We start from the raw sequence: 57,001 nt of genomic DNA, 5'->3' as shown, positions 1-57,001 counted from the left end.
CCCAGCGGATCGCGCGCTGCAGATAGGCGAGATCTTCTGAGAAGCGCGCCAGCATTTCGAGGATCGCATCGCGATTGTGCAGGCAGACGTCGCGCCACATCGTCGGGTCAGAAGCGGCAAGGCGGGTGAAATCGCGAAAGCCGGAGGCCGAATATTTGATAACCTCGGACTCCGTCACCGTCTCCAGATCGTCGGCGGTGCCGACGATGTTGTAGGCGATGATATGCGGCAGGTGCGAAACGATCGCGAGCACCTTGTCGTGATGCTCCGCATCCATCTCGTCGACCTTCGATCCAAGCGCTTCCCAGAAGCCGCGCAGCCGCTTCAGCGCCGTCTCGTCGGTGCCGGCAATCGGCGTGAAGATGCACCAGCGGCCTTCGAAGAGGCCGGGGAAACCGGCATCCGGGCCGGATTTTTCCGTGCCGGCCAGCGGATGGCCGGGGATGAAATGCACATTGTCGGGCATATGCGGCTGCATCTGCGCGATGACGGATGCTTTGGTGGAACCGACATCGGTGACGATAGCGCCGGGCTTGAGATTGCCGGCGATTTCCTTCGCCACGCTTTCCGAAGCGCCGACCGGAACCGAAACGATGATGAGGTCGGCATCTCGAACAGCATCGGCCGAAGAGGTCGTATAGCGGTCGCCGAGACCGAGCTCTTCGGCGCGCTTCAACGTCTCGGCGCTGCGTGTCGCAACGACGATCTCCTTGGTAAGCCCGAGCCGCCTGATGTCGTGGGCGAGCGAAGAGCCAATCAGGCCGATGCCGATCAGCGCGATGCGATCGAACAGCACGCTCATGCCTGCCGTCCCATGAACTCACGCAGCGTGGCAATGACGCCGCGATTGGCCTCTTCCGGACCGATGCTCATGCGCAGCGCATTGGAAAAGCCGTAGCTGCGCACGGCGCGGAGAATATAACCGCGGCTCGTCAAAAGCTCGTCGGCATCGGCCGCGCGCTTTCCGTCGATATCGGGGAAGTGGATAAGGACGAAATTGGCGACGGACGGCGTCACTTTCAGCCCGATCGCTTCGAGAGCCTCCGTGAGCGTCTCCACCCACATCTGGTTGAAAGAGACGGCCTGCTGGACGAAGGCCTGGTCGCGGATGGCCGCGGCACCGGCGGCGATCGCGGCCGCATTCAGGTTGAACGGAGCGCGCACACGGTTTACGGCGTCGACGATCTCCACTGGCGCATACATCCAGCCCACGCGCAGAGCCGCAAGACCGTAGGCCTTCGAAAAGGTGCGGGTCATCACCACGTTGGAACTGGACGATACGACCTCGATGCCGGCTTCATAATCGTTGCGGCGTACATATTCGGCATAGGCCGCATCGAGCACGAGGACGACATGCTTCGGCAGGCCGGCCTGCAGGCGGCGGATCTCGCTGACGGGAACGTATGTGCCGGTGGGATTGCCGGGATTGGCGATGAAGACGATCTTCGTCCTTTCCGTCACCGCCGCCAGGATCGCGTCGACGTCGACGGTATAGTCCTTCTCCTTGACGATGACGGGCATGGCGCCCGTGCCCATGATCTGGATCTTGTAGACAAGGAAGCCGTGCTCGGTGATGATGCCTTCGTCACCGGCGCCCAGATAGACATGGCACAACAGGCCGAGCAGCTCGTCGGAACCATTGCCGCAGAGGATGTTTGCCGGATTGAGGCCATGTACAGCGGCGATCGCCTCGCGCAGTTCGACCGCCTGCCCGTCGGGATAACGTCCCAGATTGTCGGCAGCTGCCTTGACGGCCTCTATCGCCTTCGGGCTGGCGCCGAGCGGCGTCTCGTTGGAGGAGAGCTTGTAAACGCGGGCGACACCCGGCGCATGTTCCTTGCCCGGCACATAGGATGCGATATCGAGAATACCGGGACGTGGAACGGGCTTGCTCATCTCAACGCTCATGGGTCGACCTTGGATTTTCCGGAAAATGACCAAGTGGCATTAAAGCGGAATGTGATTGTTGTCGAGAGGCATGGGCGCGACACAAGCAACCGGAGAATTGTCCCACGCTCTTCAGCTGTTGCGTGTGGTCGGTACGCCGTGCGGCGCGAGAACGGGCACGAAGACACGGCGGGAGGCGCGGGCGGCGACCGGCAACCCCTGATAGAGCCGCTTCTGCGCCTCGACGATGATGACACCCGAAAAGGCTGGCCATAAAGTGCGGCCGATCCGCTCGAAGGCGCGGCGAAGGCGCAGGATGGTTCTGAGTTTCGAGGGCGGAAAAAACAACGCTTCGGCGGTCGCACCCGGCGTGAAATTCGTCTCGCGCAGCAGATGCGTCAGCTGACCGCGGGAATAGGGCCGGCCCGAGCCGAAGGGCGTGTGTTCCATGCGGGCCCAGACCCCGCGCCGGTTCGGCACCACGATAACAAGCCGCCCGCCCGGTGCCAGCACCCGCCAAAGCTCTTTCAGCGTCTCGCGCGGGCTTTCCGCGAACTCGAGCGAATGCACCATCAGCACCCGGTCGATTGAGGAATCCGGCAGCGGTAGTTCCTCATCGAAAATCAGCGTCGTCGACGACAGCGAGCCCATCGGCCAGTTCACCGCCCCCTGTCCGGCCGGCATGAAGGCGAAGGTGCGTTCGGTATCGGCCTGGAAGCGATCGAGGAAAGGCACGGCATAACCGAGCCCGACGAGACGCTCCTGCGGCAGGCGCACCCAGAGCGACGAGAGCGCCATGGCGATCGACTGCTCGGCAAGACGCCCGAGGTCGGAGTGATAGAATTGACGTAGGTCGACGATATCTGCGTGCATCGCGATAAATGTTATCAGCGGGCGGTTGGACTTCAAGGCCGGAGTCTCTACATTCCCGCGAGAGTCGTGGGACAAGGGATTGTTTGAAGATGAAACCTTTGGAATTAGACGTTTTTCTCTGCCGCACCGACAATTTCGGCGTGCTCGTGCACGATCCGGAGACAGGATTTACCGCGTCGATCGATGCGCCGGAGGAGGCGCCGATCCTGGAAGCGGCAACACGCCGCGGCTGGAAGATCACCCACATCTTCACCACGCATCACCACACCGATCATGTCGCCGCAAACCTGACGCTGAAGGAGCAGTTCGGCTGCGAGATCATCGGCCCGATCAACGAGGCCATCGCCATTCCCGGTCTCGACCGAACGATGGCCGATGGCGACAGCTTTCTTTTCGGCGATCACACGGTCAAGGTCATTGAGACCCCCGGTCACACCGCCGGTCACATCTGCTATCACTTCGTCGACGACAAGCTGCTCTTTGCCGCCGACACCCTGTTTGCCCTCGGCTGCGGCCGCCTTTTCGAACGCCCCGCCGCCGACATGTGGCATTCCCTGCAGAAGCTCGCGGTGCTGCCGGACGAGACCGCTGTCTATTTCGGCCACGAATATACATTGTCCAACGCCCGCTTCGCACTGACGGTCGATCCCGACAATGAGCGCCTGAAAAGCCGCGCTGCCGAGATCGAAGCTCGGCGCGCCGAAGGCAAATTCACCATCCCCACGACGCTCGGGCTGGAAAAGGAAACCAACCCGTTTCTGCGCGCCGCCGATCCCGCGATCCGCCGCAATCTGATCATGGAAGGCAAGACGAATGAGGAGGTCTTTGCCGAGATCCGCAAGCGCAAGGACAATTTCTGATGTCGCCTGAGAAGATCATTCGCGAGCTCGGCATGCAGCCGCATCCCGAAGGCGGCTGGTACGTGCAGACGTTCCGCGACACGGCGGGTGGAGAGCGCGGCCATTCGACGGCGATCTATTATCTGCTGACAAAAGGACAGCGTTCGCACTGGCATCGCGTCCATGACGCGGTCGAGGTCTGGCATTATCACGCGGGTGCGCCGCTGGCGCTGCACCGCTCGCAGGACGGGATGACAAGCGAAACCCTGACGCTCGGAACAGACCTTGCCGCCGGCGAGCGGCCGCAGGCAATCATCCCCGCCAATTGGTGGCAATCGGCCGAACCGCTCGGCGACTTCACCCTGGTCGGCTGCACTGTCTCGCCCGGCTTCGAATTTTCGAGCTTTGAGATGGCGCCGGCGGATTGGAAGCCGGGCGACTGAGGGCTACTCCGCTGCCGCAGATTGCGCCGGAATTTTGCGGCGGAACATTTCCTGGGCGGCGAGCACCGCTCCACCGGTGACGAGCAGGCAGGCGAGAGCAATGCGCCAGCTCGGCTCGGCAAATCCGAACAACGTCAGGATGAGCGTCGAAAGCAGCGGCGCGGCATAACTTGCCGCGCCGAGAATCTGGATATCGCCATTCTTGACGCCGTAATCCCAGGCATAGAAAGCCGCCCCGACCGGGAAGAGGCCGAGCCCGACGACGGCGGCCCATTCGAGGCTGGTTTCCGGCCAGACGGTCGCCTCCAGGCAGAGATGGCTGAAGAAGGACAGGATGGAGGTTGCAAGGCAGAAACCGGTGACGACATCTGTGGAGACGGCGTCGAAACGTCTGGTCAGCAGCGAATAGCCCGACCATGTGAAGGCGCAGAGGAAGGCAGCCCCATAACCGATCGCGTAGGCGCCGTCAAAATCGATGCCGTTGCGGCCGACGATCAGGAAGGTGCCGCAAAGCCCGGCAAGCGCGCCCGCCACGTGATACCAGCGCAACCGTTCGCCCGGCAGCAGCGCTGAGCCGACCACGATCAAGAGCGGCCAGAGATAGGCGATCAGTCCCGCCTCCACCGCCGGCGCGTTCCTGAGCGCGGTGAAATAGAGGAAATGATAGCCGAACAAGCCTGCAATACCGGTTATCCAGACCTTTGGCGGCTGCTTCAGCAACGCCAACCGCGCCGGATTGAGGACAAGCATGACGAGGCCGGGAATGCTGCCGATCGCAAAGCAGACGGCCGAAAGCTGGAAGGGCGGCATCTTTCCGGAGCCGGCCGTCAGCAGTGCCAGGAACGACCACATCAGAATAGCCGTAAAACCGACCACCGTCGCACGAAGCTTCACCTGTCCCCCTTCACGGAGGCGAAAGCTCCGTCAGCTGACACTGCCATATTTGACGGCAGTGATCGTCACCATTCCATATTCCGTGGGAATGCGCACATAGACCGGAGCATATACATTGGCCGCCTCCGACTTGGCAAACCAGATCTCCATGCGGTCGCTCTTGCTGAGATAGTCGATGTCCTTGCGGCCTTTTTTGTAGCCGGAGCGCGGCACGAAGCGCACGCCGCAGACGACCGCCTTGCCCTTGAAGCCGTCGGTCGAAAAATCCTCGTCGCCTTTCGGCGAAAGCACGAGGTCCATGCGCGTCTCACCGTCGAAGATCGGCAGCGTCTGCGCGCAGACCTTGGTATCCCCGGTGAAAACAAGGCCCGAGATCGGATCGAGCACCGAACGCATGTCGCCCGGCGTGACGTCGATCCAGTTCTTCGGCCGTTTCGGCGGCGGCGTCGTCGTTGCCGAGATGATGTTGCCGTTGCGGTAGCTGACCTCGTAGACGCGGGCCTTCTTGCCGCTCTTGTAATAGAGCGAATATTTCAGCGCCTGCAGCCGATCGTTACGGACGACGCCGGTGACGCTGGTCTTTGCCGAGATCGTCTTGACGAGATCGGCAAGCCCGGCGGATTTGATATCGCCGGCAATCTTGTAAGAGTGATCGTCCTCGATCTGCGTCAGAAACGCCGCACGCGCGATCGGCAGGCCGGCAAGCGTCACCCGATAGACGGTCTGATGCTGGATTTCGGCCGCCGATGCCGGTATGGCAAGGAGTGCGGCGATGGCCGAAATGAAAATGCGTCTGCCCGAATGAGCCATGAGTGAAGCCTTGTCTTGCCGCGCGCCGGCAGCCCTGCCGAACGCTCTATACTCCTGCCGTAAAGAGAAGAAAACAGCAGCTTTTTGACAGAATTGCGGGAAAGGCCAAGGTTTGGCTTGACGCGCGCAGCCTCTCTGACTATAGAACCGCAACTTTCCAATCATGCCTGTTGGATTGCGAGCCCGGTTTTGCCGGGGATAGCAATTCGATGGCCCGAGAAAAACAAGAATAGGTGTTCAATGTCCCGCGTGTGCGAATTGACCGGCAAGGCCGTCCTGACTGGTAACAATGTCAGCCATGCCAACAACAAGACCAAGCGCCGGTTCCTGCCGAACCTGTGCCAGGTAACGCTGATCTCCGACGCTCTCAACCAGCGTTACCGTCTTCGCGTTTCGGCTGCGGCTCTTCGCTCCGTCGAACATCGTGGCGGCCTCGATGCCTTCCTGATCAAGGCAAGCGAAAACGAACTGTCGATGCGCGCGCGCCTGCTGCGCCGTCAGATCGTCAAGAAGACCGCCGAAGCCGCTGCTGCGTAAGCTTCTGACCTTCTTTCATACGGCTTCAAAAGGCTTGAACGGATGATGCCGGACAAGCCTTTTGCTTTGCCTGGGCACTCCAACTGGTGGCATCACCCAGGATAAAAAAATGCTGAAGACCCGCTATACGCTTGCCTATGTCGCACTGATGACGCTTGTCGTCGTCGCCTCCAACTTCCTCGTCCAGTTTCCGCTGAACGCCGAAGTCGCGGGCATCAACTTGGCCGACATCCTGACCTGGGGCGCCTTCTCCTATCCGATCGCCTTCCTGATCACCGATCTGACCAATCGTCAGTTCGGCCCGCAGGCAGCCCGCAAGGTCGTTTTTGCCGGCTTCGTCGTCGGCGTGACGCTGTCCTTCTTCACCTCGGTGCCACGCATCGCCATCGCCTCCGGCTCGGCCTATCTCGCCGGTCAGTTGCTCGATATCGCCGTCTTCAACCGCCTTCGCCGCCAGGCCTGGTGGCGCGCGCCGCTCTTGGGCTCGCTGATCGGCTCGGCGCTCGACACGGTGATGTTCTTCTCGTTGTCCTTTGCCGCGTTTTTCGTCTTCCTCGGCCCGAACGAGCCCTTTGCGCTCGAAGCAGCTCCTGTCCTCGGCATCTTCGCCATAGAGGCCCCGCGCTGGATTTCCTGGGCGATCGGCGATTTCGCCGTCAAGATGATCGTCGGCCTCGTGATGCTGCTGCCTTATGGCGCGCTGATGAACGTGCTGCGGCCGATGCAGCCCGCACGCGTCAGCTAAAGCCTTTCAACGGCGCTGCCGGACCGCGCCGGCGGCGATTGCGGGATGCAGCAGAACCTCTGCAGCCAGATCATCGATCTCTCGTGACGAATCAAGCCGCAGGACCGGGGCCGTCTGCGTTTCCAGCCATTGCTCATGCGCTGCAAGACTGCGGCGTTCCGGACCGGCCGTGTCGTAACTTGCCGCCCATTCCATGAATTCCCCGCTTTTGATTTCCATGTCACCGCCAGGCCCGATCCTGTCTCCGTAGCGGGCAATCTCCCGCGCGCGGATCCGCGCCATCCGCAGCTCCGGCTCGATCCTGAGAAACACGATCAGTTCATAGAACGGCTCGATCTGCCTCGCCCATTTCAGCGCCGATCCGGAGAGGACCCAGCCGTCATGCCGTGCCGCTTCTGCAAGCAGCAGCCGAATGCGTTCGTCGGCGTCACGCGGCGTCGTGAATGGCGGGTCGGTCGGCAGCCAGAAGAAATCGTCAGTATCGAGATGGGCGATATCGAGTCGTTCGGCAAGCGTATGACCGAGCGAAGTCGTGCCGGAACCGGATGCACCCATGATATGAATATGCACCATGATTGTCCCTCCGAAAGCTGCTCTCGACGCGACAATGGCATAGCCGGGACATGTGACGTCAATCTGACGCCGCGCTGAGCATGCGGCTATCGGAGAGCCGGAATTCCAGCATCAGATTGCGCTGCAGGATCGAATGGTTGTCGTCCGACACCATGATGATATGGGTCGTGCCGTCGGCGGCCTGAAACACGTCAAGCCCTTCCATATTGTCGATCTGCGAGTTGAAATTGCCTTCGAGCAGCAACTCGCCATCAACGACGGCCTGCGGCCGGATATCGGCGCCTTTGATGCGCCGAAGCCGCATGCCGATGCCTTCGGCCATGTTGAAGCGCCGCTCCAGGAGCAGCAGGTCGCCGTCCGGCAGGAAAGCACCGTCGGTGACGTCGAAGCTGCCATCGCGTTTGATCGAGAACAGCCCTTTCAGCGGGCCGCTGAGAATAGCCGCCATCCGATTGCCCTCGCTGTCGAGACCGCGCTCGGAGACGATGACCACGCCGCTCTTCAACGGACTGGAGGCGGGTGCCACGGCTACGGTTTCGATACCGCGATTGTCGCTCAGCATCTTGCGCGGGATAAGGATCGGCAGGGTAGCGGTCGCGCGCGATGCGGCAAAGCCGGGATCGGGATAAACGTCGACGCGATGATTTTGCTCGAAAGAGATCAATATCCGGTCGCCATCGAGCGCCACGCCCTCGGCATCCATATAGCCCTTGCCCTCGAGGCTGCGGCCGGCGCGGTTCTTCATCGGGGTGATCTCGACCTGAGAAAGGCCTGAAAGCCTGCCCCTCGCATCGCGCTCGATGCTGCCGGTCAGCCACTGGCCGGTATCGAGCACGACGATGAAGTGTTTCTGGTCCTGACGGAAACGGATGGAGGAAAGCGAGCCGAACAACGCTCGGCTGGAAACCATCTCCAGCCCGCCGAGGAATTCCAGCGAGCCGAACGTCGTCTCCGACGATCCGATCCTGTAATCGGTAATTTGCCGGCTAATTATGGGTATTTCGTCGCCGGCCATCGCCGCGGAAGCTCCCCCTACCAGGCAGAGCGAGATTGATGCCGCGCGGCACAGGCGCTTGACCATCATTCGATATGTTTCCTTCCCGCGTCAGCCGGCACGGCGTAACCGGCCGCCGCGAGGCTGGGCGGATTGATCTTCGAAGAGCGAGGCGAGCTGTTCGGTCATCGCGCCTGCAAGCTCGTCCGCATCGACGATCGTCACGGCGCGGCGATAGTAGCGCGTTACATCGTGACCAATGCCGATTGCCAGCAGTTCGACGGGCGAGCGCGTCTCGATCTGCTCGATGACGGCGCGCAGATGCCGCTCGAGATAATTGCCCGGATTGACGGACAGCGTCGAATCGTCGACCGGCGCGCCGTCCGAGATCATCATCAGAATGCGGCGCTGTTCACGGCGGGCGAGCAGGCGGTTATGCGCCCAGATCAGCGCCTCGCCGTCGATGTTTTCCTTGAGCAGGCCTTCGCGCATCATCAGCCCGAGATTGGCGCGTGCCCGCCGCCACGGCGCGTCGGCCGATTTGTAGACAATGTGGCGAAGGTCGTTGAGACGACCCGGCGTCTGCGGCTTGCCGCCGGCAAGCCAGGTTTCACGCGCCTGCCCGCCCTTCCAGGCTTTCGTGGTGAAGCCGAGAATCTCGACCTTAACGCCGCAGCGCTCCAGCGTGCGGGCGAGAATGTCGGCGCAGGTGGCGGCTACCGTGATCGGCCTGCCGCGCATGGAGCCGGAATTGTCGATGAGCAGGGTGACGACCGTATCGCGGAACTGCGTGTCCCGCTCCATCTTGAAGGAGAGCGGCTGCATCGGGTCGATGATGATGCGTTGTAGCCGGGCCGTATCAAGATAGCCCTCCTCCAGATCGAAATCCCAGGAGCGGTTCTGCTGTGCCATCAGGCGGCGCTGCAGCCGGTTGGCAAGGCGCCCGACCGCGCCCTGCAGATGCGCCAGTTGCTTGTCGAGAAAGGCGCGCAGGCGCTCAAGCTCGGCGGCGTCGCAGAGTTCCTCAGCGGTGATGATCTCGTCGAACTCTTCGGTATAGACGTGATAATCGACCTTTTCGTTGAAATCGGCAAAAGGCGTGTTCGGGCGGCGGGTCTCGCCAGGCGTTTCCGAATCGTCCTCGCCCTCTTCCATCATGTCGTCGTCGGAGATTTCGGCGCCTTCAGTCTCGCCGTCCTCCATCTGCTCGTCGGAAACCTCGCTGTCCTCGACCGGGGCGGCATCGGTGCCGGCATCCTCGTCGACCTCGTCCTGGTCCTGCTCCTCGCCGCTCGGCTGGTCTTCCTGCTCCGACTGATCGTCATTGTCAGCTTCGCTGTCGTCGTCGCCATACTCCTCGGCCATTTCCATCGCCGACAGCATGTTGCGGACGACCTTGGCGAAGGCCTGCTGGTCGTTTATCGCACCCGACAGGTTACCGAGTTCAGCCCCCGCCTTGTCTTCGATGAAACCGCGCCAGAGATCGAGCACCTTGCCGGCGGAGGCAGGCGGACGCTGGCCGGTCAGCTTCTCGCGCACCATCATGGCGACGGCTTCGCCGATCGGCGCGTCTTCCTGGCGCTCGATGCCGGTGAAATTCGCCTTGGCATATTTCTCTTCCGTCATGGAACGCAGGTTCGCCGCCACGCCCTCCATGCGCAGCGTCCCGATCGATTCGACACGCGCCTGCTCGACCGCATCGAAGATCGCTCGGGCGTCGGAGCCCTGCGGCGCCATCGTCGTATGCATCTTCTCGTCATGGCAGGCGAGGCGCAATGCCATGGAATCGCCTAGCCCGCGGGTGACCGCCAGCTCATGCGCCGTCGGCCGCTTGGAAAGCTCCGGCAGCCGGATGCGCTCGCCGGTCATACCAGGCCGTTCGTTGGCGAAGGTCACTTCGACATCGCCGTCGCCGGCGATCGAGCGGACGCAGCCGGATATCGCCCGGCGCAACGGCTCGACGTCGACGGGCGCACCGGGCTTTGCTTTCGAATTGTCACCGCGAGCTGCCATGATCGGTCGGGCCTCAGGCTCCGAGGACGATGTTGGCAGCACTTTCCTTCAGCTCCACGCCGAAGGCGCGCTGATAGTGCTCGGCGACCAGCGGGCGCTCCAGCTCGTCGCACTTGTTGAGGAAGGTGACGCGGAAGGCAAAGGCGAGATCGCCGAAGATTTCGGCATTCTCGGCCCAGGTGATGACCGTGCGCGGGCTCATGACGGTCGAAAGATCGCCGTTCATGAAGGCGGCGCGCGTCAGATCGGCAACGCGGACCATCTTCGAGACGATCTCACGCCCTTCCCTGTCCTTGCCGAAGCTCTTCACCTTGGCGGCGACGATATTCACTTCGTGATCATGCGGCAGGTAGTTCAGCGTCGTGACAATCGACCAGCGGTCCATCTGCGCTTGGTTGATCTGCTGCGTGCCGTGATAAAGGCCGGTGGTGTCACCGAGGCCGATCGTGTTTGCAGTCGCAAACAGGCGGAAAGCCGGATGCGGCCGGATGACGCGGCTCTGGTCGAGCAGTGTCAGGCGGCCTGACGATTCCAGGACGCGCTGAATGACGAACATCACGTCGGGACGGCCGGCATCATATTCGTCGAAGACGAGCGCGACATTGTGCTGATAGGCCCAAGGCAGGATGCCGTCCTTGAACTCGGTGACCTGCAGCCCGTCCTTGACGACGATCGCGTCTTTGCCGACGAGATCGATACGGCTGACATGGCTGTCGAGGTTGATGCGCACGCAGGGCCAGTTGATGCGCGCCGCCACCTGCTCGATATGCGAGGATTTGCCCGTGCCGTGATAGCCGGAGATCATCACGCGGCGGTTATGCGCGAAGCCTGCGAGAATGGCGAGCGTCGTCTCGCGGTCGAACAGGTAGTCGGGATCGAGATCCGGCACATAGGCGTCACCCTTGCTGTAGGCAGGAACGCGGATGTCGGAATCGATGCCGAAGGTCTCGCGGACCGAAACGGTAGTGTCGGGCAGTTCTGAAATATCGAGGTCGATCTTGCTCATCATGTCTCCAAGGCGGGTGAAGCCACCCGGCCAAACTGTCTCAGGCCATGTCGCAACCGTGACGCCGCGATTTTATTCCGCGCCCGTCCAGGTCGGAACGTCGGCGATACTTCTCCGGGACTGAAACGAAACCTCGGCGGGATGATGACCGCGTGCGAGCATTCTTGAAAGAGTCCCGGACAAGAAACGCCGCGTCCGGAAGGTCGGCCGAGGCGATGTCGGGAAAACACGCAGATAGGAGCCGCGTTTGCCTGCGGCCTCAGCCGATTTGGACCATACCCGATTGAAGCCCAAGAGCAAGGACGGGAATTAACAAAAACCGTTCTGCTTCAACAATTGATACGCCTGGATGACGGCGCGGAAACGCTCTTCCGAGCCGCGGTCGCCGCCATTGGCATCCGGATGGTGCTTCTTGACCAGCTCCTTGTAGCGGCTCTTGATCTCCGCCGAGGTCGCGTTGGCGTGGAGACCCATCGTGTCGAAGGCTTTGCTTTCGAGCGATTTCAGCTTGCGCGCCTGGGGAAAGCGCGGCCCGCTGCCCTTGCCGCCTTCCTTGACGAAGCCGAAGGGATCGCGAACGCGCGAGTAGGCGCCGGAGCGCACCTCGGAATGCAACGGGCTGTCCTTGGCCGACTTATTGACGCCGACGGTCCATGTCGGTCGATGGCCGGTGATCGCCTCTTTCTGGTAGCGCGCGATCTCGCCGTCCGAAAGGCCGGAGAAATAATTATAGCCCTTATTGTATTCCTTGACGTGCTCGAAGCAGAACAAAAAGAACTGGCCTTCCGCATTGCGTCCGACAGGAGCGCGATGCGCACCTTTCTTATCGCAGCCGTCCCATTGACAGGTAGGCGGCGCCTGCTCTGTCTCCTGCTCGCGCTTGCGGCGTGTGCGGATGCGATCGAAGTATTTTGAATCAAGTCTCATGGCGGCGCTAATTATGGGGCTGTCGCGAGGCGACAACAAGAATTGACAAATGGGAATGTTGCTGGCTTGGTGGGAACCCTTTTCGCGAAGCAGCAAGACCGGATGATGACCCTGCGGACCCGCATCGAAGAAAAACTTATCGAAGCCTTCGCGCCCGAACGCTTGAGCGTCATCGACGAAAGCCATCTGCATGCCGGCCACCAGCCTGACATCACGGGCACCGGCGAAACCCACATGCGGGTGAGGATCGTTTCGACTAAATTTGCCGGCCTCTCCCGCCTGGCGCGCCACCGGGCGATCACCGATCTGTTGAAACCGGAGCTCGATGCCGGCCTGCACGCGCTGGCCGTCGAACCGGCGGCACCTGGTGAACCCACCCGCTGGTAGCGGCACAGCAGCCTATATGGGTATAAGGCGCAGGCAATCCAAACGGATCACACCGGTTTTGTGTCGTCTTCCTGCGCGGGGCGGATGCGCAGCTTGGTGATGCGGTTTTTCTCCCGCTTCATCACGACGAAACGTTTGCCGTAGAAGGTGAAGGCCTGACGCTCTTCCGGGATGGTCATCGATTCATGGATGACGAGGCCGGCGATGGTCGTCGCCTCCTCGTCGGGCAGGTTCCAGTCGAGCGCGCGGTTGAGATCGCGGATCGGCACGCTGCCATCGACGACGACAGAGCCGTCCGCTTCCTGACGCACGCCCTGCATCTCGATATCGTGCTCGTCGGAAATGTCGCCGACGATTTCCTCGAGAATATCCTCCAGCGTGACGATGCCCTGCACCTCGCCATATTCGTCGACGACGACGGCGAAATGCTGCTTGCGGCGCAGAAAAGCGTTGAGCTGGTCCTCAAGATTGGTGCTGTCGGGCACGAACCACGGCTTCTGCGCGATCTTCACGATATCGAGATTCTGCGGCTCCATGTTCGGCTCGGCCAGTGCCCGCAGAAGATCCTTGGCGTGGACGACGCCGATGATGTTGTCGATCGTGCCGCGCCACAACGGCATGCGCGTATAGGGACTTTCAAGAATGGCGCGCACCACCGATTCCGGCGGATCGTCGGCATTGATCGCCCGCATCTTGGTGCGGTGGACCATGATGTCTGATAGCTCCAGCTGGCTGAGGTCGAGCACGCCGCCGAGGCGATCGCGGTCGGCCTTCACCACCGATCCCTCGCGGTGCAGCAGATCGACGGCGCCGCGCAGCTCCTCATGCGCCGTCAGCATCGAAACTTCCCGCGAAAGATTGATGCCGAACAGCGCCAGGATCTGTCGCACAACCGCATTGACGAAGGAGGACACCGGGCCGACGATGGCGACGAACAATCTGGTGGGAAATGCGACGGCGAGCGCGAAGCGTTCCGGCGCCGAGATCGCCCAGCTCTTCGGCAGCACCTCCGCGAAGATGACGAGGATGATGGTCATGGCGAGCGTCGCCAGCGCCACACCCGAACTGCCGAACAGCCCGAGAAAAAGGCTGGTGGCGATCGAGGAAGAGAGGATGTTGGCAAGATTGTTGCCGATCAGCAGCGTACCGATCAGCCGGTCGCGCCGTTCGATCAACTGCCTGACGAGGCCGGCGCGTTCATCGCCGTTGACCTCAAGCGTATGAATGCGGCTGCGCGAAACGGCGGTGAGCGCCGTCTCCGTGCCGGAGAAAAAGGCGGACGTCAGCACGAGCGCCGTGATCGAAAGGATCTCCGGCCAGTAGGTCGCAAGAAACGCCAAAGCGCCTTCGATCGTCGTCAAGGATGTTTTTCCCGGAGAAAACTGAGCACTTCGGATGCCGGAACATCGTCGGCGACGAAGGACTGACCGATGCCGCGCGTCAGGATGAAGGTGAGCTTGCCGCTCTTGACCTTTTTGTCCTGCGCGATCGCATCCATCAGCGATTCAGCCGGCGGCAGCTCGCCCATGATATCCGCCATGCGGGTCGGCAGGCCGACTTCCTTCAGATGCCGCTCGACGCGCTGCGCATCGTCCGGGCTCGCAAAGTTCATTCGTGCGGAAAATTCATGCGCCAGCACCATGCCGATCGATACGCCCTCACCGTGCACCAGGCGGCGGCTGTCATAAGCGGTCGCCGCTTCCAGCGCATGCCCGAACGTATGGCCGAGATTGAGCAGCGCCCGCTGGCCGGTTTCCCGCTCGTCGGCAACGACGACATCGGCTTTCGCCTGGCAGCTGGCAGCGATGGCCTCGATGCGGGCCGAGCCGCCCGTAAACACCGACTTCCAGTTCGCTTCCAGCCAGGCAAAGAAATCCGGCTTGTCGATCAGCCCATACTTTGCGACCTCGGCGTAGCCTGCGCGGAATTCCCGCCCGCTCAGCGTATTCAGCACATCCGTATCGGCCAGGACCAGGTCCGGCTGATGGAAGACGCCGATCAGGTTCTTGCCGTGGCGAGAATTGATGCCGGTCTTGCCGCCGACGGAGGAATCGACCTGCGCCAGCAGCGAAGTCGGCACTTGCACGAAGCGCACGCCGCGGCGGACGATGCCGGCGGCAAAACCCGAGAGGTCACCGATGACGCCGCCGCCGAGCGCGATCACGCAGTCGTTGCGCTCGACCCTGGCTTCGAGCACCTTGTCGCAGACATCAATGAGATGTTCGAAGCTCTTCGTCTTTTCGCCGGGCGGCAGCACGACCTCGGCCGAGACGATACCTGCCGCATTGAGGCTCGCGACGACGGCCTCGAGATAGAGCGGAGCGACGTTTTCGTCGGTGATGATGGCCGCCTTGCGGCCTTTGAGACGCGAGGCGATCTCGGCGCCGGCCCGCGCAATCAGCCCTGGCCCGATCAGGATGTCATAGGCGCGCTCGCCGAGCGGCACATGCACCGTCTGGACTGATGAGGTGGAGCTTATCGCATTCATGACGCTGCACTTTCTTTCTGTTCGACCACGGCCTTCAGCACCTCGTCCGCCATGATTTCCTTGCGCACATCACGCGAGAGTATGGTGAGGTCTGCCTGCGCATAGATCGGGTAACGCGCCTTCATCAGATTTTCGAGGGTCTGCTTGGGATTTTCGGTCTTGAGCAGCGGCCGCGTGTCACGCTTGTTGACCCGCTCCCAAAGCACGTCGAGATCAGCCTTCAGCCAGATCGACAGCCCGCCCTTTTTTATATGCCTGCGGGTGCGGTCATTGATGAAGGCGCCGCCGCCGGTGGAGACGACGCGCGGTCCGCTCTTCAGGAGCCGCTTCATCACTCGCGTTTCCAGCGCCCGGAACTCTTCCTCGCCATAGGCTGCGAAAAGTTCGGCAATGGTCATGCGCGACACCCGCTCGATCTCATGATCGCTGTCGATGAAGGGAATGCCGAGTTGGCTGGCGACGATGCGCCCGACGGAGGATTTCCCGGCGCCCATCAGGCCGACGAGGATCAGATTGCGTGAACCGAGCGCAGCGCGAGCTCTGTCTTTCAGGCTGTCAGCAACGGTCAGCAGTGGTTCACTCATCGGTCCATTCACACTTTGTTTGCAAACCGTATCGACAAATGCAGGTGGAGCGTCAAGTCGCGGACAAGGGAATCATGGCTCGAATGGCGCTTCTTGCACTTGCGAATACGCTTCTTATAACAGAAGCACAGCATGAAGGAGTTGCCGGATGCCGACCCTGTTCCGTTTCCTGTTCTTCTGCGCGATCCTCGCCGGGACGGTTTACGGAGCGATGTGGGCGCTCGTGACCTTCGTCGAGCCCGAGCCGCGCGACGTGACGATTCGTCTTCCCTCCGAGCGGGTCAACCCGCCGGCGACGGGCACAATCGGCACGACCGGGAAGTGAGTGAGATGATGGATCTAAGCCGCGTCCACGTGGAGTCCTTCCTGGAAATGATGAGCGCCGAACGTGGCGCTGCCGCCAACACCCTGCAATCCTACCAGCGCGACCTCGACGATGTCAGCGCTTTCCTGAACGGCCGCAGCATAAGGTTGACCGAAGCAGGTTCCGCCGACCTGGCCGCCTATCTCGCCTCGCTCGCCCGCCAGGGCTTCAAGCCCTCCTCGCAAGCACGCCGGCTCGCCGCGATGCGGCAATTCTACAAGTTCCTCTATGCCGAGGGCCTGCGGACCGACGACCCCACAGGCGTTCTCGATGCGCCGAAGAAGGGGCGTCCGCTGCCGAAGACGATGGGGGTCGAGGAGGTCGGCAGGCTGCTGTCGCAAGCGCAGGCCGAGGCCGACGATCCGGCTCCGGGCCAGTTGCAGCGCCTGCGCATGCTGGCGCTGTTGGAACTGCTCTATGCCACCGGCATGCGCGTCAGCGAACTCGTCTCGCTACCGGCCCGCGTACTTGACCAGGAGGGCCGTTTCCTGATGATCCGCGGCAAGGGCAACAAGGAGCGGCTGGTGCCGCTGTCGCACTCCGCGATCGCGGCCCTGAAATCGTATGGGCGCCTACTGGCGACCGAGACCGCCGCGGCGAAGGAGCCGCAGGAAAGCCCTTGGCTCTTTCCTGCCGCCTCCAAGGAGGGATACCTGCCGCGCCAGGTTTTCGCGCGCGACCTCAAGAACCTGGCGATCCGCGCCGGCCTGACGCCGTCGCTGATCTCGCCGCACGTCATGCGCCACGCCTTTGCCAGCCACCTGCTTGCCAACGGCGCCGATCTGCGCGTCGTGCAGGAACTCCTCGGCCATTCGGACATTTCGACCACACAGATCTATACGCATGTCCTCGAAGAGCGGCTGCAGCAGCTCGTCCAGATGCATCACCCCCTTGCCAAACAGGCGAAAAAGCACGAATAGGACCGGCGACAAGGGGCGGAGCCAGGAAAACGCCCCGGGCACAAGGAACGGAAACGCACCTCATGCACAATTATCTCGACTTCGAAAAGCCGATCTCCGACCTCGAAGGCAAGATCATCGAGCTGAAGAAGCTCGCAATGGAAGACGAGAGCATCGACACCACCGATGAGATCGGCAGGCTGGAGGTTCGCGTCCGCGAAGCGATCGTCGAAATCTATTCCAAGCTCAATGCCTGGCAGAAGACGCAGGTCGCCCGCCACCCGCAGCGCCCGCATTTCGTCGATTACGCCAAGACGCTGTTTCAGGAATTCACCCCGCTTGCCGGCGACCGCAAGTTTTCCGAGGATGCCGCGATCCAGGCGGGCCTTGCCCGCTTCCGCGGCCAGCCCGTCGCCGTCATCGGCCAGGAAAAGGGCAACGACACCAAGACTCGCCTGAAGCACAATTTCGGCAGCCCCCGGCCGGAAGGCTACCGGAAGGCAATCCGCATCCTTGAAATGGCTGACCGTTTCGGCCTGCCCGTCATTTCGCTGGTGGATACGGCCGGCGCCTATCCCGGCGTCGGCGCCGAGGAGCGCGGCCAGGCCGAGGCGATTGCCCGCTCGACGGAAATGTGTCTCGGCGTCAAGGTTCCCCTCGTTTCCGTCGTCATCGGCGAGGGCGGCTCGGGCGGCGCGATCGCGATTGCCACCGGCAACAGGGTCTACATGCTCGAGCATTCGATCTACAGCGTCATTTCCCCGGAAGGGGCAGCCTCCATCCTCTGGCGCGATTCGACCCGCGCCCGGGAAGCGGCGACCAACATGAAGATCACCGCCGAAGACCTGAAATCGCTCGGCGTCATCGACGGCATCATTTCCGAGCCGCTCGGCGGCGCCCATCGCGATCCCGATAGCGTGATCGCCGCAACCGGCGACGTGATCGCCAATGCGCTCGGCGAAATGGCATCGCGTTCCGGCGAACAGCTGCGCAATGAGCGGCGTCAGAAATTCCTCAATATGGGCCGCAACCTCTAAGATAAGTTGCGCTTTTCAGCGATTGGGGCCAAATCTTGGCCACATTGATATTATCTGTAACATTCGCGCTTGCGGGGATGTTCGAGGCACGTCATAGGCTGGTAAGGTTTTATAAAGTATAAGCCGCCTATGATTCCTTCCAATGCCCGAACTCCATAGGCGGACCGGGTCGCACTATCTTTATGGGCTAGTTTGGATGCGCATACGTCATTTTGCCTATGTTTCCGTCATGGCGCTGGCTCTCGCCGGCTGCAACGATACGCTAGAAGTGGCGCAGGTCGATCTTTCCAAGGTCAAGAACAAGGTCGAACAGCCGCTCCCGCCCCATATCCTCAACGCCATGGCCGCTAAGGGCATGGACCGCAATTCGCCCATCATGATCCGCATCTTCAAGGAAGAAGGTGCAATGGAGATCTGGAAAGCGAAGACCGACAACCGTTTTGACAAGATCGCCGATTACAAGATCTGCGCCTGGTCCGGCCGCCTCGGTCCGAAGGTCAAGACCGGCGACCGGCAGGCGCCGGAAGGCTTCTACGAGCTGACCCGCGCCAACCTGAACCCGAATTCCAAATATTATCTGGCGATCAACACCGGCTTCCCGAACCGCTACGACGCAGTGAACGGCCGCACCGGTTCCGATCTGATGATCCACGGCGCCTGCTCGTCATCCGGCTGCTATTCGATGACCGACCAGCAGGTGCTGGAGATCTATGCCTTTGCCCGTGACGCCTTCAAGGGCGGCCAGTCGACCGTGCAACTGCAGGCCTTCCCGTTCCGCATGACGGCGGAAAACATGGTCAAGCATCGCCTCGACCCGAACTATGACTTCTGGAAGATGCTGAAGGTCGGCTACGACAATTTCGAAGTGACGAAGCGCCCGCCGGAGGTGAACGTCTGCGAGAAGAAATATGTCTTCAACCAGCAGGCAACCGATGGCGGCGCCTTCAACGCCGCCGGCAAATGCCCTGCCATGTCGACGCCGCCGGCGCTGACGGCAGCCCTTGCCTCCTACGGCAAGACCTATGACGCCGACTATGCCAAGGCGATGAGCAAATATGACGGCATGGCCTGGTACGACCCGTCCGAAGCCGAGCGCAAGGCCGTGGTCGCCAAGCTGCGCAAGGGCCGCGAACTCGCTTTCGCGCCGACAGGCACCTCGCTGGAAGCCGGCCGCATGGTCAAGGTCGCCGAACTCGAGGACCTGATGGCCAAGCGCACGACGCAGAGCCTCACCGCCAACTCCGCGGCCGGCGCCACACCCGCAACGCCGGCCCAGCCGCAGGCAACGCCCGTCGCCGCCGCAACGCCTGCGTTCGTGCCGGTGCCGATGCAGAATCCGCTCGCTTATGCCGCGCCAGCGCCCGAACCGCAGGAGACGGCAGAAGCCGCGGCAAAGAAGCCGTTCTGGAAATTCTGGGCGCGGAACTGAACGGCTTGAACCCCGTTCGCTACGATCTTCGCGGCCTGAAATGCCCACTCCCCGTGATGAAGACGCGCCGGAAGCTTGCCGCCATGACAAGCGGCACGCTCGTCCTCGTCGATACCAGCGATCCGATGGCAGTGATCGATATGCCGCATTTCTGCAATGAGGACGGTCACGAACTGGTCGCGACGGAAAAGACCGAAGACGGCCACCGCTTCCTGATCCGCAAGCGGTAAAACATCTCACTTGACGTAGCAGCCTGAAAAATCGGACTCGATAAGAACGACGCGGCGCGCCTTTAGATGCGCAAACCCGGAATGGCGAGTGGATTGTCGGACAGCGCCTGACGATCCGGTGTGTCGATCCGCGGCTTGCCGAGGAAGGCGTCGAAAAGATCCTTCACGAAAGCTTCGGGCAGATCCTTGGTGATCAGCACCATGCGCGTGCGCCGGTCTTGCGGATTCGGCCACGCCGGCAGCCGCACCGGCGGGTGAAAGATGCTCTGGACGCCCTGCAGCACCAGCGGCCGTTCCGGTCGGTCGGAGACGGATACGATCGCCTTCATCCGCAACAGCTTTTCGGCATGGGCCGAGCGCAGGAGATCGACGAACATTTCGAGCGCCATCGGATCAATCGGCTTTTCTTCGACGATGGAGAAAGACCGGATCGAGGCATCGTGACGATTGACGTCGTGCGGATCCTGCTGCGCATGATCATGATGGTGGTGGCCGTGGTCATCACGATGATGGTGATGGCCATCGTGATCGTGGTCATGATCATGATGATGCGCCTCATGCGCATCCTCGTCCTGCAGCCAGCGCCCGACATCGGCGATCTTCGTTGCCGGGTCGTAGAGACCGTTCACCAGGAGCGCGGCGCCGCCGGCCTCGGCGCCGTCGGCATCCATCATCGCCGCGCGCGGATTGAGCGTCCGCAGGCGCTGTTCCAGCTCCGCCGTTGCGCCGGCCATCGACCTCTTCGAGACGATCAGCCGGTCTGCAACCGCAGCCTGCCTGCGCGCTTCTTCGTGATTGTCGAGCGTCTGCAGCCCATTGACCGCATCGACGACCGTCACGACGCCGTCGAGTTCGAAATTTGTGGCGATGACCGGATTGCCCATGATTGCCTGCATGACGGGCGCGGGATCGGCAAGACCGGTCGTTTCGATGACGACGCGCTTCACCGGCTTGACGCGGCCCGTCTGGACGGCGTCCATCAGGTTCGCCAGCGTATCCACAAGCTCGCCGCGCACCGTGCAGCAGAGGCAGCCGTCGGACAATTCGATGATCGAATCGCCGGAACTTTCGACCAGCAGATGGTCGATGCCGACATCGCCGAATTCATTGATGATGACAGCCGCATCCTTCATGTCAGGATCTTTGAGGATGCGGTTCAGCAGCGTCGATTTGCCGGCGCCGAGAAAGCCGGTCAGGATGGTGACCGGAATCCTGTCGTTAAACGCGCTCATATCTGCCTTACCTTAGAAGCCCATCTTGTCTCAAAACGCGGTCGGGCGCGGCAGCGGCACCGGCACGTTGGCGATGCCGCCAGCCGTATCGCCGGTCGCCACCTTTTCCGGCTGCTGAGACGGCTGCGGGTCCTGCCCCGGAATGAGGCCGGCGAAGACGAATTGCGGGTCGTGGTCCATTTCCAGAATGTAGGGCGAGTGCACCTTCATGCGGCCGACCTCGTCTCGCGTTTCGCTGCGTATCTTGGCGCCCTTGGCGCTGCATATATCGGCTGTAATATCGGTCACCTGGTCTTGTCCCGGCCCGTAGGGCTTTAGCGAACCCAGCGTCTCATTGCCGGGGAACTGGGTGGTAAAGCCCTTCTGCAACAGATTCGCCGTCGCATCGGCACGCGCCGCGAGACTGTCCGTGCCGAGCACGACGGAAACAAGCGTACGGCCGTTGCGCGTCGCCGAACCGATCTGGTTGAAGCCCGAGGCGCAGATGAAGCCGGTCTTCATGCCGTCGGCACCGGCGAAGCGGCCGATCAGCATATTGAGGTTCGGCACGTTCTGCTGGCCGGTGGTGAAGCCCTCGAGCGCGAAATAGCTGGCATATTGCGGAAACTCGCGACGCAGCGCCACCGTTAGCACCGCTAGGTCGCGCGCCGTCGTATATTGCCCCTTGCCCGGCAGGCCGTTCGGATTGACGAAATGCGAATCCGTCATGCCGAGCTTCAGCGCCTCGCCGTTCATCCGGGTCACGAAACCTTCCTGCGTACCGCCGACGGCTTCTGCGACCGCGACCGCAATATCGTTGGCCGATTTCACCATCAGGATCTTCAAGGCACTGTCGAGCGTCAGCTTCTGGCCCGGCTTGAAATACATCTTGGCGGCCGGCTGCGCGGCGGCGCGCTTGCTCATGACGATGGGCGTATCGAGGCTGATCTGGCCGGCGCGGATCGCATCGAAGACGGTATAGACGGTCATCAGCTTGGTGAGTGAGGCCGGATACCACTTTCGGAAGGCTTCTTCGTGTTCGAGAACGCGGCCTGTCTGCACGTCGACGAGAATATGCGGATTGGCCTGGACGAGCGAAACGGAAGCGACAAAAGCGGCAGTCGCCGCAACCATGAAACGAAACGGCCGCATGGCGGCAAACAAACGGAAGTGGCTCGTCGACACGGTTCGTCCTTCAGATGTCCGGAAAATCTCGCAACCTTCATCTATCTAGCCTATATGGCTATGACATGGCAAAGGTCATTGACGAAGTAATTGCACGGGCCTCACGCCCATTTGAAGCGACGAACGATTGTCGGGATTTGATAACAGGAACGCCAATATGCCGATTTTGAACAGAGCCGCCGAATTGCAGGACGAAGTCGCCGAATGGCGCCACCATATCCATGCCCGGCCCGAGCTTCTTTTCGCGGTGGAAAACACGGCCGCTTTCGTCGCTGAGAAACTCAAGCAATTCGGGGTTGACGAGATCGTCACCGGCATCGGCCGCACCGGCGTCGTCGGCCTGATCAAGGGCAAGGGCGAAGGTCGCCGCACGATCGGCCTGCGCGCCGACATGGATGCCCTGCCGCTGACTGAGATCACCGGTAAGCCCTGGGCTTCGAAGACGCCGGGCAAGATGCATGCCTGCGGACATGACGGCCACACCGCCATGCTGCTCGGCGCCGCGAAATATCTCGCCGAAACCCGCAATTTCAATGGTAATGTCGCCGTCATCTTCCAGCCCGCCGAAGAAGGCGGCGGCGGCGGCAATCTGATGGTCAAGGATGGCATGATGGAGCGCTTCGGGATCGAAGAAGTCTACGGCATGCACAACCTGCCGGGCCTGCCTGTGGGACAGTTTGCGATCCGCAAGGGCGCCATCATGGCGGCAACCGACGAATTCACCGTCACCATCAAGGGCCGCGGCGGCCACGCCGCCCAGCCGCACCGGACGATCGACCCGATCGCCATCGCCGCCCAGATCGTCGGCAATCTGCAGATGATCGCCTCGCGCACCGCCGACCCGATCCGCTCGGTCGTCGTTTCGGTGACCAAGTTCAATGCCGGTTTCGCCCATAACGTCATCCCGAACGATGCGACCTTCGCCGGCACCGTTCGCACCCTCGACCCTGAGATGCGCACACTTGCCGAGACGCGCTTTCGGCAGATCATCGAGGGCCTGGTCGCGGCTCATGGGGCCGAGGCCGAAGTCAGCTTCAACCGCAACTATCCCGTCACCGTCAACCATCCCGATGAAACCGAGCACGCGGTCGCCACTGCGAGCGCCATTGCCGGCGAAGCAAACGTCAATGCCGAAATCGATCCGATGATGGGCGGCGAGGACTTCTCCTATATGCTGAACGCCCGTCCCGGCGCCTTCATCTTCATCGGCAACGGCGACAGCGCTGGCCTCCACAACCCGGCCTACGACTTCAACGACGAAGCCATCGCCCACGGCATCTCCTACTGGGTGCGCCTTGCCGAACAACGCCTCGGGCTTTGACAAGAATTAAGGCTTGGCTTCGCGCCAAGCCTTTTGTATGCATGGCATCCAAGTGGTCCCGTAGCTCAGCAGGATAGAGCATCAGATTCCTAATCTGGGGGTCGCGCGTTCGAATCGCGCCGGGATCACCATTCTCAAACGCTGAGCCATATGGCCACTGCGGGAATGGGTGGAATGACTGATCTCGTCTTGTAGATCGCCGCTGAAGGCTTTGCCTCGTTTCAAGCTCGCGGTACCTGACGATAGGCTCCTCGTCTTCTTATGATCCGCCGTGCCCCTAATCCCAGCAACGCCGCCACAACCGATCCGCCGACAAAACCGATTGCGCCCCAGACGAGGCCGGCAAAGCTCATCGGCACCCCAGGCACGAAGTCGCGCCAGGTATTGGCGAAAACCACATCATCCGCATTCCCTAGCAGCACGAAGGGCTTGGCGACGGGGGCGGCGGCGCCGAGTTTCAGTTGCTGCGACTGCAGCGTTTCGTAACGCGCGATCGTGCTCTGCATCGAGACGCCGCGGTCGCGCAGGAAATCGTCGGAAGATTGGGCATAGGCGTTCAGCGCCTGCTCGCGGTCGAGCTGATGCTGGGCGGCTTGGCGGTTGAAGTCCTCGACGATGACACGCAGCTCATCGATCGCGCCGCCGATCCGCTGGCGATATTGCTGCGCAAATTCAGGCGCTTGCGAAAAGACCGTGCCGCCGGCAAGTCCGGCGACAAGGGCGATGATCCTTGCAATCTGTCCCACGTCCGTGGTCTCCGGCTGTTTCCTGCGCTAACGATCCGCGGCCGCAAAGGTTTCTGCCTTCGACACAATCGGTAACGCTATGTGATTGAACCGGCGGCGCTTCCGGCGAGTTGAGACTATGACCAACTCAGAAAGAGAGGCTCGTCATGAAACAGTTCATTCTTGCTTGCACGCTCGCTGCAGCGTCCGTCCTTTCCGCCATGCCGTCCCAGGCGGCAAGCGTGACTATCACCACCGATAACCCGCGTCCTTATTACGGCGATTTGGAGCGTCCTTATTATCGCGATTCGGAGCGCCCTTATTATCGCCACCGGCCCTACTACCGCCATCACATGATGCGCCGCGTCTCCGATGATTGCTTCACCAAGACGGAAAGAATCCGCCGTCACGGCCATACGATCATCAAGGAGACCCGGATCTGCCGATAAGGCGGTCCATGCACGAAAAGCCCGGCCGCTCCTCCCCAGCCGGGCTCTTCACCTTTCCGCTGATCAGGAACTTCGCAACATCGGCTGCGTTTATCGCGAAAACGGGAGAACTCATCATGCGTATCAAGATGACTCTTTTGGCAATCGCCTATGTCGCCGTCAGCGCTCTGCTGCTCGCCATCGCGTATCAGCCGCAGGGGTCGGTGGCCACAGCGAAGACCGATCGCCTGGAAGGCGCGTCCTTCCTCGTCGAGCGCTTCGCCGGTTGATCAGCCGAGCGCCGGCGTAGAGGCCGGCGCTCGCAAGCGGGACGCGTTTCGCTAATATCAATGCGGGTTGCCGACGGCAGACCCGCTGAGCAGGATTCGGTTCTGCACCGCGGTCACGCCCTCGACCGCCCGGGCGACGGCGGTTGCCCGTTCGATTTCCCCGACCGTACCGACGGTGCCTGTCAACACGACCTGATCTTCCTCCATCGTCACTTCCACATCCGACGCATCGATGCCGCCGGCAATTGCCAATGCATTGGCGACGGCGGCCTCGAGAGATGCGCGATTGGCGATCTCCGCTTCCACTTCGGGCGCAAGCCCGTGAAATGTCGGCTCTTTGAAAACCATATTCCGTCCCTCCGAAAAATCTCAAGAAGAAACGCCATCGGCCTGGTTTGGTTTCCTGCGTTACCAGCTGACGCGATAGCGGAGATTGACGCTGCTCGCCTCATCAGGCGAGAACGGATTGCTGACCGAGGCATCGAGGTTGAGGTTCGGCAGGATCGCCTGGTCGACCGCCACCGTGCTCGAGAAGTCGCCGCTGGCATTGCTGACCCCGGCGCCTGCCGAAAGCGAGGTTCCCGTCCAGGGATGGATCAACTTCAGCGCCTGTGACGCCGTCACCGAAGTCTCCCTGGCATCGACCGGGTCGTAACGGACGCTCAGGGAGCGGCTCGATTGCATGTCGAGCGAATCCGACAGGATCCAGCTGCGCGAGCGGCTGAGCGTCAGAGCCCCGCTGCCGCGCAGCGTATCGACGCTGACCCTGGCGCCCTGCTGCGATTGGCCTGCCGGCGTAACGCTCGTCTTGCTGATCCTGCCCCAGAGCATGGCCTGTTCGGAATCGGGTAGCGGCGCGCCGCCTTTTGTCGCTGCCAATGCGAGATCGGCGCCGGCGCTCGCCTCCCATTCCGCCGGCAGACGAAAACCCATCGTTGCCTTGTATGATCGATCGGAGACTTTGGCAGGCGACCAGATCAACAGGTCGTCCGCCTTCGCGGTCGCGGTCAGCGAAAGCACGATGGCGAAAAGAATGATGGCTATTCTGAATATCGTCATGTGTTACGATCGTTTTGACCTGACACGTGCTGCCTCATCGAATGGCACGATACCGCACCAAAGTGCCGCAGCGAACACGGACAGGCAGCACGGCCAAGCCGTTCATCCCGATGTCATCCTCGATTTAGTGTTTGGCCGAAAAAGCCGAGGGCAGCCAGGTGCCCGTTTTTCAATGGCCGCCGCAGCGCCCCGCCCATGCGCCGACGAGCGGCGGCAGGGGAATCACATCCTTTCAGGAATGTCATGAGGATCACACCCCGCCGCCGCTCTGTAAACCCCCGAGGAGCTGAAATCTGCTGCACCGCACACTTGCCGCACCCTCCAAACCCTAGTAGAGCCTGAGCCTACGAGAGACATTTTTCGCGAAATTCCAAATGATGACCGGCAAAACCGCGCCGCGGCGCATCAGCATCTTCGGCTCGACCGGGTCGATCGGCCGCAATACCCTCAATGTCGTCGAACATCTGGGCGGGCGGGAGAACTTCGAAATTTCCGTTCTGACAGGCAACGGCAATGTCCAGCTGCTCGCCCGGCAGGCCAGATCCTTCGGCGCGCGGCTGGCGGTGACGGCAAACGACCGGCATTATGAAGCGCTGAAGGGCGAACTTTTCGGCAGCGGCATCGCGGTCGCGTCGGGGAAATCCGGCCTGATGGAAGCGGCCGACCGCGAAGCCGACTGGGTGATGGCGGCAATCGTTGGCACGGCGGGTCTGGCGCCGACGCTTGCCGCTGCGCGCCGTGGCGCTGATATCGCCCTTGCCAACAAGGAATGTCTGGTCTCGGCCGGCGATCTCTTCATCGGGGCGATCCGCGCCGGCGGCGGCAAGCTGCTTCCCGTCGACAGCGAGCACAATGCGATTTTCCAGGTGCTGGAAGAAAACCAGCGCCATGCCGTCGAGCGCGTCATCCTGACCGCCTCGGGCGGTCCCTTCCGTACCGCCTCGTTGAAGGAGATGGCCGATGTGACGGTGGAAACCGCACGCGCCCATCCGAACTGGTCGATGGGCTTGAAGATCTCGATCGACAGCGCCTCGATGTTCAACAAGGCGCTGGAAATGATCGAAGCCCGCCATCTTTTCGGACTGAGGCCCGAGCAGATCGAGGTGATCTTCCATCCGCAGTCGATCATCCATTCCATGGTGGGTTATACCGACGGTTCGGTGCTGGCGCAGCTCGGCGCGCCTGATATGCGCACCGCCATCGGTTACGCGCTGTCCTTTCCGCGCCGGCCGAACCTGCCGGTCGAGCGGCTCGATTTCGCCAAGCTCGCGAGGCTGGATTTCGAAGCGCCGGATGAGGTGCGGTTTCCCGCCTTGCGGCTGGCGCGCCTTGCGATGACGCGCGGCGGCGTTCAGGGCGCGGTGCTGAACGCCGCCAAGGAAGTGGCGCTCGAGGCCTTCATCGAGGGGCGCCTCTCCTTCCTCGCCATGGCCGAGGTCACCGAGAGGGTCATGGATGACCTGGCCCACCTGCCGCCGGCTGCCGGCATGGACGATGTCTTCAACGCCGACCGGCAAGCCCGGCAGCGCGCGGCGGCGCTGCTGAAACTCGATCTCGTCGGTTGAGAGCTCGGTCGGCTAGCGCAGCCGATTGCCGTGCTCGTCGAACAATCGGCAATTCGAGGGCTCGAACTGCAGGCTGACCTCTTCGCCGGCCGCAATGCTGGTCGGCGACCGGTGCTCGACGGTGAGCGACTGACCATCGCCGAGCTGGCAATAGAGATACTGCGTTCCGCCGAGATACTCCGAAAAATCGACTCTTGCCCTCAGGCTGCCATTGAGCTCGGGCGCCACTTTCAGATGCTCCGGCCGCAGACCGAGCGTCACGGCCGCACCGGCCAGCCTGTCTTTCGCCAGCAGGCCGCTTTCGACGCGCCCGCCGGCGATATCGACCAGGCCGCCTTCGCCCCATCGGGCGTTCAGGAGATTCATCCTCGGCGAGCCGATGAAACCCGCCACGAACGTGTTCGACGGATTCTCGTAGATTTCCCGCGGCGTTCCGGCCTGCTCGACGCGGCCGTCGCGCAGCACGACGATCTTGTCGGCGAGCGTCATCGCCTCGGTCTGATCATGCGTGACATAGATCATCGTATTGCCGAGTTCGCGATGAAGGCGGGCGATCTCGATGCGCATGGACACACGCAGCTCCGCATCGAGATTGGACAGCGGTTCGTCGAACAGGAAAACATCGGGCTCGCGCACGATCGCCCGGCCGATCGCCACGCGCTGGCGCTGGCCGCCGGAAAGCTGGCCGGGGCGCCGGTCGAGCAGATGGTCGATCTTCAGGATCGCCGAGGCTGCCTTGACGCGCGCCTCGATCTCCGCACCATTCGTACGCGCCATCTTCAGGCCGAAGGCCAGGTTGTCGCGCACGCTCATATGCGGATAGAGCGCGTAGGATTGGAAGACCATGGCGATGCCGCGCTCGGACGGATCGAGATCCGTGACAACACGTCCCTTGATCTCGATCTCGCCCTCGGTCACGTCCTCCAGGCCGGCGATCATGCGAAGCAACGTCGATTTTCCGCAGCCGGACGGCCCGACGAAGACGACGAATTCGCCCTCCTCGATCGTCAGGTCGATGCCATGGACCACCTGCAGATTGCCATAGCTTTTTCGCACGTCCTGAAGGACGACGCTCTTGTTACCCATACCGTTCGTCATCCCCAAACGACCTACTTGTCCGCCTGGACCCAGACGAGCATCTCTCCGGGCGCGCGGTTGTCCCAGAGATGATAGGGCACGAAGCGTGCTGTGGCGACCCGCCTTTCGGCCGGCGCCTTGCGGTAGAGCGATGTGCCCCAATTCGATGTTTCCTCACGCTCGACCTTGAGATCGAGAGCGACGGCATCATTGAGGTCCTTCAGCACGACGGTTTCGGCGGCCGACAGGTCGCGGGGCAGAACGATGGTGTTGAGGTCCTCGCCATTGTCCGTTGTCTCGACGCAATAGACGAGCGGACCGCGCATCAAGGCGACGCGGCCGGCATCCTGGCGCACTTTCGGATTGGCATATTGCGGACGAAGCGCCAGCGGCAGGTAGACGGCCACCTCATCACCGTCCGCCCATTCGCGGTCGATCCTCGCATATCCGTCGCGGACATGGGCACCGAGGTCGAGCATCGCCCCGTTGACGCTGAGGGTTGCGCCCTCTGCCCAATCCGGGATGCGCAGCGACAGCGCGAACCGAGCCGGCTTTGCCAGCTTGACAGTGAAGGCGACCGCGCCGTCCCACGGATAATTGGTGCGCTGCTCCAGCGCCAACTCGGCACCATTGGCAAGCTTCAGCCGGGCGGTGCTTTCGCCATAGAGATGGACGGCGATCTCATCATCGGCAACCGCATACATGTATGAGCCGATCGACGTCACCAGACGGGCGATGTTCGGCGGGCAGCAGGGGCAATGGTGCCACTTCCAGCGGTGGTGCTTGCCCGCACTTTCGAGCGGATTGTCATAGAAGAAGGTCTTGCCGTCTGTGGAAAGACCCGGCAGCGCGCCGTTATAAAGCGCCTGCTCCATGATATCGGCATAGCGCCGGTTCGGTCCGCGCCCGAGCATGCGGCTCGCCCAAAAGACCAGGCCGACGGAGGCGCAGGTTTCCGCATAGGCCGTGTCGTTGGGCAGATCGTAATAATCGGTGAAGCCTTCGTTAGAGGCGGCCGGGCCGATGCCGCCGGTGATGTACATCTGCTTGGTCGTCAGATCGTCCCAGAGCGTTTCCAGCGCCGCCGTCAGGCTGTCGTCCTTGTATTCGGTGGCGATATCGGCCATGCCGGAATAGAGGTACATGGCGCGCACGGCATGGCCGACCACCTTCGTCTGTTCGCGCACCGGCAGGTGCGCCTGGCCATATTCATAGGTCTTCTGATGGAAGTCGGCAGCGCTGCGGCCGTCGCGAGCGGCTTCCGCCGTGAAGAAGTGCGGCTCGGTGCCGCGCTCGTCGATGAAGTATTTCGACAGGTCGAGATATTTCTTCTCGCCGGTCACCCGGGCGAGCTTGACCAATGCCAGCTCGATTTCCTCATGGCCGCAATAGCCTGGGATCTGCCCCTCGCCATGGCCGAAAACCTTGATCATGTAATCGGCGTAGCGGCACATGATGTCGAGCAGCTTGCGCTTGCCGGTCGCCTGATAATAGGCGACCGCGGCTTCCATCAGATGGCCCGCGCAATAAAGCTCGTGATGGTCGCGCAGATTGGTCCAGCGGCGGGATGGCTCGACGCGCTGGAACCAGGCGTTCAGATAGCCGTCCTTGTCCTGCATCCGCTCATACATGTCGATGATCTCATCGGCGCGCGCCTCGAGCTTCGGGTTCGGCCGGCGATAAAGCGAGTAGGCGATCGTCTCGATCGACTTGCCGAGATCGGAATCCCAGAACATCTGCGTCGTCCCGCCCCAGGGCTGAATGGGAATGACAACGCCCGGGCTCGGCTGGTTGACGTCGATCGCTTTCAACATCCCGGCCTCGACGCAGCGGTCGAGCAGGGTCTCGGCGGTGGAATTGCAGACGGCGTCCTGCCACTTGCCCCAGAAGCCGCCGAGCTCGACATCGGGAACGGCGACGGGACGAAACTGGCGGTCATTGCTTGACTTGGTCATGGGCTCTACCTTGAGCATGATGCCGAAAAGTGTGAGCGGTTTTCGGACGACATCATGCTCTAACTATTTAATTTAGAACAGGATTCAGATTTTAGGCCGACGGCCTAAAATCATCCTGTTCTTGCGATCATTTCACCGCGCCGGCCATCAGCCCGCGCATGTAGTAGCGTTGCAGGAGCAGGAAGACGATCAGGCAGGGGATCGTCATGACGACGACACCAGCCTGCACCGCTCCCCAGTTGATGGCGCCGAGCCGTCCGGCGCGAACTGCCGTCATCAGTACCGGCAGGGTGTATTTCTCATTGCTGGAAAGCAGCACGAGCGCAGCGAGAAACTCGTTCCAGGCATTGAGGAAGGCGAAGATCGCCACCGTCGCGACACCGGGCAGCACCAGCGGCAGCAGGACGCGCGCCAGCAGCCTCAGATCGCGCGCACCGTCGATGCGCGCTGCCTCTTCGATCTCCTTGGGCACGGCGTCGAAGGCATTGCGCATCATGAAAACGGAGAAGGGCAGTTGCAGCGTCACATAGACGAGCGTCAGCCCGAGCAGCGAATTGTTGAGGCCGAGTTTTGCCAGGATGATGAAGAGCGGCGTCAGGATCGACTGGAACGGGATCATCAGCGTAGCAATGATCAGCACGAACAGTGCATTCTTCATCGGGAAGCGATAACGCGAGAAGCCATAGCCGGCGAGCAGGCTGACGATGACGGTCAGCACCACAGTGGCGACCGAAACGAACAGCGAATTGATCATGTGCCGCCAGATGCCGGCGCCGAACGTATCGAGCAGCGCATAGGCATCGAAGCTGATGCCGGATGTCGGCCACGGCAGCAAGGGCGGCAGGCTGGCTTCGGCACCCTGCCGGAAGGAAGCGAGCAGCGTGACCGCGAACGGCGCCAGGAAGAAGATGGAGATGGCGATGCCTGTCAGATGATAGGCCGACTTCGTGCGGATGGCCTTGCGGGCGCGGCGTTGCCTTGAGGTTGTCATGGACGCTCCTCCCCGACGCGCAGCAGCCAGAGCTGGACGATGCTGATGGCGACCAGAATTGCGAGGAGCGCAATCGAGAGGGCCGCGCCATAGCCGAGATTGAAGGAGACGAAGGACTGGTTGAAGATGTAATAGACCACCGAGATCATCTTGTTCTGCGGTCCACCGGCCGTCATGATATAGAACTGGTCGAAGGCGAGGATCGAGCCGGTAACCGAGACGATCAGGGCTAGCGCGATCGTCTTGCGCATCAGCGGCAGCGTCAGGTGCCGGAAGCGCTGCCAGCGGCCGGCGCCGTCGATGCGGGCCGCCTCCGTCAGCTCGGATGGAATGGCCTGCAGCCCGGTCAGCAGAATGATCATGGTGAAGCCGGCGATCTTCCAGACGACCATCACCACGACCGTCAGAAAGGCGGTGTCGAAGGTCGCAAGCAGGTTGGGGCTCTTTTCCAGAAGACCGAGTGCTTTCAAGGCTGGGCCGATGAAGCCGCTATCGACATTGGCAAGCCAGACCCAGAGCAGCGAGGCCGTGGCAAGGCCGACCACGACCGGCAGGAAGATGATCGTGCGGTAGGCGCTGACGAACTGCCGTTCCTTTTCGACGAAGATCGCCAGCGGAAAGGCGACAGCGAAGATCGCGACAGTGACGATCACGGTGTAATAGGCGGTGAAATTCAGTGCCGCCATGAAACGGGTGTCGTTGAACATACGGAAATAATTGTTGAAGCCGATCCAGCGCGACGCTCCCATCAGCGGCCAGTTGTGAAGGCTCATCCACCCCGTGAAGAGAACCGGCATGACGAAGAAGACGATGACCAGCGCCATGGCCGGCGCGATGTAGAGCGGGCCGCGCCAATTCGATCTGCGCCGCCGCTTTCGCCGGGGCAATAGGATATTCGAACCGGAACCGGTCATCGAAACGCTCCGCATCTGTCAATTGAAAATGGCCGGGAAGCTGCCACCGCTCCCCGGCCGCGGCCTTGGGAGAGTTATTGGCCGCTATCGATGATCGACTGCATTTCGGACTGGGCGCTCGAGAACGCGCCGTCGACATCGTCGCCGAAGATCGCCGCGTTGGTGAAGCTTGCCCATGGGCCGTTGGCGCTGTTGATCAGGTCGTTGAATTGCAGCGTATAGGGCGTCTTGGCAACGCTGATCGCCTTGAGGCCGACCTGCATGCGCGGATCGAGACCTTCCAGCACCTTACCGGCGATGTCGCCGCGGGTCGGCAGGCTGCCATATTTCGCCATCACCTTCTGGCCGTCCTCGGAATAGATATATTCGAGGAACTCCTTCACGGCGTCGATCTTCTTGGTGCCCTTGGTGATGACGAAGTTGTCGCCGCCGGCAAAGGAGGAAGGCTTGCCGTCGACCCCGGGGATGAGGGTCACACCGAAATTGATCTCGGGATGCTGGGTCACCAGCGTGCCGATGGCAAAGGCGCCGAGGCTCTGCTGGCCGATCTTGCCGTTGGTGAAGGTCAGGAAGTTCGTACCGTTGTCGCTGGCCGCACCCGCCGGCACGAGGTCCTTTTTGACCATGTTGCGGTAGATGTCGACGGCCTTGCGCATCTGAGGCGTATCGAGCGTCGCCGTCTTGCTGTCGGCCGACAGGATGTCGGCGCCCGCACCCCAGACGAGCGGCGTGAAGGTGAAGATCATGCAGCCACCGCAGCCGCCGCCGGAGAAATAGAAGCCGTAGGTGTCGTCACCGAGTGCCCGGATCTTCTCCGCATTGGCGGTGATTTCATCCCAGTTCGCCGGCGCCTTCTCCGGATCGAGACCGGCCTTCTTGTAGAGATCCTTGTTCCAGGCGAAGACCGATGTCTCGACGGAGAGCGGCAGGCCGTAGATCTTGTCCTGATAGGTGCCGAGGCGGACATGCGACGGCGAAAGCGAGTTGAAATAGGGCAGCGACTTCGCCCAGTCCGTCAGGTCTTCGAGCTGGCCGGCCGCGGCAAAGGCAGGATTGTAGATGAGGTCCATCGACAGCGCGTCGGGCGCCTGTCCGCCGGCGATTGCCGTCGCATATTTCTGCACCAGCTCGGAGAACGGCACTTCGGTCATTACGACCTTGTTCTCGTGGCTGGAATTATAGGCTTCGACGACCTTCTTGAAGGCGTCGCCGATCCCCGAGCGGACCCACATTTCGACGTTTTCGGCCGCCGATGCAGCCGACACCATGCACAAAGTAGCGATGCCGGTCGCAGCCAATAGACGCTTGATCATGACACTCCTCCCAATATGGCGCATCTCCTCGCGCCTTTGCTCATTTCCCTGATCTCATTCCTCGGGAGGCCTACCCCCGCATGACCGCCGGACAACGAGCCGGCAGGGCAATTTTCTCACTCCCGGCTCGACGGGCCGTCCTTCCGCAAGCGCCAGCACGGTCAATCCGGCCTGCCGCCCCAGCTCCTTCAGCTCCATATCCACCGTCGTCAGCGGCGGCCGCGTCTGGGCCGCGACAATCTCCCAGTTGTCGAAGCCGATCACCGAGACGTCCTGCGGCACCTTGACGCCGCGCTCGCGCAGCGCATCCACCGCACCACGGGCGATCTGGTCGTTGCCGCAGAAGAGCGCATCGGGCTTTTCGCCCGGCCTCTTCCAAAGCTGCTCCACCGCCTCATGGCCCCAGCTCTCCGACCAGATGCCGTAGAGCACCGGCTCGCGGTGGCCCGCTACCTGACGATAGGCCCCGGCCCGCTCCCGCACCGAAAAGAAGTCCTCCGGCCCGGTGATATGCGCAATCCGCCGCCGCCCGATCGTCACGAGCCATTCCACCGCCAATCTCGCACCCTGCTCGTCGTCCGAACGGAAAGTAACGCTGTTTGGCGTCCCCTCGGTGAAGGCATAGACGACAGGCACATGCAAATTCGACAGGTCGACAGGCAGACGCTTGTCCAGCCGCTTGCCGGTTGCGATGATACCGTCGACCTGCTTGTCCAGCATCGCATCGACATGGATCTGGGCGAGTGCCGGATCGTCTTCGATGGCGCACAGGAAAACCGAGACGCCATGATCGACGAGAGCGTCCGAAATACCCGCCATCACAGGCAGCGTGAAACGGCCGTAGGTGTCGTTCGTCAGCAGCCCGATGGTGAAGCTGCGCTTGCTGAGAAGACCTCTTGCCAGCGCATTCGGCCGATATCCGATTTCGCCGGCAATCCGCTTAACGCGCTCGCGGGTTTCTGCCCCCATCCGGCCGGTGTCGTTGAGCGCCTTCGACGCCGTCGAGATGCTCACGCCGGCAGCCGACGCGACCTCATGGATGGTGATCCTGCCTCTTTTTCCTCCCGATATGTTCAGGCCTTCCTCCTTCTCAAGTGGCTTGAGAAAAGCTTTTACCAATCTTTCTGTCAAGTGAGAAAAGGTTTTCTCATGCAATTCGGGAGGCGGGCGGCGAGGCATGGATTGTCTGGAAGGAAGGCCTAGAAACGGGCGATGCGAATCCATCGGACCGGATTGCAATGCGTCACTCATCGTAGAGCGACGGGGCAGCGCTGGATAATGTTAATCAGCTAATGAATGTGGAACGAACAACCGCCGTCAGAACCCGATGGAGGTTCTGATTCGCGGAGCTAGAACTCAAGCGATCGCTAGATCAGGCGACGTGCCTTGCCAGCGCGCAACGCGACCAGAGCGAATGCAGGGCGTCGACGAGATGGGCGATATCGGCGTCGGAATGCAGCGGCGTCGGGGTGATGCGCAGTCGCTCGGTCTTCTTCGGCACGGTGGGATAGTTGATCGGCTGGACATAGACGCGGCAATTGTCGAGCAGCAGGTCGGAGATCCACTTGCACTTGGCGGCATCGCCGACCATCACCGGTACGATATGGCTGGGATTGTGCATATGCGGAATGCCGCGCTGGTCGAGCAGCGAGCGCAACTTGCGCACCCGGTCCTGATGGCGGGCGCGCTCGAATTGGCTGACCTTCAGATGCTGGATCGAGGCCACCGCACCGGCGGCGAGCGCCGGCGGCAGCGCCGTGGTGAAGATGAAGCCGGAGGCGAAGGAGCGGATGAAATCGCACAGCGCCGCGGAGGCGGCGATATAGCCGCCCATCACCCCGAAGGCCTTGCCGAGCGTGCCCTCGATCACCGTCAGCCGGTCCATCAGCCCCTCGCGCTCGGCGATGCCGCCGCCGCGCGGGCCGTACATGCCGACCGCATGCACCTCGTCGAGATAGGTCATCGCGCCGTATTTGTCGGCCAGATCGCAGATCTCCTTGATCGGAGCGATATCGCCATCCATCGAATAGACGCTCTCGAAGGCGATCAGCTTCGGCGCCCTCGGATCGACGGCCTTGAGCTTGGCCTCGAGATCGGCGACGTCATTGTGTTTCCAGATCACCTTGTCGCATTTGGAATGACGGATGCCCTCGATCATCGAGGCGTGGTTCAGCGCGTCGGAGAAGATGATCAGGCCGGGGATCTTGGCGCCGAGCGTGCCGAGGGCTGCCCAGTTGGAGACATAGCCCGAGGTGAAGATCAGTGCTGCTTCCTTGCCGTGCAGATCGGCAAGCTCACGCTCGAGCAGAACGTGATAGTGGTTGGTGCCAGAAATATTCCGGGTGCCTCCCGCACCCGCGCCACAGTGGTCGATGGCGGCCTTCATCGCCTCGATCACCTTCGGGTTCTGGCCCATACCGAGATAGTCGTTGGAGCACCAGACCGTGACTTCCTTCTCGCCATCGGCCGTATGGCGCGTCGCACGGGGAAAATTGCCGCGGTGACGTTCGAGATCGGCAAAAACGCGGTAGCGGCCCTCGGCATGAAGCCCGTCAAGCTCGTTTTTGAAAAATGCTTCGAAATCCATCATATGCTCCAGAATCACGCGGCCGTTCTTGCCGATCGGACGTCCGCGCGTCAATGCTTACCCTTTGGTTTAACATCAACTGCGGCAAAAGGCCCAGTTTTTTGAATGATTCCAGACAAAAAAATACGTGCGCCACAATCAATGGGGCCATGCGGCAAAAGCGCCCGACATAGGCGCAAAATCCGCAAGGCCCGCAACACCCCTTCAACGCAAAAAAATCCGGACAAGAGTGGACAACCCTTTCTTCCGACATAGTTTTCGAGCTAGCGTGCCAAAAAACAATAGGGACGGCCTATGCCCATTGGGCGACAACCCAGGAGAAAAGAGATGAAAAAAGCTGTCATACTCGCATTGATCGGCCTGTCGGTCGCAAGCTGCACACCGACCCAGCAGGGCGCCGGCATCGGTGCTGCATCCGGCGCAGTCATTGGCGGTGCAGTCACCGGCAATGTCCGAGGTGCGGCGGTCGGCGCCGCCATCGGCGGCGTGTCGGGCGCCCTGATCGGCAGCGTCGCGGAACAGCCCGGCCAGTGCTACTATCGCGACCGCTATGGCCGCCGCTACATCGACGCTTGCCCGCGCTGAGAGCGCTGACAAAGCGGCAAAACAGGAAATCCCGGACACACATCCGGGATTTTTTGTACTGAATTAGTGCGTGGGCAATTTAAAATGGTACACCCTGCGCGATTTTGCCGCTAAGCTGTTCACGGCTGGGCAACGAAGCTTCATGTAGGCGTAACCAAAAGCAGCGGATGCGGATTAGAGGGACAAGTCCGAAAATAGGTTTTGCGTATCGGCGAACAGGCACCATGATGGTGGTCGCAGCGGCAGCTGCTTTCTCACCGGTCCTGATCGGCGATGCTTACGCCTTCAAGCTTTTCGGCATCACCATCTTCGGCAAGGAGGAGGACGAGAGCGAACAGGTGCCCGATCCGGTGCGCTATCAAGTCGACCTGAAGGCCGACACCGCCGATCCCGATCTTAAGGAAGCGCTCGAAAACAGCTCCCGCCTCGTCAGCGACCAGAAGCAGCCAGTCTCCGGCGATCTCGGCATCGTCGTCAAGGCGCGTGACGACCGCGAGCGCCTGATCGCCGCGCTCTATGAAAAGGCCCGTTACGGCGGCGTGGTGACGATCACCATCGATGGCAAGGATATCGACGATCTGCCGCCCAACCCGACATTCGACCGCTCCGGGCCGGTTCCCGTCGCCGTCAAAATAACCCCCGGCCCGGTTTTCAGGGTCAGAGAGGTGCAGTTCGGCGGCGACGCCGCGGATCGCAATCCCGCCGATTACGACCTTGCCCCCGGCGCAGAGGCCGGCTCGCTCGCCATCATCAAGGCCGGCGACAAGATTGTCGAACAGTTGAAAAGTGAAGGCCGGCCCTTCGCCAAATTGACCGAACGCAAGGTCGTCGCCGATCACAGGAGCGATACGGTCGACATCGTGCTTGCTGCCGAAGGTGGGGCTGTCGCCCCGATCGGCGACGTCGGGGTCACCGGCGAAAAAACCGTGCGGCCCGGTTTCATCCAGCGTTATTCCCGGCTGAACAAAGGGGACGCCTATTCGCCGGAAAGGCTGAAGAAGGCCGGCGAGCGGCTTCGCGCCCTCGGCGTCTTTTCGAGCGTCACCATTCATGAGGGCGATGTGCTGGCGCCTGATGGTACGCTGCCGATGACGATCGAGGTGTCCGAAGGCAAGAGGCGTTATTTCGGCGTCGGCGCGCAATATTCCACCACCGACGGCCTCGGCATCCAGGGTTATTGGGGCCACCGCAACCTGTTCGGCGAGGCCGAGACGCTGAGAATCGAAGGTTCGGTCTCGCGGCTCGGCGAAACAACCGATGTCGGCAGCCTCGACTACTCCGCCGGCATCCTCTTCACCAAGCCCGGCGCCTTCTTCCCGGCCGCCACGCTGAAGGCCGGCATCGTCGCCAAGACCCAGAACCCGGACGCTTATAATGCGACGCTCGTCACCGCCTCGCTTGGCCTTTCCTATGAACTGACCGACAAGGACACGGTGTCGGCGAGCGGCGAAGTCAGCTGGGAGCGTGATGACGACGCCTTCGGCACCAATGACTATCTGACCATCGCCCTGCCGCTTCAATATGATCGTGACGCACGCGACGACAAGTTCAATCCGACCGAAGGCTATCGGGCGACAGCATCGGCAAAGCCCGGCTACGAGATCTTCAACGCCACACCCTACGCGGCATTCGAGGGCTCGATCTCCGGCTATCTGCCCTTCGGCGCCGAGGACCGCCTCGTGCTTGCCGGCAAGATCGCCGCCGGCGTGCTGATCGGCGGCGGCGGGATCGAGGACATTCCTGCCACGCAGCGTTTTTTCGCCGGCGGCGGCGGTTCAGTGCGCGGATATAGCTATCAGGAGATTTCGCCTTACAATAACAATGGCGATGCCACCGGCGGCCGCTCCTATGTGACCGGGTCGTTGGAGGCCCGCTTCAAGATCACCGATACAATCGGCCTCGTGCCCTTCATCGATGTCGGCACCGTATCGGATAGCACCTTCCCGGGTTTTTCCGATATCCGCGCCGGCGCCGGCGCGGGAATACGATATGCCACACCTTTCGGGCCGTTGCGGCTTGATTTTGCCGTGCCGCTGAACAAGTACGAAGATGGCACAGATTATGGAATTTATGCCGGCATCGGCCAATCCTTCTAGGGTTGCGATTCCGGCTTCTTCCGATCGATGGGCCGCATGAAAACGGGGTAGTTCGCGCCGATGCAAACGCTGGCAAAAATAGTCAACTGGATCGTGCGGGTCACCGGCTATGCCGTAGGCGCCATTTTGATTCTCGCTGTCGCGGCACTTGCGATCTTCGGCTTCACCTCCTTTGGAGCCCGCATCGTCACCGAAAGGATCGCCTCCACTCTTTCCAACCGCGACATGACGATCGAGGTGCGCGAACCGGAAGGGCTTTTGACTGGCGGGCTTCGCGCCGCCGAAATCTCCCTATCCGACACCAGGGGCGTTTTTGCGGAAATTCACGGCGTGGCAATCGATTGGAACCCGCTGGCGCTGCTGACGGGAACATTCCACGCCAAGCGTTTCCAGATCGACACGATCAACGTGCTGCGCAAGCCGGTGCGCACCCTGCCCTCGCGGCCCGGCGCCGAAAATTCCGGCGGCTTCGCACTTCCGGTCAAGATCGATGTCGACCATGTGGCCCTGCCCGATATCAAACTGGCCGAAGTTTTTGCCGGGCGCGCCTTCGCGCTCGCCGCCAACGGCAGCCTTTCGGCCGATGGCGACGGCGGCGAAGCGATGGTCAATGTCAGCCGCCACGCGGTTCCGGATGCGCGCCTTACTGCCGATATCGCCTATGCGCCGGCCGAAAACCGGCTGCGGCTGAAGGCTGAGCTTGCCGAGCCGAAGGGTGGGCTGTTGGCAGGCTTCCTCGGCCTGCCTGACAATCCTGCCGTCAACATCGACCTCGACGGTCAGGGACCGATATCCGACTGGACGGGCAAAGTGCAGGCTGCGCTCGACGGACAGCAGCGCGCTGCAATCGAGGGCCGGCATGCGATTGGCACAGACGGACTGCACCATCTCGATCTCAAGGGTGGCGGTGACCTGAGTTCGCTTCTTCCCGCGGCATTCCGGCCGCTTTTCGCCGGCCAGACCAATATCGACCTTGCCGCCACCTTCGACGATCACGGCAAGATCGATATCCAGACCGGCAACATCGCCACCGGCAGCGTCGTCATCGCCGCATCGGGCGCGCTTGATCCGGCCGGCAACAACAGCCTGAACGCCAATCTGCTCGGTACATCCGGCCCCGTCGATTTCCGCTGGCCGCTCGCCGAAGGCGAAGCGCGCTTTCTGATATCAGGCCTCAACCTGGCTCTAACAGGCGACGCGCAGACCGCCCGACTGAGCCTCAGCGGCTCGCTCGACAGCGCAACCCTGCCGCAGGCCGATATCGGCAACGTCAAGCTGACAGCAAAGAGCGACGCCTTCAATCTTGCCGCCCGTTCCGGCAGCGTTCAGCTACGCCTCGTGGCCGGCGACGCAACCTTTGCCGAGCCGAACCTCAACCGCGCAGTTCAAGGCCCTATCACGATCGCCGCGCCGCTCCAGATTTCGCCGGGCGACATCGGCTTCAACGGCACCACCGTCGAAAGCGCCAATATCAACGGCAGCCTCAACGGCTCCTATCGGCTGGCGGACCGCGCGCTGACCGGCAATGTCAAGCTGAGCGTCGAACCGGCGGCCCTGCCGGCCGCGGCGACGAGCAGGTTCGATCAGCCGATCTTGGTCGAAAGCCAGGTGACCGGCACGATCCCGTCGAAATTCGCGCTGTCCAACCTCGTCCTGAAATCCGGCACGCTTGAAGCTGCCGGCAACGTCGCGCTCGACGGCTCGATGTTGAACGCCGATCTTTCAGGCCGGCTGCCCGATATCGGCAAGCTGATGACAGGCGCGAGCGGCGGAGCAGGTTACGCGCTGAGGATCGGAGGCGAACTGCCGACGATCTCCGTGTCAGCCAATATCAAGGCTCCCAGCCTTGAGATAGCTGATCGCGCGCTCGCCGACGTCAATATCGATCTGTCGGGTGTCGCCGATCCCAAGGCGCCGCAGGGGAAGTTTGCGGCCACCGGCACGATCGACGGACAGCCGCTCGGCATCAACGGCGACATCCGTTCTGAAAACGGCAAGACGAGCATTCCCGCACTGACCGCCGATGTCGGCGGCAACCGGCTGACCGGCAATCTGGAGCTCTCGCCCTCCTTGACACCCTCGGGCGGGTTGACCTTCGATTTTCCCAAGCTCGGCTTGCTGGCCGCGCTCGGCGGACAGAAAGCCGAAGGAGACCTCAAGGGATCGCTCGGCATCGATAGCCATGACGGCAAGATCGCGCTCAAGCTCGTTGCGTCAGGCGCCTCGATCCGCCGCGATACGCTGGCGATCGCTAAGCCGGATATCGACCTCACGGTCAGCGATCTCAGTACCCTCGCGGCAAACGGCACGCTCAGGGCCGAGGAGGTAGCTGCCGGAGCGAACAAACTTGGCGGACTTTCTCTCAGCTTTACCAAGCAGCAAGACCGCACCAACTTCGACCTCGATGCTGCCTATGACCGCAATCCCGTGATGGCGGACGGCACCATCGAGATGGCCGCTGGCAATATCGGCCTCAACCTCGATCGGCTCTCGGCAAGCCCCCGCAACATTCCGATCGAACTCGCTGCGCCGACGCGGGTCACGGTCACCGGCGGCGTCGCCAATCTGGACGGACTGACGTTGAAGACCGGCAGCGGCTCGGTATCGGTTACCGGTTCGGCCGGCGAGACGCTGAATCTCGATGCCGTCATCAAAGAGCTGCCAGCATCACTCGTCGACGGTCTTGTGCCGAATCTTTCGGCTGGCGGCACGATCTCGGGAACGATTGCCGTGACGGGAACGCCGGCAGCACCCATCGCCGATTTCAAACTCGACTGGAAGGACGCGACCACAGGACAACTTAAGGGCGCGGGCCTGGCACCGCTCGGCATCATCGCCAGCGGTAAATTCATCGACAAGAAGCTCGATTTCGACACGACAATCGCCGGTGCCGACAGCCTGTTGCTCAAGGCAAGCGGCGACGTCGGGCTCGGTGATCCGACGGCGCCGGTGTTCGATATCGATGCCGATATCCTCAACCTGCCGGCGCAGGTCGCCAACGGTTTCGTTTCCGATCTCGCCGCCGAGGGCGCCATCACGGGAAAGGTGACTGCCTCCGGTCCGCTTAAGGCTCCGACCGCCAATTTCGATCTCGCCTGGAAAAACGCTGCCACGAGCCACACAAAGCGGGCCGGCCTCGCGGCTCTTGATGTGACCGCGTCCGGCAAATTCGCGGGCGACAAGCTCGACTTCGACGCTGCGGCCAGAGGCGCCGGCGGGGTCTCGCTCAAGGCAAACGGCAACGTTGATATCACCGGGACGACGGTCGGCAGCGTCAGGGCGGACGCAACGCTGACCAATATCCCCGCAGCTATTGCCAACGGCTTTGTTCCCGATCTCGCAGCGGAAGGCACTGTCTCGGGAATGGTTTCGGCCAGCGGGTCGCTTGCGGCTCCGATCGCCGATTTTGATCTCCATTGGCAAGACGCCGCGACGAGTCACACGAAACGAGCCGGCCTTACCGGTCTTGACGCTAGGGCGTCCGGAAAGTTCGCCGACAACAAGCTCGATTTCGACGCTGCGGCCAGCGGCGCCAACAACCTCTCGCTCAAGGCAAACGGCAACGTGGACATCACCGGAACGACGGTCGGCAGCGTCCAGATCAACGCAACACTGGACAATATCCCCGTGGCTATTGCCAACGGCTTCGTTCCCGATCTCGCAGCGGAAGGTGCTCTCTCCGGAACGGTCGCCGCCAGCGGGTCGCTTGCAGCTCCAATCGCCGATTTTGATCTCCATTGGCAAAACGCCGCGACGAGCCACACGAAACGAGCCGGCCTCACCGGTCTTGATGCCACGGCGTCCGGCAAATTTGCCGACAATAAGCTTGATTTCGACGCCGCGATCGCCGGCGCAGACAGCCTCTCGCTCAAGGCGAACGGCAATGTCGCCGTGACCGGCACGACGATCGGCACCGTCGCGGCCGATGCGACGCTGTCAAATATCCCGGCAAGCCTGGCAAACAGCTTCGTCGCCGATCTCGCCGCCGAAGGCACAGTCTCGGGGAGGGTCTCGGCTGCGGGCTCGCTTTCCGCCCCGACCGCCAATTTCGACCTCAATTGGAAAGACGCCGCGACGAACCACACGAAGCGTGCCGGCCTTGCGGCTCTCGCCATGACCGCATCGGGGAAATTTGCCGATAACAAGCTGGATTTCAACGCGGCCGCCGGTGGCGATCAAGGTCTCTCATTGAAGGCCATGGGCAATGTCGCTCTCGCCGGTACGGCGATCGACAGCGTTAAGGTCGATGCCGAAATCGTCAAACTCCCGGCGGCTCTCGCCAATGCCTTCGTCCCCGATTTGGCGGCCGGCGGCACGATATCAGGCACGCTGTCTGCAGCCGGAACACCCGCTGCACCCAAGGCCGATTTCAAGCTCGACTGGGCGGACGCCGCAACCAGCCACACCAGAAGCGCGCATCTTTCCGGCCTCGGGCTTGCCGCATCGGGACACCTCGCCGACAACAAGCTCGACTTCAACACCAATCTTGGCGGCAAGGATGGTCTCTTACTGAATGCCGCGGGCAATGTGGCGATATCGGGCACTTCGGTACGCAACATTGACGTCAAAGCCGATCTCGCCAATCTGCCCGCGAGCCTTGCCAACGGCTTCGTTCCCGGTCTTGCCGCCGAGGGCACCGTGTCGGGAACGGCATCCGCCTCCGGAGCGCTGCCGAAACCCGCCGTCGATTTCAAGCTCGATTGGAAGAACGCCGCCACCGCCCAGACCAGGAGCAGCGGTTTGTCGGGCCTGAGTGCCGCGGTCACCGGCAAGTTCGCCAATGACAGGGTCGACTTCGACGCTAGCCTTGCCGGCAAGGAAGGCATGTTGGCAAAGGCGGCGGGTGGCGCGACGATCGCGGGAACCGCGATACGCGACCTTTCGATCAATGCCGATATTCCGGCGCTGCCCGCAAATATCGCCAATGCCTTTGTTCCCGGCCTCGGTGCCGAAGGCACGCTGTCGGCGAGCGCCCAGACATCGGGAACGCCGGCAGACCCGATCGTCGATTTCAAGCTGAACTGGAAAGATGCCGCGACCAGCCACACCAAGGCCGCCGGCCTCTCCCGCCTTGCCTTGGCGGCGACGGGAAAATATGCCGGCGACCGGCTGGATTTTGATGCCGACCTCAGCGGCGGTGGCGGCATTTCGCTGAAAGCCGCTGGTAATCTTTCCATTGCAGGTACAACGATCCGATCGATCGACGTCACCGCAAACGCCGCCAATGTTCCGGCCGCCATCGCCAACGGTTTTGTTCCTAGCATAGGAGCCGAAGGCACGATCTCGGCGACGGCCAAAGTGACTGGCACGCTGAGCTCGCCCGTCGTGGACTTCAAGGTCGACTGGAAGAATGCCGCAACGAGCCAGACGAAGGGCGCCGGTCTTTCGCCATTCACCATCGGCGCGTCCGGCAAGCTTGCCGATAACAGGCTGACGGTCGACACCAACCTTGCCGGCGACGCCGGTATGTCGCTGAAAGGCGGCGGCAGCGTCGTGATATCGGGCAACCGCGCCCTCGACATGCGCTTCAACGGCAATGTTCCCTTCGCCGTGCTTGGCGCCCCGCTCGCACAGCAGGGCTTTGTCGCCGACGGCGTCGCCAAGGTCGATCTTAAGATTGGCGGAACGGCCGCAGCCCCCGTCATCAACGGCACGGTCTCGACATCAGGCGCCAAGCTTGTCGACGTCAGGCGCAATCTTGCCGTCAACAATCTCGCAGCCACCGTCACCTTCAATGGCAACCAGGCCGTCATCTCGCGCCTCAGCGGCAATCTGGGCGGCGGCGGCACGATTTCGGCAAGCGGTACCATCGGCATCCAGCCCGCCGGCGGATTTCCCGCCGACATTTCGATCAAGCTCGACAAGGCCGTCTACGTCGACGGAACGCTTGTCGTCTCGACCGTCAACGGGACGGTCGGCCTGCGCGGGCCGATCCTGAGTGCGACGCTGAGCGGCAAGCTTCGGCTGGACAAGACCTCGATCACCGTCCCGGAAAGATTGCCGACCTCACTCCGTGAAATCGACATCCGGCATAAAAACGCACCGCGAGCGGTGCTGGCGCAGCTGCGCGATGACGGTGAACGGAAGCCGGGCGAGAAGTCCTCGACTATCACACTCGACCTCGAAATCGATGCGCCCTCGCAGATCTTCGTGCGCGGCCGCGGCATCGATGCCGAGCTTGGAGGTCTCGTGACGATCCGCGGAACGGCGGCAGCACCGATCGTCACCGGTGGCTTTACAATGCGCCGCGGCCGGCTCACCATTCTCAATCGTCGCCTCAATTTCTCCGACAAGAGCAAAATCACCTTTGCCGGCGACCTGACGCCGGCGCTTGACATGGAAGCGACCTCCACCTCCGGCACGACGACCCTGACGGTGGATGTCTCAGGCCTTGCCACCGATCCGTCAATCACCTTCTCCTCCTCGCCCCAGCTGCCGCAGGACGAGGTGTTGGCGCAGCTGATCTTCGGCCAGTCGATGTCGAAGCTCTCGCCGGTGCAGATCGCCCAGCTCGCCGACGCCGTCAGCCAGCTGGCCGGCAACCGCTCCACCTCGCTTTTCGAGGGTCTGCGCAACCAGCTCGGCGTCGACGATTTCGACATCAGCACCGACGCGAAGGGCCAGACGAGCGTCAGCGTCGGCCGCTATCTCAACGACCGTACCTATTTCGAATTGCAGCAGGGCGGCTCGGCCGGCGCCAAGGCAATCATCAATCTCGATGTCGGCCGTGGCGTCAAATTGCGGGGAGCCGCCGGCGGCAATGGCGCCGGCGAAGCGGGCATCGTCTATGAACGGGAATATTAAAGCAGCTTAGAAACCCGTCTTGCTCGTTTTAAGAAGAATGTTGGTCTCGGTCGAATTGATGCCGTTGATCAGTCTGATTCGGCGCAGCGTCTCGTCAAAGGCGGCAAGATCGCGGTCCTCCAGCTCGGCGACGAAATCCCATTTGCCATTGGTGCTGTGAAGCGCCCGCACCTGCGGCAAGCCCCTGAGCTGATCGGCCACCCTGTCGGCGAGCTTGCCGAGCACCTCGATCATGACGATCGCGCGCACGCCGGCGGATCGCGTCTCGTGACTGGTGCGGATGGTGAAGCCGACGATGGTGCCGCTGGCGACCAGCCGGTCGATACGGGCGGCGACCGTTGCCCGCGATGCACCGGTCATTGCCGCGAGCGAGGAGACGGACATGCGAGCATTGTGGCGAAGCGCACTCAGAAGTTCGGTATCGAGATCGTCCACGTCGAACACTTTGTCAAAATAGCTTTATCAATCTGCGCAATCATAATCCATTTCCGGCACTTTTCCATCTTTTTGCCGCCAGCCCTTTATCCCACTATCGGCCGAAAACAGGCCTCAAACGGAGCCCTCGAATGAATGCGCAATCGCGATCTGTCACCCTCATCGGCGCACCCTTGGAAGAAGGTTCGGGTCGCAGAGGCGCCGCCATGGGCCCCGCGGCCCTGCGGATCGCCGGCGTCGACCAGACCCTAATTGATCTCGGCCACGACGTCGCCGATATCGGCGATCTCTCTATCGTGCCGGCTATGGATCTGCCGAATCATCCGAAAGCCCATAATCTGAGGATCGTCGGTGCCTTCACCCGCGCATTGGAAAGCAGCGTCTATGACGTCGCCGCCGCCGGCCGCTTTCCGCTGATTCTCGGCGGCGATCATAGTCTGTCGATGGGCAGCGTCTCCGGCATGGCGCGTTATGCCGCCAGCAAGGAGCGCCCGCTCTTCGTGCTCTGGCTCGATGCCCATGCCGATTTCAACTCTCCGGCAACGTCACCCTCCGGCAATATTCACGGCATGCCCGTCGCCTTCTTCTGCGGCGAGGCGGAGTTCGCCGAAATCCTCCCGAAGGACCGGCCCTTCGTCGACCCGAAGAATGTCTTCCAGGTCGGTATCCGTTCGGTCGATGCGCGCGAGCGCGAGGAAATCCATGAACACGGCGTCAACGTCTTCGACATGCGGGCGATCGACGAGCAGGGCATCGGCGCCATCATGCGCGAGATTCTCGCTGTTGTCGCCAAGGCCAACGGCCTGCTGCATGTCAGCCTCGATCTCGACTTCCTCGATCCCGACATCGCGCCCGGAGTCGGCACGACGGTGCCTGGCGGTGCGACCTTCCGCGAAGCGCATCTTGTCATGGAAATGCTTTCCGACAGCGGCCTCGTCTCGTCGCTCGATCTCGTCGAGCTCAATCCGTTCCTCGATGATCGCGGCAAGAGCGCCCGTATACTGGTGGAACTGACGGCAAGCCTCTTCGGCCGCCGCATCTTCGATCGTCCGACACGCGCCGCATAGACAAGCTGAGGGAGAAGCGCCATGAACACTTCGGAAAAACTGATCGCAACGGAACAGCGGCTCGGCGCCCACAACTATAAGCCGCTCGACGTGGTGCTGACGCGTGGCGAAGGCGTGTATGTCTGGGATACCGACGGCAATCGTTATCTCGATTGCCTCTCGGCCTATTCTGCCGTCAATCAGGGCCATTGCCACCCGAAGATCCTCGCCGCCATGGTGGAACAGGCGGGCAGGCTGACGCTCACATCCCGCGCCTTCCGCAACGATCAGCTCGCCCATCTCTACGAGGAGCTTGCGGCGCTGACGGGCTCGCACAAGATCCTGCCGATGAATTCCGGCGCTGAAGCGGTGGAGACCGCCATCAAGGCGGTGCGCAAATGGGGTTACGAGGTCAAGGGCGTTCCTGAAGGTAAGGCGGAAATCATTGTCTGCGCCGACAATTTCCATGGCCGCACGCTGAGCATCATCAGTTTCTCCACAGATCCCGACGCCCGCACCAGCTTCGGCCCCTACACGCCGGGCTTCCGCATCATTCCCTTCGGCGACGCCGAGGCATTCGAGGCCGCGATCAACGGCAATACCGTGGCAGCCCTGATCGAACCGATCCAGGGCGAAGCCGGCGTCATCATCCCGCCGGCCGGTTATTTCACCCGCATCCGCGAGCTCTGCACTGATAACAACGTCACTCTGATCCTCGATGAGATCCAGACCGGCCTCGGCCGTACCGGCAAGCTGCTGGCGGAGGAGCACGAACGCATAGAGGCCGATGTGACGCTGATCGGCAAGGCGCTTTCCGGCGGCTTCTATCCCGTATCCGCCGTCCTTTCCAATTCCGAGGTGCTGGGCGTGCTGAAGCCTGGCCAGCACGGCTCGACCTTCGGCGGCAATCCGCTCGCCTGCGCGGTGGCGCGCACGGCCCTCAAGGTGCTCGTGGAGGAAGGCATGATCGAGAACGCCGCCGCCATGGGCGATTATTTCCTCGAAGGCTTGAGATCGATCCGCTCGAACATCGTCAGGGACGTGCGTGGCCGCGGCCTGATGATGGCGATCGAGCTGGAGCCCGAAGCCGGCGGCGCGCGGCAATATTGCCATGCTCTGAAGGAGCGCGGCCTTCTCGCCAAGGATACCCACGACTACACGATTCGCCTCGCTCCGCCACTTGTCATAACGAGAGAACAGGTCGATTGGGCCGTCTCGCAGATCGAAAAGACGATCAGCTGAAGTAGATCGGGGGGAAAAGCTTCGCACTCCCGCTCCCGATTTAGATTTGGGCAACACTCTTCCGTTAATGTGGTCGCTAACCGTAACGATGCTCTGAGTGCAGAGCCATCGCGTGGTGTGAAGGCAAAGCTCGTCGGCGCCAATGGTGGCGCACCCGCTTCTGCTTTGGCTTACGACAGTTGGGAAGAATTTCTAATGGCCACGATCAATTCCACTAACTTCAGCGGCGATACGCTCGAGATCATTGCCTTCCGCCTGCATGATCAGGAATTTTGCGTCAAGACCACGACCATTCGCGAAATCCGCGGCTGGGCGCCTTCGACGCCGATCCCGCATTCGCCGGCCGACGTCATCGGCGTCATGAACCTGCGCGGTTCGGTCATCCCGATCATCGATCTCGCCTATAAGCTCGGCATGAAGAGTACGGTTGCCAACGAACGCAGCGCCATCGTGGTCGCCGAAGTTCATAGCATGGTCATCGGCATGCTCGTGGACCGCGTCTCGGATATTCTCACCATCTCATCCAGCCAGGTTCAGCCGGTGCCAGAAGTGACGGCCTCCTTCGACCGCGCGTTCTGTGAAGGCATCATCGCCTCCGAAAACGGCATGATCTGCTTCCTGAACCTCGCCAAGATGTTCAAGGAAAATGAGACGGATGAACTGGCTGCCTGACCTGCCGGAACAATTGGATATCGGAAAACCGCCGCTTTCGGCGGTTTTTTATTGCCGCCGACTTTCTTGCAGCGCCGCGACCTCGCCATCCCTCAGAACCACTTGTCCGGAAGCGGCCTGACCAGCGCGTTGGCGATGAGACCGGGCGCCGGCACGACGGCAAGGATATACATGGTGCCGGTATAGAGGGCAGTGGCGCGTGCGCAGGCAGTTTGCTGCTGTCTCCCCTCCGGCAGACACCACTTTGAATTACCGGACCCGGTTTGCCTCCGCCTCCGGCTTGCGGATCAGTGGAGCGGCCTGAAGCACGAGAGCATCCAGGCCATTCTCCTCTTTCTCGAGAATTTCAAACAATTGCCGCCGCATGCGCGGCTCCCAGAATTTGTTGATGTGCGTGGCGACGCCTTGCGCGGCCTCGTCTTGCGGCTGGCTTTTGAAAAAGGTGGCGATCTGATTTGCCATATAGACAAGCTTGGCTTTGGTATCATGCGACATCGGCGATGCTTCCGGGCGAGATGCGGTGCGGGTGTGTGAATATCTCGAAATCTTCGCCGCGCACCAGCGCGACGAGCGTCATGCCGGCCGCTTCGGCCGTGCGGATGGCAAGGGCCGTCGGCGCTGAAATGGCGATGAGTGCGGGGCTGCCGAGGATCGCCGCCTTCTGCACCATTTCGACCGACAGCCGGCTGGTGACGACGACCGCGCCGTTTCCGCCGCTTTCGCCGGCGCGGATGACGGCGCCGCAGAGCTTGTCCAGCGCGTTGTGGCGGCCGACATCTTCGCGAACCGCAATCAGCCCGCTGCCTGGAAGGTAGAATCCAGCGCCATGTACGGCCCGCGTTTCACGATGCAGCGGCTGCGCCTCGTTCAGAAATGATACGGCGCGAACGATATCAGCATGAGACAGCGTCAACGGCGATGTCGAGACATCGGGCACCGGCCGCACCGCCTGTTCGATCGATTCGATGCCGCAGAGCCCGCAGCCGACCGGTCCAGCCATGCTGCGGCGGCGCGCCCGCAGCCGATCGGCGACGTCGTCGGCAAGGCTGACCTGCACGTCGATGCCCTGCCCCCCCTCGACGATCTCGACGGCGGATATCTCTGCCGGCCTAGCGATAATCCCTTCCGTCAGGCTGAAGCCGACGGCGAAATCCTCGAGATCCGCCGGTGTCGCCATCATCACCGCATGCGAACTGCCGCCATAGGAAAAGGCGATCGGCACTTCCTCGGGCACGATGCGCGAACCGCTGTGCATGACGCCGTTGCGGCGGGCGGTTTCGGGAGCACGGGCGGTGGTGGCGAAAGTCATCACAGACGCCTCCTCTTCTCCCCGAGGAAAGAAGGGAGGATCTCGCCGACAACGCCAAATCGCCCCGGCATCGTCACTCCGCCGCTTCGAGCTTGCCGGCGATGCGGCGCGATTGCCGTGCCTGCTCGTCATATTCGAGCTGCCACTCGCTCGGTCCGTTCGACGGCGAGACCTGCACCGCTGTCACCTTATATTCCGGGCAGTTGGTCGCCCAATCGGAAAAGTCGGTGGTGATGACGTTGGCCTGCGTATTGGGGTGATGGAAGGTCGTATAGACGACACCCGGCGCGACGCGATCGGTGAGCAGCGCCCGGAGCGTGGTGTCGCCGGAGCGGCTGGCGAGCTTCACCCAGTCGCCATCGCGCACGCCGCGCTGTTCGGCATCGTGCGGATGGATCTCCAGCCGGTCTTCCGCGTGCCAGATGACGTTCTCCGTCCGGCGTGTCTGCGCTCCGACATTATACTGGCTGAGGATGCGGCCGGTGGTAAGCAGCAGCGGAAAGCGCGGGCCGGTGCGCTCGTCGGTCGCCACATATTCGGTGCGGATGAACTTGCCCTTGCCGCGGACGAAACCGTTGACATGCATGATCGGCGAGCCGAGCGGGTTCTTCTCGTTGCAAGGCCACTGCACCGAGCCCATCTTGTCGAGGTAGTCGTAGGACACAAGCGCGAAACTCGGCGTTGTCGCGGCGATCTCGTCCATGATCTCCGACGGATGGGCATAATTCCAGTCGAGGCCCATGGTCTGGGCCAGTTTCTGCGTCACCTCCCAATCGCCATAGCCGTTGCGTGGCGTCATTACCTTGCGCACGCGGTTGATGCGTCGCTCGGCATTGGTGAATGTGCCGTCCTTCTCGAGGAAGGTCGAACCCGGCAGGAAGACATGGGCGTAGTTGGCGGTTTCGTTGAGGAAGAGGTCCTGCACGACGACGCATTCCATTGCCGCAAGGCCTGCCGCGACATGTTTCGTGTCGGGATCGGATTGGAGAATGTCCTCGCCCTGGACGTAAAGGCCTTTGAAGGAGCCGTCGACCGCCGCATCGAGCATGTTGGGAATGCGTAGGCCCGGTTCGTCGCTGAGCTTCACACCCCAGAGCTTTTCAAAGATATCGCGCGTGGCATCGTCGGAAATATGCCGGTAGCCGGGCAGTTCGTGCGGGAATGAGCCCATGTCGCAGGAGCCCTGCACATTGTTCTGGCCGCGCAGCGGGTTCACGCCGACGCCGGGACGGCCAATATTGCCGGTCGCCATCGCCAGATTGGCGATCGCAATGACCGTCGTCGAACCCTGGCTGTGTTCGGTGACGCCGAGGCCGTAATAGATCGCACCGTTGCCGCCCTTGGCATAGAGCCTTGCCGCACCGCGCAGATCCGCCGCCGGCACCCCGGTGAAAACCTCCGTCGCTTCGGGACTATGCTGCGGTTCGGCGACGAAGGCCGCCCAGTCCTCGAATTCCGACCAGTCGCAGCGCTGGCGGATGAATGCCTCGTCGTAGAGCCCTTCGGTGACGATCACATGCGCCAGCGCCGTCATGACCGCGACATTGGTGCCCGGCTTCAGCGGCAGGTGGTAGGAAGCCTCGACATGCGGCGATCGGACGATATCGGTGCGGCGCGGATCGATGACGATGAGCTTCGCCCCCTGGCGCAGCCGCTTCTTCAGCCGCGAGCCGAACACCGGATGGCCATCCGTTGGATTGGCGCCGATGATGACGACGACATCCGAATGTTCGACGCTGTCGAAATTCTGCGTTCCGGCCGAAGTCCCGAATGTCTGGCCGAGACCGTAGCCGGTCGGCGAATGGCAGACGCGGGCGCATGTATCGACATTGTTGTTGCCGAAACCGGCGCGGACCAGCTTCTGCACCAGATAGGTTTCCTCATTGGTGCAGCGCGAGGAGGTGATGCCGCCGATCGCGTCGCGCCCATATTGATACTGAATGCGTCGGAACTCCGACGCCACATGCGCGAAGGCCTCGTCCCAGCTCACCTCCCGCCAGGGATCGCTGACCTTTTCGCGGATCATCGGATTGAGGATGCGGTCCTTGTGTGTGGAATAACCGTAGGCGAAGCGGCCCTTGACGCAGGAATGGCCGCGATTGGCTTGTCCCTCCTTCCACGGCACCATGCGCACCAGTTCCTCCCCGCGCATCTCCGCCTTGAAGGAGCAGCCGACACCGCAATAGGCGCAGGTTGTGACGGCCGAATGCTCCGGCTGGCCGATCTCGATCACCGATTTCTCCGTCAGCGTCGCCGTCGGACAGGCCTGGACGCAGGCGCCGCAGGAAACACATTCGGAATCCATGAAATTCTCATGCATGCCGGGTGACACGCGGGAGCCAAAACCACGCCCTTCGATCGTCAGCGCGAAGGTGCCCTGCACTTCCTCGCAGGCGCGCACGCAAAGCGAACAGACAATGCATTTGGAGGGATCATAGGTGAAATAGGGATTGGACTCGTCCTTCGGCATCCATTTCAGATTGATGTCGCCGTTGCTGCGCGCCTTGACGTGATTGTCGCCCTCATAGCCGTATCGTACGTCACGGAGGCCGACAGCACCGGCCATATCCTGCAATTGGCAATCGCCATTGGCAGCGCAGGTGAGACAGTCGAGCGGGTGATCGGAAATATAAAGCTCCATCACACCGCGGCGGATATCCTTCAATCGTCCCGTCTGCGTGTGCACCACCATGTTTGCCGCCACCGGCGTCGTACAGGAGGCCGGCGTGCCGGCGCGGCCCTCGATCTCGACAAGACAGAGCCGGCAGGAGCCGAAGGCATCGACCATGTCGGTGGCGCAGAGCTTCGGCACCTCGATGCCGGCTTCCATTGAGGCGCGCATGATGGAGGTGCCCTCCGGCACGCTGATCTGCTGCCCGTCAATGGTGAGCGTCACCATGGTTTCGGATTTCGAAGCGGGAGTGCCGTAGTCGATTTCATGGATGAGAGACATGCATTGCACCTCCGCTAGATTTCAGTATCGGGCGCCTTGAGGCATGCCCCTCATCCGCCTGCCGGCACCTTCTCCCCGCAAGCGGGGCGAACGGGTATGCCGCACCACCTTCACTCAATACGCGCCCTCGTGGCACGTCTCCTCTCCCCGCAGGCGGGGAGAGGGTTAGGGTGAGGGGCAACTTCGAATAAAAAACCATTACTCAGCCGCCTCCACGACCGGTGCCGGCGAAAAATCTTCCGGGAAATGCTTCATGGCGCTCATCACGGGATAGGGCGTGAAACCGCCAAGCGCACAGAGCGACCCGAATTTCATGGTATTACAGAGATCGCCAAGCAGTACCCGGTTCTTCTCCGGCTCGATGCCGCCTGCGATCTTGTCGACCGTCTCGACGCCGCGCGTCGAACCGATGCGGCAGGGCGTGCACTTGCCGCAGCTTTCGACGGCACAGAATTCCATGGCGAAACGCGCCTGCTTCAGCATGTCGGCCGTGTCGTCGAAGACGACGATGCCGGCGTGGCCGATCAGCCCGTCCTTGGCGGCGAAGGCCTCGTAGTCGAAAGGCGTATCGAACAGCGCCCGCGGGAAATAGGCGCCGAGCGGCCCGCCGACCTGAACCGCCTTGACCGGCCGGCCGGTCCTCGTTCCGCCGCCGATCCTGTCGACGATATCGCCGAGCGAAAGACCGAAAGCCGTCTCATAAAGCCCGCCATATCTGACATTGCCGGCGATCTGCAGCGGAATGGTGCCGCGCGAGCGGCCCATGCCGAAATCGCGGTAGAAGGCGGCGCCCTTCTCCATGATCACAGGCACCGAGGCCAGTGAAATCACATTGTTGATGACGGTCGGACAGTCGAACAGGCCCTTATGCGCCGGCAGCGGCGGCTTGGCGCGCACGATGCCGCGCTTGCCTTCGAGACTGTTCAAGAGAGCCGTTTCTTCACCGCAGACATAGGCGCCGGCGCCGGTGCGCACCTCGATATCGAAGGCGCGGCCCGAGCCAAGCACTGACGGCCCGAGAATGCCGGCCTGCCGGGCAATGCCGATGGCCTCGCTCATCACGGCGATCGCATGCGGATATTCCGAACGGGTGTAGACGAACCCCTTCGTGGCGCCGGTCGCAAGCCCCGCAATCGCCATGCCCTCGATCAAGACGAAGGGATCGCCCTCCATGATCATCCTGTCGGCAAAGGTGCCGCTATCGCCCTCATCGGCATTGCAGACGATATATTTGCGTTCGCCGCTGGCATCGAGAACGGTTTTCCACTTGATGCCCGTGGGAAAACCGGCACCGCCGCGTCCGCGCAGGCCGGAATCGGTGACTTCCTTGACGATTTCGGCAGGCGTCATCGAAACGGCGCGGCGAAGGCCGGCAAGACCACCATGCGCCTCATAATCGCCGGGCGAAAGCGGGTCGGTGATGCCACAGCGGGCAAAGGTCAGGCGGGTCTGCTCCTTCAGGAACGGGAGGTCTTCAACCTCCCCGAGACAGAGTGGGTGGCCGCGGCCGTTCATCATTCCCGCGTCGAACAGAGCAGGCACATCCTTTGCCTTCACCGGCCCGTAGCCGATGCGCTTGCCGGCGGCCTCGACCTCGACCAGCGGTTCCAGCCAGAACATTCCGCGCGAGCCGTTGCGCACGATCTCTGCATCGAAGCCGCGGGCGGCGATCTCCTGGGCAATCGCCTTTGCCACCTTTTCGGCCCCGAGCGCCAGCGCAGCGGCATCGCGCGGAACATAAATCTTGACTGTCATCGACGTGCCTCCGCAACGAGTTCCGCCGCCATCTGATCGTCTACGCGGCCATAAACCTCGCCGTCGAGCATCGCCGACGGGGCGCAGGCACAAAGGCCGAGACAGTAGACCGGCTCCAGCGTCACGGCGCCGTCGAGCGTCGTCTGATGAAAATCGATCCCGAGCAGCGCCTTGACGCGATCAGCCAACGCGTCGCCGCCCGTCGACTGGCAGGCCTCGGCGCGACAGAGCTTCAGCACATGGCGGCCAGCGGGATGGTCGCGATAATCGTGGTAGAATGTCATCACCCCGTGCACTTCGGCGCGCGAGAGGTTCAGTTCCTCCGCAATCACAGGCAGGGCTTCCTGCGGCACATAACCGAATTCTCGCTGAACCTCGTGCAGAATGGGAAGCAGCGGTCCTTCAAGGAAGCGAAGGTCGGCGACGATGGTCCGCGTACGCGCTGCGATATCGCCTTCGGCGATATGAATGGTCATCAGGCAGCCCTCCCGGCGGCTCGCTCGTTTCGGGATGGCAGGCCTCCCCAGCCGAGCGCCATCATGCAGACAACATCTCAGGGAAGCCGACGACGATCAATAAAGCTATCTCGTGGATTGATAGGTTTTTTCTATCAGAGCTCCTCGTCCCGCACGAGCACTCTCGCTTCGTGCAGCAGGGCCGAAACGAGCGGGGTGAAGGGCTCCCGATAGGGTGCGACGAGGCCAACCAGATGGTGGGCTTCCGGTTCGACAATCGGAATCATCCGGATCTCCACCGGAAAACCAAATGATTTCGCCACGTTGCGCGGCATGATGCTCGCCCAGCGTCCGGTTCTGACATGCGAGAACAGCACGATCATCGAATTGGATTCGAGCGTCGGATGCACAGTGGCGCCGGCTTCCGTCAGATGCCGGTTGATGATGCGGCGGTTCTGCATGTCGGCGGTCAATAGACAAAGCCGAAGATCGCCGACCTCCTTCCAGGTCACATTGTCGCGATCGGACAGCGGGCTGCCTGCAGCAGTGATCAGATGATAGCGCTCGGCATAGAGCGGAACACTGGTGACCCGGCCGAGCGGCTCGTTTTCGAGATAGGTGATGCCGGCGTCGATTTCGAGATTTTCGAGCATGCTCAGCACCTGCAGCGAGTTCCGCGAGACGATCGAGAAGGTCACTCCCGGATGTCGTTCCTGAAAGGGCGTGGTGATGCGCGAAAGCATGGCGAGCGCCGTCGGAATGGCGGCAAGGCGAATATGGCCGGAAAGTCCGCGGCGGGCCGCGCGCATCTCCTCGCGCATGGTGCGGGCATCGCCGACGATGCGCCGGGCCCATTCCAGGACGCGCTGGCCCTCCGGCGTCAGCCCCTGAAAGCGCGAGCCGCGCTGCACCAGCATGACACCAAGCTGATCCTCGAGCTGCCGGATCGCGGCTGAAAGCGTCGGCTGGGAAACCCCGCACTCCTCCGCGGCGCGGCCGAAATGCTTTTCGTTGGCAAGGGCGATGAAAAATTCCAGCTTGTCGATCATCCGGTCTCCCGATCCGGCGC

At 62.0% G+C, this 57,001-nt stretch carries 52 protein-coding genes and 1 tRNA gene (1 of these 53 running past the window's edge); 21 read left to right on the top strand and 32 right to left on the bottom strand.

Annotated elements, in window-relative coordinates; translation table 11 throughout:
• From ACQ7C1_RS21175 to ACQ7C1_RS21165, 3 genes are all read right to left on the bottom strand, one after another.
• Positions 1–802, bottom strand: the 5' portion of a protein-coding gene (locus ACQ7C1_RS21175; protein WP_430959675.1) for a prephenate/arogenate dehydrogenase family protein. The gene continues 125 nt to the left of window position 1, outside the view; the window shows 802 of its 927 coding nt (coding positions 1–802); its start codon is at positions 800–802; the stop codon falls past the left edge of the window.
• Positions 799–1,896 carry a histidinol-phosphate transaminase gene (gene hisC, locus ACQ7C1_RS21170; RefSeq protein WP_176536408.1) on the bottom strand — a complete coding sequence of 366 codons (1,098 nt, stop codon included), beginning with the start codon at positions 1,894–1,896 and terminating at the stop codon, positions 799–801. The genes ACQ7C1_RS21175 and hisC overlap by 4 nt, the downstream gene beginning before the upstream one ends.
• Positions 1,897–2,019: 123 nt before the next feature.
• Positions 2,020–2,796 (bottom strand): class I SAM-dependent methyltransferase, encoded by a 777-nt coding sequence (locus ACQ7C1_RS21165; RefSeq protein ID WP_088390792.1) that lies wholly within the window; start codon positions 2,794–2,796, stop codon positions 2,020–2,022.
• A gap of 53 nt (positions 2,797–2,849) precedes the next feature.
• Here ACQ7C1_RS21165 and gloB point away from each other — a divergent pair, with 53 nt between their 5' ends.
• Together gloB and ACQ7C1_RS21155 are read left to right on the top strand one after the other, a co-directional pair.
• Positions 2,850–3,620, top strand: a complete 771-nt coding sequence (gene gloB / locus ACQ7C1_RS21160) for a hydroxyacylglutathione hydrolase (RefSeq protein WP_183705352.1) — start codon at positions 2,850–2,852, stop codon at positions 3,618–3,620.
• A complete protein-coding gene (locus ACQ7C1_RS21155; RefSeq protein ID WP_183705350.1) occupies positions 3,620–4,042 on the top strand; it encodes a cupin domain-containing protein in 423 nt (140 codons plus the stop codon). The genes gloB and ACQ7C1_RS21155 overlap by 1 nt, the downstream gene beginning before the upstream one ends.
• 3 nt (positions 4,043–4,045) lie before the next feature.
• Here the strand turns inward: ACQ7C1_RS21155 and yddG are convergent, their stop codons facing one another.
• Together yddG and ACQ7C1_RS21145 are read right to left on the bottom strand one after the other, a co-directional pair.
• Complete coding sequence (gene yddG / locus ACQ7C1_RS21150; protein ID WP_430959674.1) at positions 4,046–4,936, bottom strand: aromatic amino acid exporter YddG; 891 nt, start codon at positions 4,934–4,936, stop codon at positions 4,046–4,048.
• A 30-nt stretch (positions 4,937–4,966) separates the two neighbouring features.
• Positions 4,967–5,746 (bottom strand): DUF3108 domain-containing protein, encoded by a 780-nt coding sequence (locus ACQ7C1_RS21145; protein ID WP_430959673.1) that lies wholly within the window; start codon positions 5,744–5,746, stop codon positions 4,967–4,969.
• A 240-nt stretch (positions 5,747–5,986) separates the two neighbouring features.
• On the opposite strand from ACQ7C1_RS21145, the gene rpmB reads away from it, so the two are divergent.
• Positions 5,987–6,283, top strand: coding sequence for a 50S ribosomal protein L28 (gene rpmB, locus ACQ7C1_RS21140; RefSeq protein WP_008527777.1), 297 nt, complete (start codon positions 5,987–5,989; stop codon positions 6,281–6,283).
• A gap of 109 nt (positions 6,284–6,392) precedes the next feature.
• Complete coding sequence (locus ACQ7C1_RS21135; RefSeq protein WP_430959672.1) at positions 6,393–7,028, top strand: VUT family protein; 636 nt, start codon at positions 6,393–6,395, stop codon at positions 7,026–7,028.
• Positions 7,029–7,034: 6 nt separating this feature from the next.
• Here ACQ7C1_RS21135 and ACQ7C1_RS21130 read toward each other — a convergent pair whose 3' ends face one another.
• The 5 genes from ACQ7C1_RS21130 to ACQ7C1_RS21110 form a co-directional block, all read right to left on the bottom strand.
• On the bottom strand, positions 7,035–7,601 hold the full coding sequence (locus ACQ7C1_RS21130; protein ID WP_430959671.1) for an adenylate kinase: 567 nt from the start codon (positions 7,599–7,601) through the stop codon (positions 7,035–7,037).
• A gap of 58 nt (positions 7,602–7,659) precedes the next feature.
• A complete protein-coding gene (locus tag ACQ7C1_RS21125; protein ID WP_430959670.1) occupies positions 7,660–8,685 on the bottom strand; it encodes an esterase-like activity of phytase family protein in 1,026 nt (341 codons plus the stop codon).
• A 21-nt stretch (positions 8,686–8,706) separates the two neighbouring features.
• Complete coding sequence (gene cobT, locus ACQ7C1_RS21120) at positions 8,707–10,608, bottom strand: cobaltochelatase subunit CobT (protein WP_097601562.1); 1,902 nt, start codon at positions 10,606–10,608, stop codon at positions 8,707–8,709.
• Between the two features lie 13 nt (positions 10,609–10,621).
• Entirely contained in the window at positions 10,622–11,614 is a 993-nt protein-coding gene (cobS, locus tag ACQ7C1_RS21115; RefSeq protein WP_064805316.1) for a cobaltochelatase subunit CobS, read from the bottom strand.
• A 309-nt stretch (positions 11,615–11,923) separates the two neighbouring features.
• Entirely contained in the window at positions 11,924–12,541 is a 618-nt protein-coding gene (locus ACQ7C1_RS21110; RefSeq protein ID WP_085779650.1) for a J domain-containing protein, read from the bottom strand.
• A gap of 102 nt (positions 12,542–12,643) precedes the next feature.
• On the opposite strand from ACQ7C1_RS21110, the gene ACQ7C1_RS21105 reads away from it, so the two are divergent.
• Positions 12,644–12,928, top strand: coding sequence for a BolA family protein (locus tag ACQ7C1_RS21105; protein WP_176536407.1), 285 nt, complete (start codon positions 12,644–12,646; stop codon positions 12,926–12,928).
• Positions 12,929–12,975: 47 nt separating this feature from the next.
• On the opposite strand, the gene ACQ7C1_RS21100 is transcribed toward ACQ7C1_RS21105, so the two are convergent.
• Genes ACQ7C1_RS21100 through ACQ7C1_RS21090 form a run of 3 tightly spaced genes read right to left on the bottom strand, consistent with a single transcriptional unit; the run spans position 12,976 to position 16,000 of the window.
• The gene (locus ACQ7C1_RS21100; RefSeq protein WP_430959669.1) at positions 12,976–14,289 is read right to left on the bottom strand and encodes an HlyC/CorC family transporter; all 1,314 of its coding nucleotides are present in this window, start codon (positions 14,287–14,289) and stop codon (positions 12,976–12,978) included.
• Positions 14,286–15,416, bottom strand: coding sequence for a 3-dehydroquinate synthase (gene aroB / locus ACQ7C1_RS21095; protein ID WP_430959668.1), 1,131 nt, complete (start codon positions 15,414–15,416; stop codon positions 14,286–14,288). The genes ACQ7C1_RS21100 and aroB overlap by 4 nt, the downstream gene beginning before the upstream one ends.
• The gene (locus tag ACQ7C1_RS21090; RefSeq protein WP_085779653.1) at positions 15,413–16,000 is read right to left on the bottom strand and encodes a shikimate kinase; all 588 of its coding nucleotides are present in this window, start codon (positions 15,998–16,000) and stop codon (positions 15,413–15,415) included. The genes aroB and ACQ7C1_RS21090 overlap by 4 nt, the downstream gene beginning before the upstream one ends.
• Before the next feature lie 148 nt (positions 16,001–16,148).
• Between ACQ7C1_RS21090 and ACQ7C1_RS21085 the strand changes: the two genes are divergently transcribed.
• From ACQ7C1_RS21085 to ACQ7C1_RS21065, 5 genes are all read left to right on the top strand, one after another.
• Positions 16,149–16,325, top strand: coding sequence for a hypothetical protein (locus tag ACQ7C1_RS21085; RefSeq protein WP_430959667.1), 177 nt, complete (start codon positions 16,149–16,151; stop codon positions 16,323–16,325).
• A 5-nt stretch (positions 16,326–16,330) separates the two neighbouring features.
• Positions 16,331–17,284, top strand: a complete 954-nt coding sequence (gene xerD, locus ACQ7C1_RS21080) for a site-specific tyrosine recombinase XerD (protein ID WP_085779654.1) — start codon at positions 16,331–16,333, stop codon at positions 17,282–17,284.
• A gap of 62 nt (positions 17,285–17,346) precedes the next feature.
• Positions 17,347–18,300, top strand: coding sequence for an acetyl-CoA carboxylase carboxyltransferase subunit alpha (locus ACQ7C1_RS21075; RefSeq protein WP_085779655.1), 954 nt, complete (start codon positions 17,347–17,349; stop codon positions 18,298–18,300).
• A gap of 196 nt (positions 18,301–18,496) precedes the next feature.
• The gene (locus ACQ7C1_RS21070; RefSeq protein ID WP_430959666.1) at positions 18,497–19,729 is read left to right on the top strand and encodes a L,D-transpeptidase family protein; all 1,233 of its coding nucleotides are present in this window, start codon (positions 18,497–18,499) and stop codon (positions 19,727–19,729) included.
• A 5-nt stretch (positions 19,730–19,734) separates the two neighbouring features.
• Positions 19,735–19,959, top strand: a complete 225-nt coding sequence (locus tag ACQ7C1_RS21065) for a sulfurtransferase TusA family protein (protein WP_085779657.1) — start codon at positions 19,735–19,737, stop codon at positions 19,957–19,959.
• A 62-nt stretch (positions 19,960–20,021) separates the two neighbouring features.
• Here the strand turns inward: ACQ7C1_RS21065 and ACQ7C1_RS21060 are convergent, their stop codons facing one another.
• Together ACQ7C1_RS21060 and ACQ7C1_RS21055 are read right to left on the bottom strand one after the other, a co-directional pair.
• Positions 20,022–21,191 carry a CobW family GTP-binding protein gene (locus ACQ7C1_RS21060; RefSeq protein WP_430959665.1) on the bottom strand — a complete coding sequence of 390 codons (1,170 nt, stop codon included), beginning with the start codon at positions 21,189–21,191 and terminating at the stop codon, positions 20,022–20,024.
• Positions 21,192–21,221: 30 nt separating this feature from the next.
• On the bottom strand, positions 21,222–22,355 hold the full coding sequence (locus ACQ7C1_RS21055; RefSeq protein WP_085779659.1) for a D-alanyl-D-alanine carboxypeptidase family protein: 1,134 nt from the start codon (positions 22,353–22,355) through the stop codon (positions 21,222–21,224).
• A gap of 157 nt (positions 22,356–22,512) precedes the next feature.
• Here ACQ7C1_RS21055 and ACQ7C1_RS21050 point away from each other — a divergent pair, with 157 nt between their 5' ends.
• Positions 22,513–23,676, top strand: coding sequence for a M20 aminoacylase family protein (locus ACQ7C1_RS21050; RefSeq protein WP_430959664.1), 1,164 nt, complete (start codon positions 22,513–22,515; stop codon positions 23,674–23,676).
• Positions 23,677–23,730: 54 nt separating this feature from the next.
• Positions 23,731–23,807: transfer RNA gene (locus ACQ7C1_RS21045), tRNA-Arg, on the top strand.
• A 90-nt stretch (positions 23,808–23,897) separates the two neighbouring features.
• Here ACQ7C1_RS21045 and ACQ7C1_RS21040 read toward each other — a convergent pair.
• On the bottom strand, positions 23,898–24,422 hold the full coding sequence (locus ACQ7C1_RS21040) for a DUF2937 family protein (protein WP_430959663.1): 525 nt from the start codon (positions 24,420–24,422) through the stop codon (positions 23,898–23,900).
• Positions 24,423–24,568: 146 nt separating this feature from the next.
• Between ACQ7C1_RS21040 and ACQ7C1_RS21035 the strand changes: the two genes are divergently transcribed.
• Both ACQ7C1_RS21035 and ACQ7C1_RS21030 read left to right on the top strand, forming a co-directional pair.
• On the top strand, positions 24,569–24,850 hold the full coding sequence (locus ACQ7C1_RS21035) for a hypothetical protein (protein WP_085779661.1): 282 nt from the start codon (positions 24,569–24,571) through the stop codon (positions 24,848–24,850).
• Between the two features lie 116 nt (positions 24,851–24,966).
• Positions 24,967–25,119 carry a hypothetical protein gene (locus ACQ7C1_RS21030; RefSeq protein WP_176536406.1) on the top strand — a complete coding sequence of 51 codons (153 nt, stop codon included), beginning with the start codon at positions 24,967–24,969 and terminating at the stop codon, positions 25,117–25,119.
• Positions 25,120–25,176: 57 nt separating this feature from the next.
• Here ACQ7C1_RS21030 and ACQ7C1_RS21025 read toward each other — a convergent pair whose 3' ends face one another.
• Both ACQ7C1_RS21025 and ACQ7C1_RS21020 read right to left on the bottom strand, forming a co-directional pair.
• Positions 25,177–25,467, bottom strand: coding sequence for a BON domain-containing protein (locus ACQ7C1_RS21025; protein WP_097601551.1), 291 nt, complete (start codon positions 25,465–25,467; stop codon positions 25,177–25,179).
• A gap of 60 nt (positions 25,468–25,527) precedes the next feature.
• Positions 25,528–26,178 carry a hypothetical protein gene (locus ACQ7C1_RS21020; protein ID WP_430959662.1) on the bottom strand — a complete coding sequence of 217 codons (651 nt, stop codon included), beginning with the start codon at positions 26,176–26,178 and terminating at the stop codon, positions 25,528–25,530.
• 374 nt (positions 26,179–26,552) lie between these two features.
• On the opposite strand from ACQ7C1_RS21020, the gene dxr reads away from it, so the two are divergent.
• Positions 26,553–27,743 (top strand): 1-deoxy-D-xylulose-5-phosphate reductoisomerase, encoded by a 1,191-nt coding sequence (dxr, locus tag ACQ7C1_RS21015; RefSeq protein ID WP_430959661.1) that lies wholly within the window; start codon positions 26,553–26,555, stop codon positions 27,741–27,743.
• A gap of 12 nt (positions 27,744–27,755) precedes the next feature.
• On the opposite strand, the gene ACQ7C1_RS21010 is transcribed toward dxr, so the two are convergent.
• The 7 genes from ACQ7C1_RS21010 to hemA all read right to left on the bottom strand — a co-directional run bounded on the left by ACQ7C1_RS21010 (position 27,756) and on the right by hemA (position 36,580).
• Positions 27,756–28,829, bottom strand: a complete 1,074-nt coding sequence (locus ACQ7C1_RS21010) for an ABC transporter ATP-binding protein (protein WP_430959660.1) — start codon at positions 28,827–28,829, stop codon at positions 27,756–27,758.
• Positions 28,830–28,852: 23 nt separating this feature from the next.
• Positions 28,853–30,775: a glycoside hydrolase family 127 protein gene (locus tag ACQ7C1_RS21005; protein ID WP_430959659.1), complete on the bottom strand. Its 1,923-nt coding sequence runs from the start codon at positions 30,773–30,775 to the stop codon at positions 28,853–28,855.
• Between the two features lie 127 nt (positions 30,776–30,902).
• Positions 30,903–31,766 carry a carbohydrate ABC transporter permease gene (locus ACQ7C1_RS21000; protein WP_430959658.1) on the bottom strand — a complete coding sequence of 288 codons (864 nt, stop codon included), beginning with the start codon at positions 31,764–31,766 and terminating at the stop codon, positions 30,903–30,905.
• Positions 31,763–32,680, bottom strand: a complete 918-nt coding sequence (locus tag ACQ7C1_RS20995) for a carbohydrate ABC transporter permease (protein ID WP_183705322.1) — start codon at positions 32,678–32,680, stop codon at positions 31,763–31,765. Before ACQ7C1_RS20995 ends, ACQ7C1_RS21000 begins: the two co-directional genes overlap by 4 nt.
• Positions 32,681–32,754: 74 nt before the next feature.
• Positions 32,755–33,993: an ABC transporter substrate-binding protein gene (locus tag ACQ7C1_RS20990; RefSeq protein ID WP_430959657.1), complete on the bottom strand. Its 1,239-nt coding sequence runs from the start codon at positions 33,991–33,993 to the stop codon at positions 32,755–32,757.
• A 54-nt stretch (positions 33,994–34,047) separates the two neighbouring features.
• A complete protein-coding gene (locus ACQ7C1_RS20985) occupies positions 34,048–35,112 on the bottom strand; it encodes a LacI family DNA-binding transcriptional regulator (RefSeq protein ID WP_430959656.1) in 1,065 nt (354 codons plus the stop codon).
• A gap of 253 nt (positions 35,113–35,365) precedes the next feature.
• Positions 35,366–36,580, bottom strand: coding sequence for a 5-aminolevulinate synthase (gene hemA, locus ACQ7C1_RS20980; RefSeq protein ID WP_430959681.1), 1,215 nt, complete (start codon positions 36,578–36,580; stop codon positions 35,366–35,368).
• A 327-nt stretch (positions 36,581–36,907) separates the two neighbouring features.
• Between hemA and ACQ7C1_RS20975 the strand changes: the two genes are divergently transcribed.
• From ACQ7C1_RS20975 to ACQ7C1_RS20965, 3 genes are all read left to right on the top strand, one after another.
• The gene (locus tag ACQ7C1_RS20975) at positions 36,908–37,165 is read left to right on the top strand and encodes a YMGG-like glycine zipper-containing protein (RefSeq protein WP_011427043.1); all 258 of its coding nucleotides are present in this window, start codon (positions 36,908–36,910) and stop codon (positions 37,163–37,165) included.
• Between the two features lie 167 nt (positions 37,166–37,332).
• Positions 37,333–39,261 carry an autotransporter assembly complex protein TamA gene (locus ACQ7C1_RS20970; RefSeq protein WP_430959655.1) on the top strand — a complete coding sequence of 643 codons (1,929 nt, stop codon included), beginning with the start codon at positions 37,333–37,335 and terminating at the stop codon, positions 39,259–39,261.
• 60 nt (positions 39,262–39,321) lie between these two features.
• Positions 39,322–46,065, top strand: a complete 6,744-nt coding sequence (locus ACQ7C1_RS20965; protein ID WP_430959654.1) for a translocation/assembly module TamB domain-containing protein — start codon at positions 39,322–39,324, stop codon at positions 46,063–46,065.
• A 6-nt stretch (positions 46,066–46,071) separates the two neighbouring features.
• On the opposite strand, the gene ACQ7C1_RS20960 is transcribed toward ACQ7C1_RS20965, so the two are convergent.
• Positions 46,072–46,509: an Lrp/AsnC family transcriptional regulator gene (locus tag ACQ7C1_RS20960; protein WP_176536244.1), complete on the bottom strand. Its 438-nt coding sequence runs from the start codon at positions 46,507–46,509 to the stop codon at positions 46,072–46,074.
• 122 nt (positions 46,510–46,631) lie between these two features.
• Here ACQ7C1_RS20960 and rocF point away from each other — a divergent pair, with 122 nt between their 5' ends.
• From rocF to ACQ7C1_RS20945, 3 genes are all read left to right on the top strand, one after another.
• Complete coding sequence (rocF, locus tag ACQ7C1_RS20955) at positions 46,632–47,567, top strand: arginase (RefSeq protein WP_064811477.1); 936 nt, start codon at positions 46,632–46,634, stop codon at positions 47,565–47,567.
• 21 nt (positions 47,568–47,588) lie between these two features.
• On the top strand, positions 47,589–48,788 hold the full coding sequence (gene rocD / locus ACQ7C1_RS20950; RefSeq protein ID WP_430959653.1) for an ornithine--oxo-acid transaminase: 1,200 nt from the start codon (positions 47,589–47,591) through the stop codon (positions 48,786–48,788).
• A 195-nt stretch (positions 48,789–48,983) separates the two neighbouring features.
• Positions 48,984–49,460: a chemotaxis protein CheW gene (locus ACQ7C1_RS20945; protein ID WP_430959652.1), complete on the top strand. Its 477-nt coding sequence runs from the start codon at positions 48,984–48,986 to the stop codon at positions 49,458–49,460.
• Positions 49,461–49,709: 249 nt separating this feature from the next.
• Here the strand turns inward: ACQ7C1_RS20945 and ACQ7C1_RS20940 are convergent, their stop codons facing one another.
• The 6 genes from ACQ7C1_RS20940 to ACQ7C1_RS20915 form a co-directional block, all read right to left on the bottom strand.
• Positions 49,710–49,955: a formate dehydrogenase subunit delta gene (locus ACQ7C1_RS20940; protein WP_430959651.1), complete on the bottom strand. Its 246-nt coding sequence runs from the start codon at positions 49,953–49,955 to the stop codon at positions 49,710–49,712.
• A complete protein-coding gene (gene fdhD / locus ACQ7C1_RS20935; RefSeq protein WP_430959650.1) occupies positions 49,945–50,769 on the bottom strand; it encodes a formate dehydrogenase accessory sulfurtransferase FdhD in 825 nt (274 codons plus the stop codon). The genes ACQ7C1_RS20940 and fdhD overlap by 11 nt, the downstream gene beginning before the upstream one ends.
• A 73-nt stretch (positions 50,770–50,842) precedes the next feature.
• Positions 50,843–53,722 carry a formate dehydrogenase subunit alpha gene (gene fdhF / locus ACQ7C1_RS20930; RefSeq protein WP_430959649.1) on the bottom strand — a complete coding sequence of 960 codons (2,880 nt, stop codon included), beginning with the start codon at positions 53,720–53,722 and terminating at the stop codon, positions 50,843–50,845.
• A 198-nt stretch (positions 53,723–53,920) separates the two neighbouring features.
• Complete coding sequence (locus ACQ7C1_RS20925; protein ID WP_430959648.1) at positions 53,921–55,477, bottom strand: formate dehydrogenase beta subunit; 1,557 nt, start codon at positions 55,475–55,477, stop codon at positions 53,921–53,923.
• Complete coding sequence (locus ACQ7C1_RS20920; protein WP_183705099.1) at positions 55,474–55,953, bottom strand: formate dehydrogenase subunit gamma; 480 nt, start codon at positions 55,951–55,953, stop codon at positions 55,474–55,476. Before ACQ7C1_RS20920 ends, ACQ7C1_RS20925 begins: the two co-directional genes overlap by 4 nt.
• A gap of 134 nt (positions 55,954–56,087) precedes the next feature.
• The gene (locus ACQ7C1_RS20915; protein ID WP_085779679.1) at positions 56,088–56,981 is read right to left on the bottom strand and encodes a LysR family transcriptional regulator; all 894 of its coding nucleotides are present in this window, start codon (positions 56,979–56,981) and stop codon (positions 56,088–56,090) included.
• Positions 56,982–57,001 lie beyond the last annotated feature (20 nt).

The organism is Rhizobium sp. Nf11,1 (genome assembly GCF_050587665.1).
GTDB lineage: Bacteria > Pseudomonadota > Alphaproteobacteria > Rhizobiales > Rhizobiaceae > Rhizobium.
Note: the sequence above shows the minus strand (reverse complement) of the source record. Positions and strands in the feature narration are given on the sequence as shown.

Coding starts and splice junctions, on each gene's coding strand:
- hisC (WP_176536408.1), bottom strand. CDS start 1,896: ATGAGCAAGCCCGTTCCACGTCCCGGTATTCTCGATATCGCATCCTAT.
- gloB (WP_183705352.1), top strand. CDS start 2,850: ATGAAACCTTTGGAATTAGACGTTTTTCTCTGCCGCACCGACAATTTC.
- ACQ7C1_RS21155 (WP_183705350.1), top strand. CDS start 3,620: ATGTCGCCTGAGAAGATCATTCGCGAGCTCGGCATGCAGCCGCATCCC.
- ACQ7C1_RS21145 (WP_430959673.1), bottom strand. CDS start 5,746: ATGGCTCATTCGGGCAGACGCATTTTCATTTCGGCCATCGCCGCACTC.
- rpmB (WP_008527777.1), top strand. CDS start 5,987: ATGTCCCGCGTGTGCGAATTGACCGGCAAGGCCGTCCTGACTGGTAAC.
- ACQ7C1_RS21135 (WP_430959672.1), top strand. CDS start 6,393: ATGCTGAAGACCCGCTATACGCTTGCCTATGTCGCACTGATGACGCTT.
- ACQ7C1_RS21130 (WP_430959671.1), bottom strand. CDS start 7,601: ATGGTGCATATTCATATCATGGGTGCATCCGGTTCCGGCACGACTTCG.
- ACQ7C1_RS21125 (WP_430959670.1), bottom strand. CDS start 8,685: ATGATGGTCAAGCGCCTGTGCCGCGCGGCATCAATCTCGCTCTGCCTG.
- cobT (WP_097601562.1), bottom strand. CDS start 10,608: ATGGCAGCTCGCGGTGACAATTCGAAAGCAAAGCCCGGTGCGCCCGTC.
- cobS (WP_064805316.1), bottom strand. CDS start 11,614: ATGAGCAAGATCGACCTCGATATTTCAGAACTGCCCGACACTACCGTT.
- ACQ7C1_RS21110 (WP_085779650.1), bottom strand. CDS start 12,541: ATGAGACTTGATTCAAAATACTTCGATCGCATCCGCACACGCCGCAAG.
- ACQ7C1_RS21105 (WP_176536407.1), top strand. CDS start 12,644: ATGATGACCCTGCGGACCCGCATCGAAGAAAAACTTATCGAAGCCTTC.
- aroB (WP_430959668.1), bottom strand. CDS start 15,416: ATGAATGCGATAAGCTCCACCTCATCAGTCCAGACGGTGCATGTGCCG.
- ACQ7C1_RS21090 (WP_085779653.1), bottom strand. CDS start 16,000: ATGAGTGAACCACTGCTGACCGTTGCTGACAGCCTGAAAGACAGAGCT.
- ACQ7C1_RS21085 (WP_430959667.1), top strand. CDS start 16,149: ATGCCGACCCTGTTCCGTTTCCTGTTCTTCTGCGCGATCCTCGCCGGG.
- xerD (WP_085779654.1), top strand. CDS start 16,331: ATGATGGATCTAAGCCGCGTCCACGTGGAGTCCTTCCTGGAAATGATG.
- ACQ7C1_RS21075 (WP_085779655.1), top strand. CDS start 17,347: ATGCACAATTATCTCGACTTCGAAAAGCCGATCTCCGACCTCGAAGGC.
- ACQ7C1_RS21070 (WP_430959666.1), top strand. CDS start 18,497: ATGCGCATACGTCATTTTGCCTATGTTTCCGTCATGGCGCTGGCTCTC.
- ACQ7C1_RS21060 (WP_430959665.1), bottom strand. CDS start 21,191: ATGAGCGCGTTTAACGACAGGATTCCGGTCACCATCCTGACCGGCTTT.
- ACQ7C1_RS21050 (WP_430959664.1), top strand. CDS start 22,513: ATGCCGATTTTGAACAGAGCCGCCGAATTGCAGGACGAAGTCGCCGAA.
- ACQ7C1_RS21035 (WP_085779661.1), top strand. CDS start 24,569: ATGAAACAGTTCATTCTTGCTTGCACGCTCGCTGCAGCGTCCGTCCTT.
- ACQ7C1_RS21030 (WP_176536406.1), top strand. CDS start 24,967: ATGCGTATCAAGATGACTCTTTTGGCAATCGCCTATGTCGCCGTCAGC.
- ACQ7C1_RS21025 (WP_097601551.1), bottom strand. CDS start 25,467: ATGGTTTTCAAAGAGCCGACATTTCACGGGCTTGCGCCCGAAGTGGAA.
- ACQ7C1_RS21020 (WP_430959662.1), bottom strand. CDS start 26,178: ATGACGATATTCAGAATAGCCATCATTCTTTTCGCCATCGTGCTTTCG.
- dxr (WP_430959661.1), top strand. CDS start 26,553: ATGATGACCGGCAAAACCGCGCCGCGGCGCATCAGCATCTTCGGCTCG.
- ACQ7C1_RS21010 (WP_430959660.1), bottom strand. CDS start 28,829: ATGGGTAACAAGAGCGTCGTCCTTCAGGACGTGCGAAAAAGCTATGGC.
- ACQ7C1_RS21005 (WP_430959659.1), bottom strand. CDS start 30,775: ATGACCAAGTCAAGCAATGACCGCCAGTTTCGTCCCGTCGCCGTTCCC.
- ACQ7C1_RS21000 (WP_430959658.1), bottom strand. CDS start 31,766: ATGACAACCTCAAGGCAACGCCGCGCCCGCAAGGCCATCCGCACGAAG.
- ACQ7C1_RS20995 (WP_183705322.1), bottom strand. CDS start 32,680: ATGACCGGTTCCGGTTCGAATATCCTATTGCCCCGGCGAAAGCGGCGG.
- ACQ7C1_RS20990 (WP_430959657.1), bottom strand. CDS start 33,993: ATGATCAAGCGTCTATTGGCTGCGACCGGCATCGCTACTTTGTGCATG.
- hemA (WP_430959681.1), bottom strand. CDS start 36,580: ATGGATTTCGAAGCATTTTTCAAAAACGAGCTTGACGGGCTTCATGCC.
- ACQ7C1_RS20975 (WP_011427043.1), top strand. CDS start 36,908: ATGAAAAAAGCTGTCATACTCGCATTGATCGGCCTGTCGGTCGCAAGC.
- ACQ7C1_RS20970 (WP_430959655.1), top strand. CDS start 37,333: ATGCGGATTAGAGGGACAAGTCCGAAAATAGGTTTTGCGTATCGGCGA.
- ACQ7C1_RS20965 (WP_430959654.1), top strand. CDS start 39,322: ATGCAAACGCTGGCAAAAATAGTCAACTGGATCGTGCGGGTCACCGGC.
- rocF (WP_064811477.1), top strand. CDS start 46,632: ATGAATGCGCAATCGCGATCTGTCACCCTCATCGGCGCACCCTTGGAA.
- rocD (WP_430959653.1), top strand. CDS start 47,589: ATGAACACTTCGGAAAAACTGATCGCAACGGAACAGCGGCTCGGCGCC.
- ACQ7C1_RS20945 (WP_430959652.1), top strand. CDS start 48,984: ATGGCCACGATCAATTCCACTAACTTCAGCGGCGATACGCTCGAGATC.
- ACQ7C1_RS20940 (WP_430959651.1), bottom strand. CDS start 49,955: ATGTCGCATGATACCAAAGCCAAGCTTGTCTATATGGCAAATCAGATC.
- fdhD (WP_430959650.1), bottom strand. CDS start 50,769: ATGACTTTCGCCACCACCGCCCGTGCTCCCGAAACCGCCCGCCGCAAC.
- fdhF (WP_430959649.1), bottom strand. CDS start 53,722: ATGTCTCTCATCCATGAAATCGACTACGGCACTCCCGCTTCGAAATCC.
- ACQ7C1_RS20925 (WP_430959648.1), bottom strand. CDS start 55,477: ATGACAGTCAAGATTTATGTTCCGCGCGATGCCGCTGCGCTGGCGCTC.
- ACQ7C1_RS20920 (WP_183705099.1), bottom strand. CDS start 55,953: ATGACCATTCATATCGCCGAAGGCGATATCGCAGCGCGTACGCGGACC.
- ACQ7C1_RS20915 (WP_085779679.1), bottom strand. CDS start 56,981: ATGATCGACAAGCTGGAATTTTTCATCGCCCTTGCCAACGAAAAGCAT.